The organism is Ornithinibacillus caprae (assembly GCF_009728145.1).
Classification (GTDB): Bacteria; Bacillota; Bacilli; order Bacillales; family Amphibacillaceae; genus Ornithinibacillus; species Ornithinibacillus caprae.
The window spans coordinates 173015-230685 of record NZ_WOCA01000004.1; the positions used below are offsets into that span (position 1 = coordinate 173015).

Below are 57671 nucleotides of genomic sequence, written 5' to 3' on the forward strand. Positions count from 1 at the left end.
GAGATAACAGAAAATAGGAAAAAGGCATTGGATTAATGATTCCAATGCCTTTTTTTGCCCCTTAAATCACCACGGTGAACCGTATCATAAGTAGATGAGGTTTTTTAAAACAGCATATTGAATTAGTCCTATTTTTATTGTTATAAAAATAGATTCTTCTTTTCTAATAATCGATTTTTGTTTCATTTATAAGCACTGTTTACCATATAACTGTCTCTTTCCATCTCCAAATACTAATTAAATAGGATACCAATGGAAGGTTTAACAACGTCATTTAAATTAATGGCATTATCTCATCATTTATTTTTTAAAATCTAGGTTAAACTCTAACTGGGTGATTATTAATTCCTCCTACTCTGTTATCCGTGGTTGAAAACATTGTATCACAAAGAATTAATATGGCCTTTCTCTATGTTCCTTTTTACACAATTATATAGCTTAATATGGAACTAGGGTCTCCTTGCCCCACAAGCAGTTCTATCTATATAATTAAATTATAGTAAATTTTTTAAAATTCTAAGCGCAATACACATTCTTTCTAAATAAAAAAAGAAAAATTGTACGGGACTAGGCCCCCTGAACTTCTCGTGGAGGTGATTTTTGGATTGGATTATTTGGATAAGGTTCAAGAATTCAGTGATTATGTAGAAGCGCATGTTGAGGATGAAATGAATTTCGATCACGTAATTAACCAACTGTATTTTTCAAAATATCACTTCTATCGTGTGTTTAAGGCAGTTGTTGGACTGCCAGTTCAAGAATATGTGAAGAGACGAAAATTAGCCAAGGCAGCGGAATGTCTCCTCCATTCAAAGGATAGTATTCTCACCATTGCCTTTCAGTTTGGTTTTCAATCCCAAGAAGTGTTCACCAGGAACTTCAAAAAAATCTATGGTATTCCTCCTGGGAAATATAGAAAAGCTCCGATTCCACTCAGAAGTATCGATCGAATAAACGTGGAATCTATTAGACTGAATATGAAGTTGGCTAAAGGCAAAGTGAAAGTAAATGAGAAACTTGAAATGATAAATCGATTAATGTTGGTTGGCGTTGTTAATCAAGTAAGCGATCCAGATCCATTTTCTATTATCGATAGAATGACAAATTTTTTCACCGAGGCGCATCTAGTTCCAAACAATCTAAATGAAAACGTCTATCGCGTCTGCTTTGATATCGACAACACAAAAGAAGTGGCGACATTCCAAGAACTCATTGCGATTGAAGTCAGTGACCTGAGTCAAATTCCTGATGGGATGGTGGGGAAGGTGATCGACAATGTCCATGTTGTTACTTATACACATCAGGGAAAATTGTTTAAAGATGAGGATGGTAAAATAATAGATACATATCATTTCATCTATCAATATCGAATTCCGCTACTGAAGGCAACATTAACGAGTGACTATATCATCGAAAAGTATGGGAAGGACTTTAAAGGACCGTATGAGGATGATGCTCATATGGACATATCCTTGTCGATTATTCCTGAAAGTAGCAACCAGAATCAATAAATTCTACGCCTTGCAAAGTATAGTTAATGGAGAAAGTAACGTTAGCTTAAAAAACATGGTGGAGGGATGCGGGAATGTGTACAACATTTACATTTCAGAAAGAGAAAGCATTTGTATTAGGACAGAATTATGATTTTTATTATGGTCACGGACTTATTGTTGTAAGTCCGAGGGGATTGAAGAAATATTCAATAACGAGAGGAGGTTCCCCAAGAATCACGTGGATCTCGAATTATGGTAGTGTGACATTCACTCAATTTGGCAGAGAGCTTCCGATGAGTGGCATGAATGAAAAAGGATTGACGATTGCCATGATGCATCAGGAAGATGGCAGGCTTCCTTCAGAGGATGACCGTCCTGGATTGAACGAACTACAGTGGATTCAATATCAGTTGGATCAATACCAGTCAGTTGAAGAAGTGGTGGAGCATTTGGAAGAGTTCAGGTTGGAAAAATCAGTATATGAGCTACATTACACGATAGCTGATGCAACAGGGAAAACGGTGCTAATCGACTTTATTGATGGTGCATGCCATGTGACAGGTGATGCTGAATACTATACGATGACCAATACTAGTTATGAAAAATCAGTTGCGTATGCGAACCAGTTTGAGGATTTTCCAATTGAGAATTTATCAAATAAAGCGACCTCTCTCGATCGTTTTACTTTAGTATATCGGTTAGTAAAAGATATTCATGCTCAATCTGCTATTGGTAGTCCGATTCAAAAAGCATTTGAACTACTAGATAAAGTAGCAGTGAAACCCACGGCGCAAACACAATGGGATTGGGTTGGAAACGGGGTTCCACCAACCTTTACGTACTGGAGTATCGTTTTCAATATCACTAATCAAACCATTTTCTATAGGGATTTGCAAAATCATGAAATTCGATCCATTCATCTCAAAGACTTTTCGTTTCATAGTAGTGGTGAAGTACTGGCATTGGCTTTAGATAATAAAGATTCTGGTAGGATTTCAAATCAGTTTCAACCATATCAGACAGAAGATAATGAGCGGATTATCTTAAAAAGCTATGAGCCAATTAGTGATCTTTTTCCTCCTAATGAACAGAGGGAGCTGATAACCTATCCCGATTCATTCAAGAGAGTTTTTGTTGAGGAAAATTAAATAGGTAGAAGGGGCAGTTCTTATGTTTTTTATCGACATAGAGGATGCCTCTTCTCTTTTTCGCTTAACAGGTAAAATGGGTGGTTGCGCTCAGATGCTGCGGCTTTGATCTGTATGTTCATTGACATAATAGAAAACCACAGATCACTAAACCATTTGCCCTGAATTCTGATCTGAGGTATAAGTTGATTATTCACGAATACACTAGACGGTTGAAGTTCCACTAAATGTTGATTTCAGCATATCATTTCCATTCCAAGATACCATTTAAATCCTGATAAATAGAACGTGGTTTCAGATTTAATTCCTCGATTGGTGAATTTTCCCGGTTTATCCAAGCTGTTTTAAATCCAAAACTTCTCGCACCTGAAATATCCCACCCATTTGATGACATGAATAGCACCTCTTCACGTTCTACACCTAGAACATTTAATGCATAGGTATAGGAGGCGGGTGTTGGTTTAAATTGTTTGATATCATCAACACTAATGATTTCATCAAAAAATGGTTCTAAGCCGGAATTTTGAATTAGGGGCTCTAACATATCTCGTGATCCGTTTGATATTACAGCGAGTTTTTTGTGTTTCATTTGCTTTAGAACAGATTTCACTTCTTGATAAGGAGATAGATTTTTATATGCTTCTAATAAAAGCTGGAGATTATCGTTATCATAATCATGATTAAGTTTTTTAAGAGTATATCTTAATGAGTCCAGTGTAATATTAATAAATGGTTCATATTGCCCCATCATCTGACGTAAAAAAGAATACTCAAGTTGTTTTTGATGCCACAGGATACTGATTTCCTTCCCTTTATCCTTAAAAAGTTCATTACACTTTTCCTCTACGGAATGAACATCAACTAAAGTTCCATAAACGTCAAATAGCAGTGCTTTAATTGTAGAATTCATATTTCCTATTCTCCTTCTCATTAAAGATCGATTAGTTATGAAGTATTTTTAATTCTCTGTCAACTATTATTCTATCTTATTATGATAATAATGCAATACTTGATTGGGATTTATATGTAAAAAAATATTTGTGTGCTGCTGATTCAAAAGCGTTTAAGGATAACATCGCATGAGCAGCCATCAAATCTATAGAGTTACTGTATAGGGTTGTTTCTTCACGCACGATGCTGTTAGCATTCACTAGATGTGACACAGCTATGGCGGGATAGTCGTATAAATCAAACGCAGCCAACCGGCTAATAATGAAAATTCAGGATGCAAAGGTTTGAAAAAAATGTAAAAGGCCTATGATACTAAAAGATCCTCGATCATAACAACTAGCCATCCTAGAATCTCTAGTTCAAACCAGGCGCCTGATTCTTGGATGTTTTTGAGTGTCTGCATTGCGTCTCCATTTACGAGTAATGTTCTGTGTGCATAACCATAAGTGAAGGCTGCTGCAATGGCCATGATGAACAAGTAAACTCCTGCTTTGTATCGTTTGAATCCAATGCCTTTACAGGAGATTGACAATTGGTTCGAGCCGTATAGACAATTTTGGTCGAATAAGCTGGATGATTTGGAGAGACATCCTGACCAAGAGGAGTAATGCCGAAAAGCACTATGAGGAGGAAAAGCATGTTAGCCGTTCTGCAACAAACCAAGGATGGATATGTGGCTCGTTTTGAGCGTCATCTAAAGCATTCAGTTGAGAAAGTGTGGTCATCACTTACAGAAAATGACAAGTTGAAGAAATGGTTTTCCGATTTGCAAGTAGATGACCTCCGCGAAGGCGGACTATTAAGTTTGACATGCAAAACGGTACATTCGAGGAACTGAAAATAATCGAACTCAAATTGTATTCGGTATTGGAATATACTTGGGGAGATGATCAAGTTCGATTTGAACTGTATCCTGAATCTGATGGGTGTCGATTGGTCCTGATTGTAAAGATCAACAAAATTACCAGTCACACACCAAAAGATCTTGCGGGCTGGCATGTATGTTTGAATTTAATCCAAGCGTTGTTAGATGAACAATCGTTTGGCTCACGTAAAAACGAATGGGAAAAATGGTACAAAGAGTACGCTCAAAGTATTGACAAATTGAATAAAAGTTAGATATTCACAAAACCCCGTTGCATCGCAGCGGGGTTGCTTGTTATAGTGGAGTATTAATTCTGCTGCTTTACCACTGAATTTCCCAGAGCCGTATCATAAATAGTGGTAATAGGATGAAGAATCATTCTATTACCTTTATGTCTATTATAATTATCTTCCTAACGTCTAGCCTCTCAAAAAATTAAATTGAGTTAATATTAAGACGTAAAATGGTATAGATTTTATTCTTTACAATAAAAAGGTAGATAACATCAATACACACGAAGTTGGGTTATCTGCCAAAACAATGGTAAAATGCAGATGTATTACTAAAGGAAATTTCTTGATATTTTGACTCTTAATTCTTACAACCGTTTTTGTCACAAGTTATTTTACTGCTAGTATTTACCCAATGACTAGAGTGTTCTGTGGTATTAAATCCGCAACCAGTTGTTCCACCTTTTGCGCCACTGTGTACAATTCCAGTTGGTAAATGTTTAACTGCCATTTTATCACCTCCAAAAATTTCCAATATTATATATACTATTATTCTACATAAATCGTCATATCCCTTCTTTTTTATTAAAACTCTTCCATTCACATTGGTAATATTTAATATACTAAAAGCATAGATGGTAGATGAATCTTTTTATAGTTATAGATTCTTCGCTCCTGGATAGTAAATTAATGCTTGGCTTCTGAAACCGAAATGAATGAAAAGGGCAACTATGATAATATATAAAGAAAAAATTAATTCATTCCTCAATATGTTATATACGGAATTATTATCAATAGGTGGGATCTAACCTTGAACATAGAAATGCATTTAATCCTAGTAAAAAACGAGGATAAAACAGAACAAATTGACTCCTATAAAATTAACAATGGTATATGGAAAATTAAGTACCATAATACAAACAAAGAATATCCATATAAAAAAGAAGACGTCCGATTTCTTAGTGAACCCAAATCTATTGACCCTAAAATAAATATAGTATATGCGAATGACCAACCAATTTCAGGCATTAATAAAATACTGGATTTTGGTTCACATATTAGAATTATATTTAACAGTGGATTTAAAAAGATATATAAAAGTTCGGAAATTGCTATAGAAAAAACCTCTTTAAGTAATGCAAGAGAAGGAAACACCTTTGAATATTTAAAAACACTAGCAAACGCTGTTAGCATAAAACTTGATGGAGATGTGTCCTTTTTAAGAAAACAGTATAATAACCTCACTCAGATCAGTCCACGAAGTGTTTTATCAGCCTATTTAGGAAAGAAAAATCTAATAACCCATACCAAACAGCAACAGATTATTTTTCCATTTGGATTTAATGCTAGTCAAAAGGCAGCTACCGAAAAGACGATGACAAGTCAACTTAGTATGATTGAAGGGCCACCAGGTACAGGTAAGACTCAAACCATTCTCAATATCATAGCAAATGCAGTAATCAATAATAAGACGGTTGCCATTGTATCCAATAACAACTCTGCAACAGAAAATGTAATGGAGAAACTACGTAAATATGGAATTGATTTTATTGCTGCTTATTTAGGGAATAAGGATAACCAGAAAAAGTTCTTCTCTGAACAGAATAGGACTTATCCTAATATGAGTGATTGGGTTATGGAGGAGGAAGAAATTCAATCCATTAAAACATATCTTCATGAAGAGCAGCTTAAGTTAAACGATGTGCTGGAGAGCCAAAATAGACGAGCCATTCTAAAAAGGAACTATCTGCGCTTCAAACCGAGTATAGTTACTTTGAAGATTACTATTCTGAATCAGGTTATCCGGAGTTTGATATAAAAACACTGTTTCCATTAAATGCAGATAAACTATTACAGATGATAGTAAAGTATAAACAACAAATTAAACTAGGGAAAATTAAATTTAGTAACAAATTACAGAATCTATTTGTTTATGGAATATATAATTTTAAAATCTATAATTCTTTACCCGAATTAGTCATTACACACTTACAAAAGAAGTATTATGACTTAAAGTCAAAAGAATTAAAGGACGAAATCGCTTTTTTAGATAACAAGCTAGAAAATTATAATTTTGAAAGTGCGATGAAGGAATATAGAGACCAATCTATGCGATTGTTTAAGGCAAGTTTGGGTAAGCGTTTTGGACGGGGTGGTTCTAGAACCACATTTAATACTAATTCACTTTGGAAGGATTTTGATCGTTTTATCAAAGAATATCCTGTTATCCTAAGTACAACGCATTCATTGCGTAATTGCGCTGCTAATAATTATTTATTTGATTATGTATTAGTTGATGAGGCCTCCCAGGTAGATATTGTAACGGGAGCTTTAGCTCTATCATGTGCAAAAAATGCAGTGATTGTTGGCGATGAAAAACAGCTTCCAAATGTAGTACCAGACGAAGTTAGGGGGAAAACTACAAAAGTTTTTAACGCGTTTCAACTTGATGAGGCATAAAATTATTCAAACCATAGTTTACTATCCTCAATTGAAACGTTATTTAGTGAGTTGCCTAAGACATTGTTAAAAGAGCATTATCGTTGTCACCCTAAGATTATAAACTATTGCAATCAAAAATTTTATAATAATGAGCTAGTCATTTTAACTGATGCTGAGGACCGTGAATACCCCTTAACTTTAATCAAAACAGTAAAGGGAAATCATGCAAGAGGTACCATGAACCAAAGGCAAATTGATGTAATTACGAAAGAAATAATCCCAGAGCTTGGTGAAAATGAATCCATTGGGATAATAGCGCCATTTCGGTTACAAGCGGATAAAATACAAAAGGTTACAAGTGATAGCAGTATTGAAGCGGATACCGTGCATAAGTTCCAAGGCAGGGAAAAAGATATTATCATTTTATCCACCGTTTCTAATCAAATAAACGCTAATGATTTTGCGGATAACTCAAATCTGATAAATGTAGCGGTTTCGCGAGCGGTCAAAAAATTAATTGTAGTAGTTGCTGAGGGTAGTGAAGAATGGCATGGAACTAATATTAGCGATTTAATAAGGTATATTAAATACAATAATTACGAGATAAAAGATAGCCAAATCCATTCCGTATTCGATCTTCTTTATAGTAGCTATTCAGATCAATTAATGAAGGTTATGAAAAATAGTAAAAAAGTTTCCGAGCATATATCGGAAGTATTAATAAATAATGTGATTGAAAAAGTATTGAGAGAAAAGCCGTTTCAGACACTTGACTATGTTCTACATCAACCGTTAAGAATGCTAGTGAAAAATACAGAAATACTGACGGAAGAGGAACGGAAATATGCTATGAATATCTTAACGCATACGGACTTTGTTATCTTTAATAAAATGAATAAGATGCCAGTATTAGTAGTTGAAGTAGATGGACATGCGTTCCATGCAAATAATCCAAAACAACTTAAGAGAGATGAGATGAAAGATAATATATTACGAAAGTATCATATTCCTATTGTGAGATTGAAGACGACTGGGAGTGGGGAAGAAGAGGTCATTCGTAATAAACTATTGGGCATTTTGAAATAAAATTAGAAAATAAGTTTATATATATATCGGACGAAATTTAAAAATCATTTTAATTTGTCGAATATTATGATATTATGTAGATGAAAAAATACAATAAATCATCTTTTTAGGGCATGACAACAAGGGTAAAACTTGTCATGCCTTTTTGTTATTTTGTTTATTATTAATATGTTTGGAGGAGTTTCGATGGGAAGACAAATGTATGAGATAGAGATCAGGCATGATGGGTTAAATAAATATAGGTTAATAAAAGGATCTGACCCTTATGTTGTAAGGCAAAAAGCAAGATACCAGGAATTGCAATGGGATGAAATGTGGAAGAAAAAACTAGAAACCCAATTAAAAAAAGAAGAAAGAGAGGCTACCACTAGAGAGAAGGAGGCTAAAAAGGCATTAGCATTACAGTTAACGAGTGAAGCGGAAGAGAAGATTGGAGAACTAGAAGGTATTTTAAGGCTTACCCTTGAAGTAGATGATGCAATAGACTGGGAGAATTTAAAGGATTATACGGAATTTGGTGAGCCTAAACCAATTGAAATAGAACTTATACCTCTACCAGATAAACCGGAAGAGGAGAGCGTAAAATATATCCCTAAATTAAATATTATAGATATTCTTTTTAAGGCTAGTAAAAATAAAAAAATATTAAATATGAAAAAGTTATATGAAGAGGACTTGAAAAAATGGGAAATTGAGGTTGAAGAGATTAACCGTGAAAACCAGGATATTACAGTTCAAAATGCAGCAAACTTAAAGGCTTGGTTAGAAAAAGAAGCAGAATTTAAAAGAGAACAAGAAGAGAAAAATAAGGCGATTGACAATCAGATACATAATTATGAAAAAGGTTTACCATCAGCAATTGTAGACTATTGTGATATGGTCTTATCTAATTCAAGATATCCAGATTATTTTCCTCAGGAATATGATGTTGATTATAATCCGAACAATAAAGTATTAATTGTTGATTATTCATTGCCTGCTCCGGATAATTTACCAACTGTAAAAGATGTAAAATATATTCAATCAAGGGATGAATTTAAAGAGTCATATTTATCAGCAGCTGCTATTAATAAGATATATGATCGTATGCTTTATCAAATAACACTACGTTCTATACACGAGTTGTTTGAAGCGGATGTGGCAAATTACATTAATTCAATTGTGTTTAATGGATGGGTTGAATCTATTGATAAGGCATTAGGTAATAAAGTGAACTCATGTATTTTATCTATACAAGTATCGAAAGAAGAGTTTATGAAAGTCAATTTATCACAGGTTGATCCTAAGCTTTGCTTTAAGAACTTTAAGGGAATTGGAAGCAGCAAATTGAATAGTCTTATGCCGATAGCGCCAATTATTACAATAAACCGTGATGATCCACGCTTTGTTTCATCGTATGATGTGACAGACTCATTAGATGAGACTAACAATATTGCAGCCATGGATTGGCAAGAATTTGAGCACTTAATAAGAGAAATCTTTGAAAAGGAGTTCAATCAATCTGGTGGTGAAGTAAAGATTACTAGAGCTAGTAGAGACGGAGGAGTAGATGCGGTTGCATTCGATCCTGATCCTATCAGAGGCGGGAAAATTGTGATTCAAGCAAAACGATATACTAACGTAGTGGGGGTTTCAGCTGTCAGAGACTTATATGGAACCGTAATGAATGAAGGTGCAACTAAGGGAATATTAGTTTCTACTGCAGATTATGGACCTGATGCATACAGTTTTGCTAAAGATAAGCCACTTACTTTGATTAATGGTAATAATTTATTGCACCTATTACAGAAGCATGGTCATAGGGCGAAGATAGATTTGAAGGAAGCGAAGAAAGTAATTAAAGAAAGAGAAAATAACATTGGGTAATAAATGAAAAGGGGGATTCTATGTGTTGCAAAATAGAATCGATGAATTAGATAGTGCGATTTTAGATATAAAGGGAGAATTAGTATTTGTGACAGGATTCATGCGTGAGGAAATGGTGGAATTACATCTTATTAAAGGGAAAGATTGTTGGAGTTCAAAAGGCTTATATGACTATCAAGAGTTGGAATATCATAATATAAAAAATAATGCACTAATAATAGTAAGAGAAAATGGAAAAGAGATTAATAGATATCAGTATAAACCGGTCTATAAAGATACCATTCAATATAAAAATAAAAATGGTAAAAATCTTTCTATCACTTTTACGATAAGAAAAAGTTCATTTAGTGAACATTACCATCTTCTATCTGATAGAACTTCAATAATTTTTGATAGAAAAGATGAACTGGATAACTACCTATTAGATGAATATGGGATTCGCTGTACTTATAATTAGGAGTTAAGGATTAAGAGGGGGGAAATGATTGATAATGGATAATATGATTTTATTGGACATTGAGACTGGTGATTTTGATGTGGACTCCGGAATATATGAATTAGCAGTATTGGTAATTAAGGATGGTAGAATAATTCAAAGTGAACATATTGCGGAAGTATATGATGAAAGGATTCGTCATCTAGGAATGGGGGAAGGGTACAAGAATATATCTGAAAACCAAGTAATGCAGGAGCGTTTCCAACATATAATCAATACATATCAATTCCCCATAGTAGCTCATAATGTTTCTTTTGATAGAAAATTTCTCGTTCATTATGGTTGGTTGGAAGAGAATTACGAATGTTACGATTCCGTGCGAGCTATCAAGTATGCTAATCCTAATTTGTTTTCTTATTCATTAGAATATCTACTAAATTATTATGATATTGATCTTCCTTTAACTCATATTGCAATAGATGATGTTTACGCGCTTTTTGAGGTGATTAAAAAGGTTGATCCTAAAAAGTGGATACCTTTATACAAAGTTCCTCCCAAAAAATTTAATAAATTTGTTGAAGCCACCGCTAATGTAGAAGGAGAAAGTTTAGTTTTTCAAGGAAGAAGATTAGTGTTTACGGGTGCAAGTCCCTTTCCTAGAATCCTAATGAAAGAAATAGCAGCAAAGTGTGGTGCAATCGTAACGGGAAACGTATCGTCTAAAACAGATTTATTGATTTGTGGAGAAAAGCCAGGTAGTAAGTTAGAAAAAGCTAGGGAGTTAGATATTGAAATACAGACAGATGAATGGTTTATAGATGCTGTATCAAAGGATTTAAATTTAGAGACGGCTACTTTAACTCGGCAAAGTGTTGCTGCAACCAAGGAAACTAGATATGAAAAAATAACTTATACTAAGATTCCTGAATTAAGAGGGAAATTTGTTAATATAGCATTGCTACCATTTAGGATACAAAAGAAAGTGGAAGATATTCTTATTAATCATATGGAGGTAGCTGGTATAAATAGAGGAACTAATGGTTATAAGGTGGATTTTATTATTCATTCAGACGATAGAGAGTATGTTCTTTTAGGAAAGGCTAAGGAAATGCAAATAATTGCTATTCCATTGTCCAAGTTTAATAGAATGATTTTGAGTTAGTAATGAATGAGGAAGTTACTTTTCCATTATGTCATCGAAACGATGGAACAATTTAACATTAGGAGTTATACTAATTGTCGAAGATCAAGACATTTGCATGGGGGAAAATAGGTGCTCGTATTGTATCTCTATCTCAGGTACCATTAATTCACCGATGGGAAGACAAGAAGCTTCTCAGCAAAATACCAAGAGTCAGACCCTTGGCAATAAGATTCTTTTCTATAAGAACAGAAAGTTAAACTTACTAGTTCTTGGGAGTAATACAGAAATAAGTGATAATGACAATTTTTCTAGTGTTTATAAGTTCAAAAATAATGATCTTTCAGTAATTAATAATAAAGGCATTGGTCACAGTTAACCAATGTCTCATTTTTTGCCTCTTAAATAACCACGATGAACCGCATCACAACTAGATACGTTTTTTATAAATTCACCAAGCAAATCAAGTTAACGAATGTAAGAAAAAATTCTATTAACAAGAATATAACTTTAAATTGGCTATCCTACTACAACCTTCACCACCTACCACTCCAGTACTAGCCCTTCATGTTTCATTAAACCCCATAATAATATGTTATAATCCACCTATAATATGGAGGGTAAGTTTGTTTTTTTTGAATGATTTTAAATAAAAAGGTGAGTATGATGAGTACAAATATTTTAGTGGTAGACGATGAAAAGGAAATTGCAGACTTAGTGAAATTATATCTTACTAATGAAGGATACACTGTTACGGTACTGCATTCAGGAAAAGAAGCACTTGAAAATATAACGGTTAAGCAATATGATCTCGCTATACTGGATATAATGCTTCCAGATGTTAGTGGATTTACGATATGCCAAAAAATCCGCGAGACGCATCATTATCCAGTTATCATGCTAACCGCTAAGGTGGAGGACATGGACAAGATTAATGGTCTTACACTTGGTGCTGACGATTATATTACGAAGCCATTTAATCCACTAGAAATGGTGGCACGGACGAAAGCTCAGTTAAGGCGTTATAAACGGTACAATGTGAATGGTTCCACGGAGGAAGAAGATTCAGGTCGTGTTAAAGAATATGATTTCGCTGGACTTACTATCAATAAAGATACTCGCAAATGTACCCTGAATGGAAAACAGTTAACATTGACTCCTATCGAGTTTTCAATTTTATGGTATTTGTGTGAGAACAGAGGAAAGGTAGTATCGTCGGAAGCTCTATTTGAAGCAGTGTGGGGAGAAAAATATATAGATAACAATAATACAGTAATGGCTCATATTGGAAGACTTCGAGAAAAAATGAACGAACCATCGAGAAAGCCGAGATATATTAAAACTGTGTGGGGGGTTGGCTACACGATTGAGTAAGGAAAAGAATAGTCTCTCAGGACAAGCACTAACAAAAACAATTTTTACTCGCTTGTTTATCACAGTAGTCTTGTTTACGGTAGTGTTAGGTATTGTTGTTTTAATATCTAGTTATATCATAACTAGATTTACCTGGTATGAAGGTGATTTTTTATATGAATTCCTTCTTCAAATTTACAACATTAGATTCCCCATTCTAATAATATGTTGGCTAATTGGGTTTATTATTATCATCCTTATCAATTGGAAAAAGACCCTTCGCTATATTGATACCATTGTTGATGCGAGTAATGAGCTAGTGGAACCGGATGATAACCTAATACATCTACCAGTAGAATTAAAACAGGTAGAAAATCAAATGAATCAAGTAAAACAAGAAGCTATTCGAAACGCCCGATTAGCAAAAGAAGCGGAGCAACGAAAAAATGATTTAATTGTTTATCTTGCCCACGATCTGAAGACGCCACTTACTTCTGTCATTGGTTACTTAACCTTGTTAAGGGATGAGAAGGAAATATCCGACAAGCTTCGTGAGAAATATTTGGCTATTTCTTTTGAAAAAGCGGAGCGTTTAGAGGATCTAATTAATGAGTTTTTTGAGATTACACGCTTTAACCTGAGTCAATTATCACTTGATAAATCCAGAGTCAATCTAACGAGAATGTTAGAACAAATCACATATGAATTTAAACCATTGCTTGATAGCAAAAATCTTCAACTTTTCTTGCAAATGGAAACAGATATTGAATTTACTTGTGATGTTAATAAAATGGAGCGGGTCTTCGATAATTTAATTCGCAATGCGATTAATTACAGCTTTGAAAATTGTTCCATTAAAATTGGTGCGGTTAAAAAGGATGACGGTGTCGAGGTTTATTTTGAAAATCAGGGAAACACTATTTCAAAAGAAAAACAAAGTCGCATATTTGAACAGTTCTACCGACTTGATGTCTCTCGTGGTACAAAAACTGGTGGAGCAGGGTTGGGTCTTGCCATTGCCAAAGAAATCGTCGAACAGCATCAAGGCTCTATTACGGTGTTTAGTGAAAATGAAATCATCAGGTTTACGGTTTTTTTACCGGAAGTGTCGTAAGAATTTTGTAGGAATTTTTATAGAAAAAGAGAGGAATTTATTTAAAATAAACGAAAGAACTACACTTACTGAATTGGTACTATTTAACTACCGATTCAGTAAGTGTTTTTTGTTTATTAAAAGCTATGAAACAAAACCTGAATCTATTAAAAAAGAGAGAAGGTTGAAAGATGCAAAATAAATTATATAAAGTTGCAGTAATTTTTCTTATCATGCTGATATGTTCAGCTTGTAATAGCGCGGAAAATGATAATACGAATAATAATGTCCCCGAGGACGACAGCAGTTTAGTAGATTCAACCTATAAAGTTGTGTTAGACCCAGGGCATGGAGGCAAAGACGTTGGAGCGACAGGTGTAAGTGGTCAATATGAAAAAAGCTTTACATTAAGCTTATCTATGAAGGTAAAGGAACTATTGGAACAAGAAACAGATATTGAAGTTTATATGACAAGATCAGATGATAGTTATATATCTCAAGAAAGTCGGTATAGGCCAACGTTTGCAAATGATTTAAATGCAGATGTATTTATATCTATTCATGGGAACACGTTTACGGATAGTAATGTTTCTGGTACAGAGACATTTTATTATCACAAGAGCTCCCTTTCATTTGCTAAGATCGTGCATGAGCATGTGGCTGAAGCTACTGGTTTTAAAGATCGAGGGGTTAAAAGGGAAGCGTATTTTGTTGTTAAAGATACAGAGATGCCAGCTGTTCTGTTAGAGATAGGATATTTAACTAATCCAATAGATGAGCAAGAAATGTTGACGGAATCATTTCAAAATCGCGTTGCTGCTGCAATAGTAGAAGGAATTATAAAATATAAATTGGAATCTTAGCATTTTGTTAATTTTAGCTATTTTAATAGCTTCTTTTATTGCTTAAAAAACCGTTAGCATAATTGTTATGGAAAACCATACCATAAATAAGGTAAAACAGAAGGTAAGACTGATAATAGACAGAGAATGGTTAAATATGTAATAGAAAATAAGAAGTAATTGTAGAGGAGCTCTATATTAAGAGAGCCCCTTTCCCTTCTGAATTTGACATTAAAAAGTAAAAATTCCTCTATAACAGCGATATTATAGTATATTGAGGTTTTCTTAAAATTTTTGTTCGCATATATTCCCTCTCTTGTCTCTTTGACCGTATGCTGGGATATCTTCTAGTCCCATAGCCTTGAGAATACTTAAAAGGCATCCTCCGATTTGTTTTTAATATAGATTTCTCCCTTCCATGTTAATCTGCTTGATGGTTGCGCTTCGAATAGCTCCTGTATTTTCTCTGTAGATAATCCCAACCCTTTTTCGTTTCTGCTTTCATCTGCAAACAGATTCAACCAATCGTTTTGATTTAGCACAATTTTTTCCCGATCTGTTCGATCTTTGTGTTGTCATTTATCAACACCAGAATTTATGACTTGCTAACGCCGTTTTTATTTGCTATGGAAAGACGGTTCCAGCTATTGATTATAATAATAAGCATCACTAAATCAATCGTTTCTTTTTCATCAAAGTATTTTCTAACTTCCTGATAGAGTTCATCTGTCACACCATTTTCTGAAATATGGGTGACTGCCTCTGTTAAAGCCAGTACTGCTCTTTCTTGGTTGGTATATAATGCTGTCTCCTCCCATGCATCAAGACAGAAAATCCTCTGTTCCGTTTCACCTGCTTGAATTGCTTCTTTTGTGTGCATATTGATACAAAAGGCGCATCTATTTAATTGTGAAGCACGGATTTTTATTAAATGGATTAACTTTTCATCAAACCTTGTCTCCTTTTTATATGCATCTAGCTGTATTAGTAATTTCAATGCATCTGGCGCTACTCTCCCATAATTGATTCTTGTCACCAAAATCTCCTCCTTTAATTTGTCCTTTCACTAAACAAGACAAATTAAAGTAATAATTTGTGACCTATTTTTGATAATTTTTTTGGATTCATTACAAAATAAATGTTCGTGATACCTTCTTTTTGGATATCAAACATAATTGCTTTGTTTGGTATACCATTTATTTCTTGCAAGACACCTATGCCACCATTCACACTGATCATGCGCAATACACCTTGGAAACTTCCTCTTTTATATATACCTTGTAAAAATGCGATGACATTCTTCTTACTATGAATAGGTTTTATTGCTGCCAACACTTTACCCCCGCCATCCGTAATAAGCACGACATTCTCTGATAATTCTTTAATAAAGGGATCGAAATCACCACTTTCAGCACCTTCTATAAATAGAGAAGATAATTTTGTATCTTGTGATTTATTTTCTATGTTCTTGTCCGCGGATTCTATCTTTTGATTTGCCCTACTATAAACCTTTCTTAAACTTTGCTCCGTACGGTTTAAAATGGAGGAGATTGTCGCGTAATCGAAGGTAAGTGATTTTTTCAAAATGTATACACATCGTTCTAATTCAGTAAGGTTATGCAAAAGGACAGTAAATGCATAGGAAATGGACTCTTCTTTCAACAGGCGATTTAAAAGCTCATTCGTATGTATATCAATTAAAGGTTCAGGCAGCCATGGTCCAGTATATACTTTTCTCTTGTGTCTAGTAGATTGAAGATAATTCAAACATTTATTCACCACCATTTTCATTAAATATGCTTTCGGTTCAACCAAAGAGGATAAATCTACCCTATTTAACTGAACATATACTTCTTGAACAATATCTTCAGCATCATGAATAGACCCTATCATTTGATAAGCAACAGAAAATGCTAAGGATCTATAATTGTTATACAGCTGTTCATATTTCACTAGTAATCCTCTCCCGTTTACTAAGGTGGATGACAAGTATTATTTCTTAATATTATGATATTTGTTGCTGTGATAATCAACTAACAAATCTACTCTATCCTTATCCTGGAATCTAATTTACCATTTTCCATTAGAAGACTCCTACTTCAATGTATGTAAAGGTATAGCCCAATGAGTAAGCGGGAGATGATTGTCGGTTGGGTTTTTGTCAAAAAAATAACAGCACCCACTAATTTGCTGAAGAGGTGCTGTTTGGTAGGACATTTTCATCCCACCTTTTATCTCTTATTTCCGAACAACAGGAATCCACATTTCACCAAATACTAAGCCGTTTCGCTGCCCCATCTCAACGGTTGCATTTGGTCCACCAACATAGGCGAAACTCTTTGCTTCTGGCAAGATCTGACCAAAGGCAATACCGGTAAGCTCATTACTCAATTCATCAGCCGTTTTTCCTTCCCCTTTAACAACTAGGTATTCCCCCTTAGGAAATTGGATAACTCTAGACTCTTCTTGTACGGTTTCCTCTGTCATAACGCCAGCATAATGCATCATCTTGTTATTCACCGCTTCATTCACTGCAAAAATGTAGTTATTTTTGGCAATGGATTTTAAAGTGTCAAGCCTTCCATCTTGTTTGACAGCCCGCCAAAAGTCTGACTTTTCCTTGTTAATACCAGCAAAGTCTGTGTAATCGCTCTTAAGTTCAGTTCCGATACCTAAAACGGTAAAGCTGTCTTTTTCTTCTAGGGTATAATCTGCCATATTCAAAACCTACCTTTTTTTAAATTTATCAAATGACTTGTATTTTCACTTGATGGGTTTATAATAGCTTTAAATCATGTCAAAAAATGATACTGTTTAGGAGGTCCCAATGAAAAAAGTTGAACGGATCAATATCATCATGCGGTATATCAACAACCGTGCCCACTTTACAATATCTGAAATTATGCGTGAATTTAACATCTCTCGTTCGACTGCTATTAGAGATATCAGAGAAATTGAAGCCATGGGGATGCCACTAGTCGCAGAAGTTGGAAGGGATGGAGGTTATTTTGTCATGAACAACTCTGTCCTGCCTAATATTCACTTTACCGATAATGAGATCAAAGCTCTTTTTATTGCCTTCATGGCCACCAGAAATCAACAACTCCCCTATCTAAAGAGTCGTCAGTCTTTGGCTGAAAAATTACTAGGTCTCATTTCAGAAAACCAACAAGATGACCTTGTTCTTTTAAACCAAATCTTGCTTTTTGAAGGGACGAATCCACATAATCCCGACCTACTTGATCTGTCAGACCTCCCGCATCCCATGTTAGAAAAACTCATTCAAATCATTCTTTTGGATAGCTATTTATTAATTATGATCAAAGAAGAGGAGGTAATAAAGTCTCATCCAATTTATCTCTTACACCTTTATCAAGAAAAAAGTCTTTGGTTAATTGAAGGCTTTGACCTAAAAGAAGAAAGGAAGCAAATTTTTACTGTCGACAACCTCATCAATGTCAAACCCTATCCAACGAAAAAAAGACTAAGTAAAAAACAGATACTAGAAAAATTAAGTAAGCAGGAAGAAGTTGTCAACCTGATCATTGAACTTGGTCCAAAGGCGATTACCCAGTTCAAAAAATACCATCCTTTTAAAGTTTCAATTACCTATACGAATCCTTACCAAACCACAGCTATTTTAAAGACTTTTATCAATGTTAATAATCACGAAGAATTGACCGAAATAACAAACTGGATACTTTTCCTAGGTGAGGATATCAAGATTAGGGAAGTGCCAAAAGAAGTCTTACAGGGTTTACAAAAGAGAGTATGTCTATACACTCATAAGTAGTTCCAGTTAAACCACAAATAATTTTAAGTTTGGCAAGTGCCAGTTATCCACTTTTTACGCATGCTCAGAAAAGTTAAGACTTTTGAAAGTAGAACATATTTTAAAATTGGTAATAGAACTTGTATAAGTAAACTCAGAACGTGGAAGACCTCAACTTCAGTATCTGCTTATCTGAAAGTTGAGGTCATCTAAAAAACTATTATTTTCCCAATGCTTACATTTTAATCGTAACGTTTTTAGTTAAGGAACGGATAGTCCAAAGCACAAGGAGAACGATCAATACTATAACGGGAACCGCAATAGTTACTGGTAAATCAATGAATGAAAAGTTATCATGTATAGGCAAATTCAGTGTGTTTCTTATTAGCACGTTTTCAAGTGTTAAGATAGTTACTGAAATGAGAATAAACCCTAATCCAATGACAGTATGAAACCGATAAAATGCTACACCAATCAACCAACCAGCTAGGTAATACATTAATATGTTTAAACTAAATATGCCAAGGGCTAACATTAAATTACTTTCAGGATTAACGTAAGGAGTTAAAATTAGAAACTGAATAATATCTCCAATTAAATTGCTATCGCTTGAAAATGCGTCAAAATTTGGTTCTTTAAAGGTTACACTTGCTACCTGCTTTAAAATAAATTGTGTTAATACAGAAATAACCAAGGCTATTATTGGAAGAATCACAGCTAAACCAATGGAAGCCAAAGTCGCTCCTCTAAAGTAATCCTTCCTTGTTACACCATTTCCGACAAAGTACGGGAGAAAGGAAGCGGAAATTATTCCAATAATGAATGTGAAAAAGTTCGCCACTACAAAAAATGTACTATAGAAATTATCCGGGGCGTTTCCTTGATTAATGCCGAGTATTAGCTTACCAATCTGTATGATTAGCATGACACCCATAACACCAAATGCCCAGAATAATTGAACCCAAAACATATCGTTCGTAACTTTAAGATAGATTGCTTTATTCTTCATTCGTTTTCCTCCTCAGTTAAATGGACAAATAAATCATGAAGGGAGATGGGTGCTACTTCAAGACCCTTATCCACTGCGGCTTGTTTCTTATCGTCATGAAGTTCTCCGTATATCGTTACCGATTTCGTACTGCCCAACTGTTTTTCGTTAATCTGGTTCATGGATCGCACAAAATCATCTACGGTTTCTGCACTTCCAGTAATAGCTGCCCCTTTTGACATAAGGGAATGGAATTCCTCTTGAAGGAGAATCCTGCCTTTGTTTAATAAAATAACCTCATCAAATAAATAGTCCATTTCAGATACGAGGTGAGTCGAGAGGATTATAATTCTTGGATGATCCTGTTGATCTTTTAATAATTCTTTATAAAATATATCTCTAGACGGAGCATCCATACCTAGGTATACCTCATCAAATATCGTGACGGGAGTTCTGCTCGCTAACCCGATGATGACATTAAGAGCGGATTGCATCCCTTTTGAAAAATGTTTGATCGGTTTCTTTTTTTCGAGTCTAAATTTCCCTACGAGATATTCAGCATAGTTCATATCAAAATTGGGACGATATCTCTGGATGTCTTTGAGATAATTTATAATATGACTCGTCTCGTCTTTATAGCTTTTGTCATATAAAAAGGCGACTTGCTGCATGATGCTTGCATTCTCAAATGGGTCTTCTCCAACGATAGTGACCGAACCCTTAGAGGGTTGATTAAATGAGGCAAGAATGGATAAAAGGGTTGTTTTTCCAGCACCATTTCTACCAAGTAGTCCATATATTTTCTTTTCGTTTAACTCAAATGTTACATCTTCTAGAGCAGTATGGTTGCCATAGCTTAAACCTATGTTTTCAACTTTAATGTTCATTGGTATCACCACTTTTTACTTTTTTTATTAAACGAATAATATCATTTTCCCCAATTTCCAGTTTGTCAGCTTCCTGAACCAATTTGACAATATAATCCTCCATAAAGGATGCCTTTCTTTTTTCAAGCAATTTTTCTCTTGCCCCAACAGCAACAAACATTCCAATCCCCCTCTTCTTGTATAGAATACCTTCATCCACTAATGGGTTAATTCCTTTTGATACAGTGGCATGGTTAATTTTATAAAACTCAACCAACTGATTAGTGGATGGCACCTGTTCCTCTTCTTTTAGTTGATGATTGATAATTTGATCCTCTATGATTTCGCGGATCTGGACATATATAGGCTTATCTTGAACAAATGGACCTCTCATTTTTATCTCCCACTATCTTTTTTTGTTATACACTCATACGGTTATATACTTATGTGTATAACCATAACAGTATATTTTTATTCAGTCAATATGGAAATGGTGAAAAAATAAAATTTACGTTATGAATTCATTTATGGAAACAAGATTGTTATAAAAAAATAATTATGATATATTTTCACCATAACTTATTAAAGATATTTAATAAGTGTTTTAGGTGGTGAACGTAGTGGATGATAAATTAGCTAATCCAAAATCTATGAAAAAGATGATCCTTCGTGATATTCGTACAACTCTTTTAGAAATTGGAAGTACAACAAAAGTAGAATTAAGTAATAAATTGAAAATTAGTTTTCCAACCATAAGTAAGTTCCTAGCTCAAATGGAGAAAGAAGGAGAAGTTATTTCAGTTGGTTTGGATGAATCTAGTGGTGGCAGAAGAGCAAAGAGATATAGGTACAATCCCGAGTATATGCTAGGTCTTTCGATTTTCTTAGAGAGGTCAGAGACAAATTATACGATCTTTAATTGTTTGGGAGAAATAAAGGATCAAGGAAAATTTTCAGGTGTATTAATAGACGATGGGTTACATGTATTAACGAACTATATTGATAAAATAATAACTGCAAATCCCAAAATAAGCTCTATGGCAATAGGTGTTCCTGGTGCAGTTGATGGTGGGCGAATTTTTCATATACCAGGATACGAGCAGTTTCAAAATATAGATTTAAAAGGATACTTCGAGGAACATTTTTCTATACCTGTCGCAGTGGAAAACGACATGAATGCAGCTGTGTTCGGCTATTATACTAATAGGAAAATGAAGGTGCAATCGCTTGTTTACTTATATTCTGGTCAAAATGGGCCAGGTGCAGGAATTATGTTAAACGGTGATGTCGTTCGTGGAAGCACGTTTTTCTCGGGAGAGGTTCAGTTTATCCCCCAATATAATAATCGAAATTTTCAACAAGCACTAAATAAAGAAAATGGATCGAAAAAAAAGATGATAAGTAAGGAGTATGAGATTGATGCCATTAGTAGGTTAATAGCCTCGTTTGTTGCTATTATTAATCCTCATGTATTCATTTTCTGTGAGGACGAAGTGGATGAAACAATAATAGATAAAATTCAGGCTGTAAGCTCTAAATATATTCCATCAGAACATCTTCCTGAGTTTGAAATGAGTGATTGGAAACAAGACTATTTATTTGGATTACAAACGCTTTGCCTCGATGTAATGATCGAAGAAATAAGTAATATCTCATAAACCTTTTTTGTAGGCATTCATCTATATAAGTATGAATGCTAAAATTTTTAACACTTATTAAATGTGTTTAATAAGTTCTTTTAAAAATCCATGAGAGAGCGTTTTTGATTTTCGAATAAAAAAGTACAACAAAAATTTATAGTCAGGAGAAGAGGAGCAAATATGACACTATTACTCTTAGTTATTATTTATTTGGCTTTTATAAGCTTAGGATTACCTGATTCGTTATTGGGAGCTGCGTGGCCTGTGATGCAACAGGACTTTGCCGCTCCGCTTGAGACAGCTGGTTTACTTTTTATGACCATAGCAGGGGGCACGATTGTTTCTAGTTTAGTTAGTGGGAAAGTAATTAAACGGTTTGGTACCGGAAGGGTCTCATTTATAAGTGGATTAATGACGGCTAGTGCTTTACTTGGTTTTTATTTTGCTCCTTCCATCATTTGGTTAGTTGTATGTGCTATACCTCTTGGATTAGGTGCAGGAGCTGTAGATGCAGCATTAAACAATTATGTTGCTTTAAATTATAAGGCACACCATATGAGCTGGTTACATAGTTTTTGGGGTGTAGGAGCTACCCTTGGGCCAATCATAATGGCTCAGTTTATAGCTGGACAACATGCTTGGAGAAGTGGGTATCTTACAATAGCAGGAATTCAGTTCGGATTAGCAGCTATCCTACTATTCTCTTTACCATTGTGGAATAGAGTATCGAAAAATAGTAATAAAGCATTACATGAGAATTCAGAAGACATCCATAACAATTCTGATCATGAGGATACGAAATATGTAAAGCCGTTGCAAATTAAAGGAGTAAAACTCGCCTTGTTGTCCTTCTTGTTTTATTGTGGGGTTGAAGCGACAGTAGGACTTTGGGGAAGTAGCTTTCTCGTAAATGTAAAGGAGCTGCCAGCATCGGTTGCTGCACAATGGGTTTCATTTTACTGGGGTGGATTAACAATTGGTAGATTTATAACAGGGTTTGTTACGTTTAAAATGAGTAACCGTATGCTTATTCGAACGGGACAAATTATAGCATTAGTTGGTGCCGTTCTTCTATTATTGCCATTACCTTCTATTTTATCACTTGTCGGTTTTATTATGGTTGGGTTGGGGTTAGCACCGATATTTCCATGTATGTTACATGAAACACCAATACGTTTTGGTAAGACGCATTCCCAGACAATTATGGGTTATCAAATGGCAGTAGCTTATACAGGTAGTACCTTTATGCCGCCACTTCTCGGTTTCATTGCTTCCTATACAACAATAGGAATTTTACCGATTTTTATAGCAATTTATATTGCAGTGATGCTTCTAAGCTCAGAACGGTTAAATACCTTACTAAGAAAAAGGGTGCACATTTCAAATTAAACCAAGTATATATACTTGGTTAGAAGTAAAAAGGGAGGAGAATTTATTTGATTAAGTTAGTGTTAACTGATATGGATGGGACCTTCTTAAATAATAATGGTGATTTTAACAGGGAACTTAGGACTGGAGATTATTCGTTTACTTGAAGAAATTAGTTTAGAACATACCATCATCGCATGTACACGAAGCGGTGCGGTAATTAAAGAAAACACACCTCAAGAAGAAGCGGCTATTGTTAGAAGGTCGTATACACAAGTAAGGCAAGTTTCGGTTAAGCCCATATGACTGTTACGCTTTAAAGTCCGGAGTCTGTTCACTCTATTTAACAGATGAGGAAGCTAAAAAGATAAGTGAAAAGGACAATAGTAGAGGAGAAAATCATGTAATGTCCTGTAGAAATCTATATAAATCACTATCTGAAGACGATTACTATAATAATCCTGCTTTTCAAGAAGATCCTTATTCTATAAGAATGACACGAGATGATTGTGGACACTATACATTTATAGATGACCAACATAGAAGTTGTATCGCAAAGCATTTGGGTATTACTTCCATGTATGTAGAAATGCAAGTCGATGAAGATAGAGATTATGTATCAACATGTGGAGCTTGTCTAGAAAAATTAGAGCAAAAGAAAACGTTAGGTCTAAAGGATTTTCTATTTAATTTAACTAATAGAAAAAAAGAAGAAAAACTCCCCCATGAGTTCATTGATGAGGAACAAAACCTTCACAAGTAACTGATAATAAAAAAGGCTATTTCGATAGCCCAATGTAACGATAACTGGTCTATTACACTAGCACCTTTATTACGATTCACATGCCTGTAGGTTTGATTCTGTTTTGATTTCTTAAAATCTCTTTAATAAATCCGCATTCGTTTCTTCAACCTAGATAGCAGCAATGAAGCGCACATAAAAAAGAGAACAAAGACTTTTCTTTGTCCTCTTTTTGTACAAATTCATATAAACTTTCAACTAAAATCTAGTCACTCTTCATTACTTCTACATGATAAGCAGAAATTTGACCTGGATTAGATTCCTTTAAGTGGTCACCATAAACCAATACCTTTTGGTTGATTTTTAGACCCCTGAATAATTCACTATTATCAACATCTTTATGCCTTGATACTATTGTAACCTCAGAACCATAGTTCGAAGTAAAAAATCCTATTATTCTTTCTCCAATACTTTTGGGTTCAGCTGCTATCCATATTGTGTTAATTCTCTTAGAGACAACATAACCCTCTATAGTAATATAATCTATAGGAAGGTTGTTTTTTAAATCTCCAGATGCTTCCTTTTCGAGTAATATTTCTTTAAAAATGAAAGAAAACAATAAAGTTAGTAAACAAGCTACTAGTAACCTGTTATATGGTGGGGTCTTATCCAACTTAAACACCTACCAACCATTTAGTTTATTACTATATTAATAGAAAAAACTCACTGGATTACAATAGAATTAAATAAATTTGTGAAATGTCTCCTAATCTTTGGACCACCATTTAATTGATCTCCATTGGTAAATGTGTATCCAGCATTATGAACACCAATCATTTGATTTGATGAATTAAGTACCGGGGCACCTGATTGCCCATTAGATGTATCCATATCATAAAATAACAGTGAAGGATCACTCAATCTAGAACGGCCTTCCATTCCCCATAATGAAATTTGATTAGTTTCATCCATTTTATCCCCAGGATATCCATAAGTCTTTAAGAGCGTATTATCCTCTATTGTACCAGCTTCCTTCCAGGATAATACACCTGCTCTATCTCCTATCAAGTTTCCATTTTCATCAGGTGCCACTCTTAAAATTGCATAATCATATTCACTGGCATTAGTTTCAGAATACTCTTCAGGGACAATTATATGTGTAACATTATAAGCCCCATATGCAAATTGAGTATTATTCATACCAGGTATAACAGTTCCTCTTAATATAGAGTTACTAATACAATGGGCATTTGTGACTACTAGTTCATCTGCTATTACTCCACCCGAACAGATCGAAGATGAAAATAAAGAATCAAATTGAATATAAGTTAAAGCACGATATGGCATTATTGAGGTATTTTGCACCTGATATCTACCGTCATCTCCAATTATAGAAAAAGGAGTCACTCTTTTATCTATTTCCTCTCCAGTCAACGGATCAATGATAGGTTTACTTTTATCAATTATGTCATCAAGATTTATTTTCTCCATCTCTCCATTTCCCTGTTTACCTTGGTATTCAAATGGTTTATTGCCTAGATTAGTAGTATCTTCAACCCTAATTATTGACTTTTCTTGTTTTTCTAAATCATACTCAATATAATTAATTTCTTTAGTAGTATCTGGGGTGTTTAGTGTATCATCGTGTTCTTCCGCAAAGATGCTGATACTTGGAGAGAATAAAACAAAAAACAAAAGAGAAAATACAAATACCAATCTCTTCATTATCAATCCCACCCTTTTAATATTTTACAAGATTATAATAACATATTTTGAATTTTTAATAATATTTATAATTATTTTTTAAGAAAAATAAGTCTTTTTACTCATCATGTGGAATTTTACTAGAGAAAAACAAAAACCGTATTTTGATTCCGTTTATATTGTTGCGTCAGAAGCTGCGTGGACCGATATAGCTAATGCCAATGTTCATAAGGGCACAACCGTTGAACATTTACAGCGATTATTGAATGTAACTCCCAAAGAAACGATGGCATTTGGAGATGGTTACAATGATATAGAACTCATGACTCGCTCTACTTATAGCTTTGCTGTCCGAAATGCAGTTAAAGAAGTTAAAGATGCTGCCAATATTATTACCCGTTCAAATGAAGAAGAAGCTGTCATGAAAACTATTATTCAAATATAATCTTTATAATAAAAAAGGGTTAGGTGAAGTCCGCTGATCCTATCAAATAACTCCGCTAAAGATGTTTAAAGAGGGCTTGTTTTTGATTGAGAAAAAGAATACAGTTAAAAGAACTAGTCATAAATGAAATGATTCAATTAGGCTTAAATGATGAAGTAGTAAGATTAAGGAATATAGATTAGATTATCCTATTAAAATTAGGATCCGATAGAGGTTTACTATGAAGAGGAGATGTAGAATCATGAAAGCGGTAACCTTAGTTGAAGAAACAAGAGCAGGTCTTGTTGAAAATGTCCATACTGGAATGATTTGTGGAGTAAATGAAAACTTAGAAACGATCTACCATGCCGGAGATTCTTCGCATTATACGTATTACCGTTCTGCAGCTAAGCCAATTCAAGCGCTACCTGTATTTCTATCAAATTGTATAAAGAAATATGGACTGACGAGTGAAGAAGCTGCTTTATTCACTGCTTCTCATCGAGGGGAGTCTTACCATATAGATGCTCTTGAATCGATGTTAAATAAATTACCTGTTCATGAAAATGAATTATATTGTCCTTATTCCTATCCATTAAATGCCAAGCCAAAGAAAGAGATGCTTCGAAAAAATAAGGAGAAGAGAAGACTGTATCATAATTGTTCAGGAAAACATATGGGATTTATCACCGTTTGCCGTGAATATGGCTATCCAGTCGAAGGATATTGGGAAGTAGATCACCCCCTTCAACAACATATACTGAAATTGCTTTCGGAGCTCTCGGAAGTACCCCTAGCTAAGATTCATAGTGGTTTAGATGGATGTGGGGTCCCCGTTTTTGCAATTCCTCTTCAGAACATGGCACTAACATACTTAAAATTAGCTTGTTCAGAGTTAATTGGTGATTTGCAAGTACAAAAAGCTGTAAAGCAAATGACTAGTGTGATGAATAAACATCCGCGAATCGTTGCTTCCGAGAACTTTATTTGTTCCGAGCTGCTTCAGGATCAAAATATTGTAGCAAAAGGTGGAGCGCAAGGGGTATATTGTTTTGGTTTGAAAAAGGAAAGAATGGGCTTTGCATTAAAAGTATTAAATGGATCAGAGGATGTCTGGCCAGTAATTGTAGCTAGTATTCTTGAACAAATTGGCTATAAAAACAAAGAAACAATTGCTAGATTACGAGCTTTAAAACCATCAATTATTACAAATGATGCAGGAGTTGAAGTAGGGAAGGTGCACGAGAAGTTTTCATTAACCAACATGTAAGAAAGACGACGGAAGAATAGTAGATTCTAAATTAAAGGTGGATGCATATGCTGAAAGAAGTCTGTGTCGAGAACTTTAAGAAGGTCCCAGAGTTAATTGCCAAAGGGGCTGATCGTATTGAACTTTGTGACAACCTTGCTGTAGGTGGTACTACAGTAAGTCATGGTGTAGCTGCAGAAACGATTAGCTATTGTCACGGTAAAAATATTAAGGTAATGTCCATGATTCGGCCAAGATGTGGAAATTTTATTTATAGTAAGGAAGAAATTGAAATTATGAAGCAGGATCTTGTCCATCTAAAGCAATTAGGTACAGATGGAGTGGTATTAGGTTGCTTAGATAACAAGAACTGGATTGATGAGGAGGCTATGATCACCTTATTAGAGCAGGCAGAAGGGCTAGAGGTCACCTTTCACATGGCGTTCGATCAGATAAATCCTGATAACCAGTTAAAAGCTATTGACTGGCTGGTGAAACACGGTGTAGATCGAATCTTAACCCATGGTGGCCAATTAGATTCCAAGATTGAGGATAACCTAGTAAGATTGAAGGAATATGTAGATCATGCAGCAGGCAGAATTATTATCCTACCAGGTGGAGGAATTACGGGTAAGAATCTTGATTTCATCACAACAGAGCTAAGCGTTAGCGAGGTTCATGGGACGAGGGTAGTTGATTGATAATAGGTCGAGGCTTCTTTTTTCGGTATGAGGTAAATTCTGTTGTCTCTCTCAACTTAAGAAATTGGTAGACCAGATATATGTATGATGAAATAGCTAGAGAGTAGATCATTTAATCTGCTCTCTTTTTAGAATAAACTAGATCCATTAATATTCCTCATTATGTATAATTCGATAGGCTTTCACAAGATTATCGTCAATGGAGATAAAGTGATTGGTTTCGCTTGGATCTAATCCTCTTGCAGTACCATTAAAATGACCGACAAGTTGTGGACGTTTACTGCCAAATTCCCAACAATAGACTTCTCCATTGGAATTATACCTATCATAAAAGTATGCGAATCTTCCTCTTACACAGATGCCATTCGAGCCATGTAAGACTTTAGGAACCTTATAAGTTTCAACCGTTTTTTTAGTTGGATTGACGTTAAGTAAAGGAAATTCAATATACGGAAATAACCAAAGTGAAGGAGATGTTCCTTTGCAAATAGCATAACAATCAACAATGGATGGTCGATCTAATAAATCACTATGGTATCGAAACAAAGACTCACCTTGAATTGAGAAAAGGACAAGACCTTCTGTTGAAATACCATGTCCAAATACCCCTTCATCAAAATAACTAATCCAAATTCCATCATTACTAACTACTATATCTTCAATACCGTCTCCACAATGAAAGGAGTTGAGTACCGTTCCATCAAGATTGATTATGTATAGATTTTCTGTATTATCTTCATTTCGAGCATCAGCAATTAAGAAACAATTATTGTCAATCCATCTAACTAAAGGATACGTACAAGATATAGTAAAATTAGGAAGCATCAATTTACTGTCCCCGATTTGCACGACGAACTTTCCATTCTCCTTTAATACTAATATCAATCCATAGTTGTCTGTCCAATCACCATCAATTAATTCTACATTGTCAGCATCAGGTTTTGAATATAAAACGGTCTCAATAATGTCCATTAAATCATCTCCAAATAATCGTATGTACATATTTTACACCAGGTTAAGGAACAAAACATATATACACCAGAGTATAAGCGCTTCTACAGCAATGTTTTTTCTACAGGCAACATTTAGCAAATTACAGCAAGATTTGGAAAGTCTGACTAAAGCCCGTTGTGTTACTTTTTAATCATAAATACAAGTTACATGGAAAGGAGCAGAAACAAAATTATGATAATAGAAAGTTAGATTTCCGAATCAATGGGTAGTTTTTTAATAGGTGTATAAATGTGATAGGTAGATTCAAGGTTGTGAATGTCATCGAACGATTGAATAAGCTCAATATCTGAAACCTCAGTTTCCTGTTTAGTGATTTTTAAAAACCTTGCATAGTCCGTTATGAACACGTCTCCTATGTCAAGAATATCACCAGAATAGTTGAATTTGGCACAAAAGAATTGCGGTATATCAACGGTGAAATAATAAGGTTTATTTATTTGAGTATCCTGGGGAATCCCAAACAAAACCTTAAAATGGGTTGAGTTTGGTTGGCAGTTTGAATAGACGACATAACATGGACTATGTATTGTTTCATCAATATTTTCTAGCAGCATTTTTGAGTGAGAGCGAATCTTTGTCTTGTAGTCATCTAATGCTAAATCAACTTCAAATGCGATTCCACTTAATCTAATTGTTTCAAATTCAGTAAGGGTGAAATTAGTGACAACATCACCATTAATGTTTTTAATCGGTCTTTTAACAACTGAAGGTATGGGAACTTGAGGTATGGCAATATCATTAATTCTTAGAGTACTTGGAGCAATATCGTATTGACGTTTGAAAGCACGAGTAAACGATGACTGAGTCCCAAAGTTTAACAGATAGGCAATATCTGTTAGAGATATGTCTGTATTTTGGATGAGAGGAAGAGAGGCATTCAATCTTCTAGAAAGTATGTAATTATTTAATGAATCACCCATCATTGCGGAAAAAAGTCTATGAAAATAGTATTTGGACATGTTGAAGTGATTAGAAACAGATTCTAATGTTAATGACTGGTGTATATTTTCTTCAATATACATTAAAGCATCCTCGATTACTTCATTATGCTCCATATGAAAACTCCTTAACTTGAGTATTTTAAGATTATTTTATCATACGAATTTATTCGTGGGAGGTAAAAATAATGACAAATGACAGAGTGAATGGAATCTTAATCGGTATTTTTTATATCGCAGCAGCAGTTACTTCCATCATAGCTGTTGTTCTTTATGAGCCAGTATTGTCAGAACAGTGGTATATGACAGTGGAAAATGGCATGGAAATGAAGGTATTAATTGGTGTATTTAATGATATATTGCTCGTAGTATCAGCGGTTGGAACAGCTGTAATGTTATTTCCATATATTCGTCTTTGGAATGAACATCTTGCATTAGGATATCTTTGTTTTCGATTTATGGAAGCGGTATTTATTGCGATCGGTTTAGTCAGTATATTAGGTCTTTTACAACTCAGTGGATATTCTGAAGGAAGTGGAGAAAATCTTTTAGCGGTTGGATCTACGTTACAAGCTTTTCATGGATGGACATTTATGTTAGGTCCGAATTTGATGCTAGGTTTAAATACATTCTTGTATAGTTATTTGCTTTTTCAGACGAGATTAGTTCCAAAGAGCTTAGCACTTTTTGGTATGGTTACAGCCGTTATGGTATTCATAGCTGGTGTGCTTGAAATGTTTGGTATAGTTGAACCACTATCTACTACAAAGGGATTAATTGCATTACCAGTAGGTGTATATGAGATGAGCTTGGCAGTCTGGTTAATCGTAAAGGGATTTAATAAACAAAAGCTTGAAGAATTAAGAAGGGGTAAATAAAACTTAGCGCAGAATATACAAGGTTGGACTAAAATATTTAAGGCCGACTCGTGCGATTTAACTTTCTAAAAATATACATTGCATGCCCTATAAATAGAATTGGTACCACTAGCGGAGGCAGAATACGTAGACTCTTGCTGCAAAGTAGACACTGTGAAAGTGACTGCAAGAACAGATGTCGCCCTTGTGCTGGAAGTGAAAGCGAAGTATTCTGCCGTAGTGGTGTTAAAATACTCGTTTTGAAGGAGTGGATCTATGCTGAAATTTACGACAAAGTTTATATTTTTTTAGCCTAAATCGTTCGTTTTTAGAGTTATACGTATTAGTTATGTCTCCCCCCTATTAATGGTCATATTATTAACTATTCCTTTCCCTACGTAAAAGATATAAAAAGTACGGAGCACCGATTACCGCAATTACAATTCCAACTGGAATCTCTTTTGGGGGGATTAACCCTCTGCCAATAGAGTCTGCCACTACTACTAACAATGAACCAATTAGTGCAGAAACTGGTAGTAAATATTTATGCTTTATTCCAACTAATCTTCTTGCCATATGTGGGGCTATCAAACCTACAAAGCCAATCGATCCAACTGCTGCGACACATGCGGCAGCTAAAGCAACTGCGATGGTCAGCATGAGTAGTCTGACACGTGTTACATTTTCACCCAAACCTTGTGCTACATCATCTCCAAGATTTAAAATATCTAGTTTAATAGCCAAGAAAATCGTTAACGGTAGTAAAACAATGATCCACGGAAGTGTTCCGATAATGTGCTCCCAGCTACTGGACCATAAGCTTCCAGTTAGCCAAATTAATGCTGCATTAATTTCAAGGGGATACTTAATCATGAAATATTGTATACCAGCATGACATAAAGCACCTAATGCAACCCCGCCTAAAGCTAGTGTTGTTGGTTGTACCCCTTGTTTATATACGAGAACAAAAAGAATGAAAGCAACTACCATTGCTCCAGCAAAAGCCGCGACCGGAAGAACGATACTAGGTGCTTTTGGAAATAAGATGATAACAATGATAGCGGCTAATCCAGCCCCCTTCGTAATTCCAATCACATCTGGAGATGCTAACGGATTTCGAACAAGTCCTTGTAAGATCGTGCCAGATACAGCTAACCCAGATCCAATTAGTAACGCTAATATAATTCGTGGAACTCGAAAGTTTTCGATAATAAATGTATCCATTTCAGCACCTGTTCCTATCAGAACGGCAAATACATCCCACGGTTTTATATATACTGCTCCAATCCCTGTACTTATAATAGATAATAGAATAATAACGATAGGTAAAATAACTAAAAGTTTCTTAGGAGTTAGTATGTTCCTTCTTGAGCTTTTCTTGGTTTGTGTCATGATAGTTTCTTCCTCCTTTTTATGAGATAGAAGAAGAAGGGAGCACCTAATATCGCTGTTACAATTCCAACTGGAGACTCATAAGGAAATGCAATAAATCGAGCTATGATATCCGCATAAACAAGCAAAATGGCTCCAAACAAAGCGGAGAACGGTAACACCAAACGATAATCGACGCCTACTATATATCTAGTGATATGGGGAACGATTAGTCCTACAAAGCCAATTGGTCCAGCGATTGAAACAGAGGCACCAGCTAAGATAACAACTAAAATTCCAGAAAATAGACGAATCAGTCCTATATTCTGGCCTAACCCACGGGCAACATTCTCTCCCAGACTAAGTACACTAATCGATTTTGCAAGGATCAATGATCCAAGTAATCCTAAAAGGCTCCATGGCAGGATAATTTTAACGTCTTGCCAGCTTTTGCTATCAACGGCTCCAGCCAACCAAAATAGAACACCTTCTGTTGTATGTTCATTAAATATAATAAGTCCTTCTGTTAAAGCGGATAAAAAGAAGTGAATCGTAATTCCGGCTAATGCTAATTTTACAGGGGTCATGCCGCCAGATGAGCCTAAATAATAAACTAACACCCCCCCAATTGTCGCTCCGAGAAATGCAAAGTACACAACGGAGCTTGGAGATGCTGCGGTAAAGAATACAGCAGAGAGAACGACAAAAAAGGAAGCGCCAGCGTTAATCCCAAATATTTGAGGTGAAGCAAGGGGATTTCTAGTAATTGCTTGCATAATTGCTCCTGCAACTGCTAGATTTCCTCCAATTAAACATGCGATGATTGCCCTTGGTAAGCGAATGGTTTGAACAAATAAGTGCTCTTTTGATAAGTCATTAATAAAAAAGGACTCCACGATATGGGAAAAATGTACGTCAGCAATTCCAATTGACATACTAAGCATAATTCCTACTGTAAGAATACTTATACCAATGATAAAAAGAAGTCCCAAAAAGATAGGGCGTTTTTTCGTATTATTTTTCTTTAACAATACATTCATAACTAGGATCACTTCCTTGATTACCTATAAAAAATATCAATTTTAAGCTGATAATGAAAAAAGCAGCAAAGTATTACTTACTGCTTTTTCATTTTATCGTACTTGGGCGACAAGGCTCCTTCCTCAAAACGAGACAACGTTTAGGAGGGAGATGAATCGACTGTTTTTTTAAAAGCTATTAATCATATATTACTTATATAAATGGTTGATCGTTTGCTCTACGATCAGTTCAGCAGCAATCAATCCACGGAAACGTGACCACTCATTTTGATCTACTTCATAAACATGACCATTTTGAACGGCGCTAATTTCTTCCCATAAAGGATTCTGTTGCCACTCACTAACAATTGTTTCTCCTCCAGATGTCATAAAGAACATGATATCTGGATTAGATTCTACAAGCGTTTCTAGATCAATTTTATTGGTAGCATCCTCAATTCCTGTGCCTTGGATCGCATTTTCAAATCCCAATGATTCTAATAATGAACCCGTGTAAGACGTAGAAGAGTGAGCATGGAAACCGGTGTCTGTTACTACTGCAGGTAATATGGTACGGCTTTCATTTTCTGGTACATTAGACTTTAGCTCACTCATTGTATCTTCGTGTTGAGCTAATCGTTGCTCAGCCTTCTCTGTTTCACCTAGTGCTTCTGCAATAACGGAGAACGAATCTACATTTTCTTCGTAATTTGAACTTAGACTAGATAATACAATGGTTGGTGCAATTTCACTTAGTTTTTCGTAGACATCTTTATGTCTATTTATATCAGCAATAATTAAATCTGGCTGTAAACTACTAATAATTTCTACACTTGGTTCTTTTCTGGTTCCTACTGAAGTATATTCTCCGATCTGTTCAGCAATTGGACCGATAATACGCTCTGAATCGTCATCATCAGCAATACCAACAGGTGTAATTCCAAGAGAAGCTAACGCATCAACGAATGAGAATTCTAACACAACGATACGTTCTGGGCTCCCACTAATTGGGGTTTCTCCCATCTCATGGGAGATGATTCTTTCATCACCAGATTCTTCAGATGACTCATCGCTGTTATTGTCAGTTGAACCACAAGCAGACAGGATCAAAGCTAATATTGCTATTACTACAAACCAAAGAGAAGATTTTCTATTCATGGACCATTCCTCTTTCCTTATGTATTTTGAAATTGATATTCATTCTCAATTACGAGTCGTATTTATTTTACTTGGATCATAATGTACTGTCAATGTATTTTTTGACAGTATAGGATAGTATAAACTGTCTTATCCTGCGTAACTGCACCTAAGGCTTTTGGAATAAAGGTTTAGAGGTCGCCGAGTTTTCTGAATTGTTATTTATTGGCATTTTAAAACTACTCTAGCTTGTTTGATCTCTAATATTGAACTTTAGAGAGGATTACACAGTTCAGGAAACCGATTTCTTTATTTTTAGATCATTTTCCAAATTTTTGTTGATTTTTATTACGACAGGCAATATAATAAGAAAAAGAAAGCGGTTTCTTAAGTAGTGGAAACCTTTTTATTTTCCTAGTTACGAAACCGCTTTCCTAAATCTATCAATAAGAAACAGTATTATCGCCAAAAAGGAGGTGAACAAAACCTATTTATGGCATTCCGGTATTTTTATAGTCACCTATTTTAAAATTTATAACCTATAAGGGGGTAATTGGTAATGAAGAAAAGTAAATTAGTATTAATGATTAGTATTTTGTCTGTAATGATACTTTCGCTTGTGGCTTGTGGTGGAGATAAAGAGTCAAGTGGAGGTAAAGATGGGGAAGTTACGTTGAATTTTTGGGTGTTTGGAGCTACAAATTACGAGGAATTAGCTAAGGAATATGAAAAAGAAAATCCTGGTGTAAAAATTAAAGTGAAAACATCCGAAACAGATGATCACCACAATAGCTTATTTACATCATTATCCGCTGGAAGTGGAGCGCCTGATATTGCCATGTTAGAGATTGATCAGTTAGATAGATTTAAAGAGGCACAAGATAGATTCGTAAACTTATATGATGTGGGTGCAAAAGAAGTTCAAGATCAATATTTAGATTGGAAATGGCAAATAGGAGAAAACAGTGATGGTGACTTCTTATTTGGATTACCAACAGACATTGGACCAAAAGCAATGTTTTATCGTACAGATTTATTTGAAGAAGCTGGGTTACCAACAGAACCAGATGAAGTTGAAGCTTTAATTCAATCCAAAGAGGACTTCATCAAAGCTGGTCAGCAAATAAAAGAAAAAACCGGTAAGCCTTTATTAGATAGTATGGAAATGGCATACCGTGCAATTATCGATGGAGCAGAGGAAAGTTTCTTTGATGAAGAGGGTAACTTGTTGATTGAAAACGAAGGAAATGCAGTTAGACAGGCATACGATTTAGCAATTGAGTTAAATGAGCTTGGTCTTGTTGGGGAATATGAAATGTGGACTCCAGAGTGGGGAAATGCTGTAAACAACGGTGATTTTGCAATTGAGTTAGGTGCTGCATGGTTGAAAGGCTGGATGTTAGATAATGCTCCTGATGCATCAGGTAAGTTCCGAATTGCAACATTACCAACAGAGTTTGCTGGTAACTGGGGTGGCTCATACATAGCTGTTCCAGCAGAAACAGAGCATGAGGAGGAAGCGTATGAATTTGTGAAATGGTTAGTATCTCCTGATAATCAATTAGCTTCATTCAAGAGTGATGCAGGGCTTTTCCCATCATCACCAGATGTATATGAAATGGATGAATTCAAGAATACAGAAGATGAATTCTTCGGTGGCCAAAGTACTGCACAGTATTTTGCGAATGCAGCACAAGACATAAGCTTTATTTACAAAGGTACGAAATACAAACCTGCTCATGACGAAATTTTAAATGCAATGAATAATGTACAACAACAAGGTGGGGACCCTGAAGAAGAATGGGCTGCTGCAGTTGAACGTATAAAAGATCTCGTTAGCAGATAATTTGTTTTATGTTTTTGATGCATTGATGTGGTGGTCTCTCCTGCCACATCAATGTCTTTTATCCCGCATGTAACGGATAATTCCCCACTAATAAAAGGTTCATTTTATAGAAAGGAAGGGGAGACAATGGCCTTTACCCGCAAATATCGTTCAGAGGAAACGAAAGATAAAATAAGTGCGTATTTATATATTTCGCCTTTCTTTATTATTTTTGCCATTATTGGACTTTACCCAGCTATATTTAGTTTGTTTCTCGCATTTCAAAAATGGAATGGTTTAGGAGAAATGTCTTTTGTTGGACTTAATAACTTTAAAGTTGTATTACAGGATCCAATATTCTGGAAGGCTCTTTACAATACAATTGTAATGGGAATTATGGGAACGGCACCTCAGATTATTGTTGGTATTATTTTGGCGTTTATTTTAAACCAAGCCTATCTAAAATTTAAAAATACATTTCGAGCAATGGTATTTTTACCATATATCACCTCCATGGTAGCTGTTGCACTAGTGTTTGGTGTGTTTTTTAGTAACAATGATACAGCTTTAGCCAATTACATATTAAATATATTTGGTATGGATACGGTGGCGTGGAAAACAAGTGAATGGGGTGCGAAAATAGCAATCTCCATTATGGTATTTTGGCGCTGGATTGGATACAATACCATCATTTATTTAGCAGGGTTACAAAGTATTCCGAAAGACTTATATGAAGCAGCACGAATTGATGGTGCAAATACATTTCAACAATTACGTTATATAACCATCCCACTATTGAAACCATTCATTGTGTTAACTGTGTTCTTTTCTACAGTTGGAGCGCTGCAGTTGTTTACAGAGCCAACCGTGTTTTTAGGTACGCAGGCATTTAGTAGAACAGAAGCAATGACGGTTGTTATGTATTTATATCGTGATGCATTTAGCTTGCAATCCTTTGGAACTGGTTCAGCTACAGCAGTCATTTTACTATTCATTATTGTTGTTGCCTCTGCCATCAACACGTATTTAACATCAGGCATTCGCAAAAAAGGAAAGGGGATTAAATCATGAAAAAGAAATTTAAGATAAGTCGATTTTTCGTGTATCTGTTTTTAATTGTTGCAGGTTTCTTTTCCGTATTCCCTTTTTATTGGATGTTTGTGATGGCAACAAGACCAAGTGCGGCATATAACTCGATTCCACCAACTTTAACTCCTGGTGAACAATTAGTAGAAAACTTTCAGAAAGTATTGGAAAAAACCCCGTTCTTTGGAGCGATGTTTAATACATTAATTGTTTGTTTAGTCGTTACACTCGTTGTCTTATTGATTAGTTCATTAGCTGGATTTGCGTTTGCAAAATTTAAATTCCCTGGGAAGAATATATTTTTTGTTTCAATTTTATTAACGATGATCATTCCGCCACAGCTTGGGTTGATCCCACAATATTATTTAGTAGCAAAATTTGGTTTATTAGATACTTTGTTTGGTGCTATGATTATCTTTTTCCTAAACCCTTTAGGAATTTTCTTGATGAGACAGTATATTTCACAGTCAGTCCCGGATGAATTAGTTGAAGCAGCCAAGTTGGATGGTTGTTCTAATTTCCGTATTTTTCGCAGTGTTGTTCTCCCAATTATATTGCCGGCATTTGCAACATTGGGGATTATTGTATTTACGGCCACTTGGGGAGAATTTTTATGGCAATTTACTGTTCTTAGAGACCCAGATATGTATACAATACAGGTAGCCCTTTCTTCCATGAACACTACAAGTAATGTTGACTTTGGGATGATTCTATCTGGTGTATTTTGGGCGACGATTCCTTTAGTCATAGTGTTCTTGATGTTCAATAAATTATTTATCTCTAGTATTACAGAGGGCTCAATTAAATAGATCACTAAGACATGAGGGAATGTTATGAAACTTACCATTAAAGATATTGCAAAACTCGCGAATGTTTCTCCAGGGACCGTTTCGAAAGTAATTAACAAAACGGGAAACATCAGCCAACAGACAATAGAAAAAGTAAACGCAATTATTGAAGAAACGGGTTATCAACCTACTTTTTCTGCCAAATCGCTAGCAACAAAAAAATCTAATTTAATCGGTTTAATCTACGCCGGAAATATTAATGCAGAAATGAACCACCCGTTTTTCAATGATGTTGTCAATTCATTTAAAAATGCGGTTGGAAATCTTGGTTATGACATCCTTGTTTTTTCTAATAACAAATTTAGTAGGGATAAGCAGGATTATTTAGCTCGGTGTGTTCATTTTCAACTAGATGGTTGTTTAATTATAGCTGGGGATCGCATTGAAGAAGCTACACATGCACTGGACCAAAGCCATATTCCATGTGTTGGGGTTGATATTGCACTAAATGGTCCGAAATCAAGTTATGTGACGACCGATAATCATAAGGTCGCAGAACAAGTTGTGACCCATCTTTATTTGAACTCCATAAAGGAAGTTGCTTTTATTGGGGGGCCGGAATACTCTGTTGTATCTAATATTCGTAAAGAGAGCTTTATTCGCCATATGAATCTTTTTGGCATGAACACAAAGGATGAGTGGGTCCAACACGGTGATTACTTTGAAGAAAGTGGATATCAGGCAATGAATAGAATATTGGAGCACTCATCCATTCCACAGGCAGTGTTTGCAGTCTCGGATATGATGGCATTAGGGGCATTGAGAGCACTTAAGGAAAAAGGTGTCCGGGTCCCAGAGGATATCAAGGTTATTGGCTGTGATGATATTGAAGCGTGTCGCTATAGTGATCCATCACTTGCAACAGTTAAGCAAGATAAGGATAAAATGGGTAAATTAGCAGCATATATGCTTCATGATTTAATTAACGGAGCAGCAGATCCTAATTCAGTTATGGTCGACCCTGAATTAGTCCTTCGAGATTCATGTTTAATCGATACCACTGAGCAATAAATGGTTGTTAGCTGAAGGTTATATAAAGCCTGATTTTACCGGCATTCTTGTAGATTTATTTATGATAGAAAGTATTACGACAAAAACATTGATTAGCATAAAGAGTAAGAGGTGGAGACATGAAACGATATTTGGCTGTTGATATAGGCGGGACATTTATCAAATATGGAATTGTCGATGAACAGGCGTCTATTTTAGAAATGGATAAGACAAAAACACCAAAAACCTTGGATGGATTACTAGAATTATTGGAAGACCTTTATCAAAAACACCCTGATGTAACAGGTGTAGCCATCAGTTGTCCTGGAGCTGTTGCTGAATCGGGAGTCATTTATGGCTATAGTGCGCTTCCGTATCTTCATGGACCAAATATAAAACAATTGATAACGGATCGATTGGGAGCACAAATATATATGGAAAATGACGCCAATTGTGCAGGCTATGCTGAGGTATGGAAGGGGAAGGCACAAGGGAAACAGGACGTTCTCGTAATGGTTATTGGTACAGGTATCGGTGGTGCCGTCATCAAGGATGGTATGGTACATAAAGGTGCCAATCTTCATGGTGGCGAGTTCGGGTACATGGTGGTTCCTAGCGATTCAGGAACAGGATACGATACATGGAGTGCTACTGCTGCCACTGGTGCATTAATTTCAAAGGTAGCTCGTTTGAAAAATATAGGGGAAGATGAATTAACAGGCGAAGCTATATTCGATATGGCTAATGCTGGAGATGTAGTTTGTAGCGAGGCTATTGATCAATTTTATCAGTTATTAGCTTTAGGTATTTATAATTTACAATATATCTATGATCCAGAAGTCATTTTAATAGGTGGCGGCATTAGTGTAAGGGAAGATCTGATTAATCATATAAATCAAAAACTAGATAGTATACTCAAGCATTTAGAAGCATCAAAGATTAAACCGAAGATCGACACATGTGAGTTCCGTCAGCACTCCAATTTACTAGGTGCTGTATATGGATTCATCCGTGAAAGGGAAGAGGACTAATTTTAATCCCAGTTCATTTGGGCAGTAGATCGTTTCCTCTCTCCCGCTATAATTAATTACTTTTAAAATGGAGTTGAGACCATGTATCATGCAAAATTAGATCGTTTTCCGAAGGATTTTCTATGGGGCTCTGCTTCTGCCGCCTATCAGGTGGAGGGGGCATGGGATGAAGATGGAAAGGGTCCTTCCGTATGGGATAATTTCGTAAAGATTCCTGGAAAAACATTTAAAGGTACAAATGGTAATGTGGCAGTTGATCATTATCATCGATATAAAGAAGATGTCGCGTTAATGGCGGAAATGGGGCTAAAGGCATACCGTTTTTCCGTATCATGGAGTCGTATATTTCCAAAAGGTAAAGGCGAAATAAATGAGACAGGAATACAATTCTATGAAAATTTAATTGATGAACTTCTTCATCATGGAATCGAGCCGATTGTTACCTTGTACCATTGGGATCTTCCGCAAGCCTTACAAGATGAGTATGGTGGTTGGGAATCTCGAGAAATCATTCAGGATTTTAATGATTATTGTGTTGCGTTATTTAAACGATTTAAGAATAAAGTAACCTATTGGGTAACATTAAATGAACAAAATATATTTATTAGTCATGGGTATGAACAAGCCTCACATCCTCCGGGTGTCCGTGATCGAAAGCGGATGTATGAAGCAAATCATATAGCCAATTTGGCTAATGCAAAGGCAATTCAATCGTTTAGACAAATCATCCCGAATGGAAAGATTGGACCTAGCTTTGCTTATGGACCTGCATATTCATACTCTAGTCATCCAGAAGATGTTTTAGCAGCAGAAAATGCAGAGGAATTTCATAATCATTGGTGGATGGATGTGTATAGCTGGGGAGAGTATCCTAAAACAGCCTGGAAGTATCTTGAAAAAAACGGACTAGCACCAACGCTAGAAGCCGGGGATGAAGAGCTATTAAAAGCAGGAAAACCTGATTTCATGGGGGTAAATTATTACCAATCCGCATCATTTACTGCAAGTCCACTGGATGAGGAATTCGGTAAGGTTAAGGAAAACCATGACGGGAAAAAAGGAAATTTTGTTGAAAGTGGTAATGCAGGTTTATTCAAACGGAAACGTAATGAAACATTGGAAACAACTAACTGGGATTGGGAAATAGATCCTACTGGATTACGGATAGGTCTTCGCCGAATCACAAGCCGTTATGGACTTCCGGTCTTGGTGACGGAGAATGGGTTAGGGGAATTTGATAAACTCGAGGAAAATGATGTTGTCAATGACGATTACCGGATTGATTTTATTCGCAAGCATATCGAGCAATTGCAAGCTGCTATTACAGATGGTGTGGATTTAATCGGGTATTGTACATGGTCGTTTACGGATCTATTGAGCTGGCTAAATGGCTATCAAAAGCGGTATGGATTTGTTTACGTGAACCGGGATGAATTAGATGAAAAAGATATGAGAAGGATTAGAAAGAAAAGCTTTTATTGGTATAAAGAAGTAATTGCTTCAAATGGAGATAGATTGTAATCATAGAGTTTAAATGGAAAAAGTTTTATCGATGGGACTTTCTATTAATTGAATTATAACCAATTCACATAGAGAAAATTATCCATAATAGAATATCATGTAACAAAACTTAGCACCTTCAACCCACCTTTGGATTGAAGGTGCTTTTTTATTTTAAAAATGTGCTCTATTCGTCGACTATTGTCTCAATCAAATAAAAATAGTCATTCATAGTCTATCAGTAAGAGGCATCTAATGTCTTAATTTTTTAATAGAAAGGAGAATGAAAATGTCCTATGAATACGGTGGAGGTAGTTATGGAAGAGGAGACAGTAATTTTGCATTAATTGTTGTATTGTTTATCCTGTTAATCATTGTTGGATCAGCATTCGTTAGATAGAAGGTTGCTAGAAAGAAATTGATAAAGGAGGAGGAATGATGTCATCTAGACACTTATATCATAAAGCCTGTGAATATTATGGGAAACGCGTTGAAGTTGTAGACCACCGTGGCAATCGTTTCCGAGGTGTAATAAAGGACGTTACACCGAGAGGAGTTTATCTTGCTACAGGTGGATCGGGGTTCTTTATTCCTTTCTTTGCTATCTTATCATTAGTGTTATTAACATCTCTATTCTTTTTCTAATAGGTAGAAGGACACCAATAATTGCACGGATTATTAATGGAAGTCTATTAAATGTGGTTTTAAAGAGTAGCTATTATCAATTTCCGATACGAGTTACTCTTTTTTGTTTGCATAAAAATATTTTTAAAAATTTAATCTTTTTTTATTTAACTATTGAATCACACGTAACGTGTTGTTTTATACTTAAGAAAATAAATAAGGGGTGAAGAAATGTACACGATTGGGAAATTGTCAAAGAACACGGGAGTAACCGTTAGGACGTTAGATTATTATGATGAAATTGGTTTGATCAACCCGTCATCAAAAACAGATGGGGGTCATCGTTTATATAATGAGGACGATGTAATGCGGTTAGAACGTGTTTTAGCCTTAAAATACATGGGATTCTCACTAGAACAAATAAAAGATATAGTAAACAGCTCAACCTCAACTTGGCAGCAGTCGATTCAACAGCAGTTAGAGATGATCAGGCGGGAACAGGAACGTTTAAAGATGTTAGAACAAGCGCTTACGGGTGTATCATTTTCCATTGAATTTGAGGGAGAAATTAATTGGTCGATAATTTTCAATATTATTCAACTGTATCAACAGGATGTGGAGGATATCTTTCAGCAATATAAAGATTACCTTAATAACGATGAGATGAGAAAAATTATTGAAATGGATGCACAAATGAGTAAAGAAGATATGAAGGAATGGATGGAGGCTATAAGTGATATCAAAAATAACCTTGAGATTGATCCAGGTTCGGAAAAGGCACAACATCTTGTTAAGAGATGGTTAAACCAAGTAGAAAAAATGTTTGGAAATGATGAAGAACTACTTGGCGATATGTGGAATGCTCTACAAAATTTAAAGGAAGGCATTGTCTTTTATCCTATGGATAAGGATGTCATCCATTTTATAGAACGTGTCTTTCTAACAAAGGAGGAATTAAAATAATGATTCTCGATGTGCAAGGTGTTACAAAAGTTTTCCCTGGTCCAGGTAAGTCAAAGAAAATAGCTAATGATAACATTACATTCACGATTAATGAAGGAGAAATATTTGGGCTTCTCGGACAAAATGGTGCTGGAAAAACAACGTTGGTCAATCAAATTTTAGGACTATTAACGCCTGATCGTGGTGACATTCAATTGCTAGGAAAATCGGTACTGCAATCACCTACACTTGCTCGATCCATTTGTTCTGTACAGCCACAGTCCCAGGTTCCACTAGGTTTTCTAACACCAAAACAAGCTGTTTCACTCATTGGGAAGATGCGTGCAGGAAAGAAATATGACCCAAAGCGATTGGATATGCTTTTTGAGGCTTTGGATATGGGGGAATGGGAAAATAAAGAAGGACAAAAGCTTTCAGGAGGAGCACGACGATTGGCAGCATTTTGTATGGCGGTGATCGTTCCTGGTAAATTAGTAATCCTTGATGAACCAACAAACGACGTTGATCCAGTTCGAAGACGTTATCTATGGCAAGTGATACGTGATTTAACAAATGATGGTACTTCTGTTATTTTAGTAACCCATAATGTAGTGGAAGCGGAAAGGGCGGTAGATCGTGTGGCAATAATAAATGAGGGGAAAATTCTAACACAAGGGACCCCAACGGAAGTAAAAGGTTCTGTTAGTAATCAAATGCGATTAGAACTGAGCTTAGCAAAGGAGCTAAAGGAAATCGACATACCAAATTGGGCACTTTCCACTCATCAGAATGGATCTCGATTATTTATCTCGATGGATCCATCAGAAGTACCAGCTGCGATTGAATGGGCAAAGGTTCAAGTGGATAAAGGACAATGTATAGATTATTCCTTGTCACCATCGACAATTGAGGATGCTTATATTGAATTAACCTCTAAAAAGGAGGTTGTATCATCATGAACATATTAAGCCATTACAAGTATGTTTTTCAAATGCAGTTTTTTAGAAACTCAGGGTTCTTAGTATTTATGGCTCTCATTCAAATATTGATTTCAATAGGAATCGTTATAGGATTTACGTATCTAATCCCAAATCCGGATACGAAGACAATTCTTTTTTTAGCAACAGGTGCCCCTACAATCATCTTGATTATGACAGGATTAGTTATTCTACCTCAACAGGTTGGTACATCTAAATCAGATGGATACATGGAATTTATGCGTACATGGCCGGTTAAACGCTCTGTTATTCTAGGAGCTGATACTATCCTATGGTTATTCATTACTGTTCCTAGTATCGTCGTCTCCGCCATTGTCGCACATCTTATGTTTAGCCCAGGATATGATATCTCTTGGACAGTAGTTCCAGCTTTGCTGATGATTGCCTTAACATCGATTGGAGTTGGATATGGATTTTCCTATCTGTTGTCACCAACAACATCACTAAGTATTTCACAAATAGTTGTTTTTGGGGCGCTTATGTTTTCACCAGTCAATTTCCCCATGGACCGGCTACCAGAATGGCTTCAAACACTTCATGAAATACTACCAATCTACTCGATGGCAGAAGTCATGCGAGCTTCTCTAGCAGCCTCTACGTTTGATGCAAGTATAGGGAATTATATCAATCTGTTTATATGGTGTGTATTGGGGTATGGTGGAGCTGTCTTTATCTTAAATAAGAATTGACAAATTATAACATGTTCCTTGACAAGCAGATTAACAATTCATTCATCAGGTAAAATTCTATGCGTTCATCATAGTGGCTGAGCCACACAGTAATCGAATTACCGTTAATACGGAACAATAAACTACGACTAAACAATCGTTGCAGGAAACCTAATGTTTTCTGAAAGGCGCTTGACTGCGCTGTATACCTAGCTGTTGACGCTCTATATAGCAGATGGAACGTTCGTTTACATTGAGTTTTGATTTAGTATTTACAAAAAACTGGCGATTCATCTCCCACCTAAACGTTGTCTCGTATTGAGGAAGGAGTCTTATCGCCCAAGTATGATAAAAGTGTCACTGAATAGTGAAAAAGGGATATTGTTTAATTTACGGTATCCCTTTTTTAATTTAATCATGCTAAGTGAAATACAAAATAAATTTAGAACAATAATAATTACTATAACTTTTAGTTACTCATTGACCTCCAAAATGAAGATATACAAGGCCTTATAGCAATGGAAACCTTAGGTTGCATCGTATTGCAACTAGGGTTATCTTTACTTTTGGTAAAAGTTATAACCATAATGGATTATAAACTTAAGAAAGGTGATCGCGAAGTGAGTTTTGCAGATAAGTTAAAAAAAGAGAGAAAGAATAAAGGCTGGTCTCAAGAAGAATTAGCAGAAAAGCTTTTTGTTAGCAGACAATCAGTTTCTAAGTGGGAGAATGGTCAAAATTATCCTAGCATTGAAATCATCATTAAATTAAGTGATTTTTTTGGTGTAACCATTGATGAATTATTGAGGAGTGATGATGAGTTGAAGGAGAAAGTAATTAATGATAGTAAACAATTGAAGTATCCGAAATTAAAAGCGTTATTTGATATAGTATTTTTACTTGGTATTGCACTTATGATCATAAAAATTGGAGCTATTTTGTTAAATAAGTTTACTGCATTAGATATTACCCTTTATGGTGGATCGTTTTTCTGGAATTTTGGTTCATTAATTTTAATTATTGGTGCTGGTATTGGTTCTAGTGCTGTTAAAGAGAAGTATAAAGAGGAATAGATAGTTATCACTAGGGTGATAGAACCTCTTTTATCTTTACTAATTCACATATAAGGGACTAATACCAATAAGGATTAGCCCCTTATATTTATTATTCCGTTGTTTCTGTTCTTCTTCTAATATCCAATCCAATAACTTAAAAAAACAGCCATTTTTTCAATACTTACATCCATGGGAAATGCTACTTTTTTAATCCTATCCACAAAAATTATCTGAATGCTCGTAATAATAAAAGCCGAAAAAATAAGAAAAATAGTAGTTTTTAGTGATTGACTAGTTTACCAAAAATGGTATATCTTGTTAAAAGACATTCAAACAAAGGAGATAGAGAAAAATGGCAAAAGAAGGTTCTTACGATATTAAAGTAAATTCAGTAGCAAAATCAATCGATATGGTGATTAAAGGAACATTTACACCAGAACAAGTAGAAGCTTTTGTAAAAGATTACACAAGTAAGGTGCAAAGTGTTCAGGCAGCGGATTATACCCTAAACGTAGATTCCACGGATATGGATGTGCTTACCCAAGAGATGGTTCCTAGCATGGAAAATTCTATTAAAATGTATCAACAATCAGGTTTCGATAAGATGGTTATAAAAATTAAAGAGAATGCCATTCTTAAAATGCAATTAAATAGAATATTACGTAATGCAAACTTTGCAAATGCAGAAATAAAGGAAGTTTAATATAACGATGGACAAGTCCTAATCAAATGACTTGTCTATTTTTCTATAGACGATGTAATTAGATAAAAAAATCATCTAGATAAGGAGTAGCACCAACAATGACACATATTAAACTAAAAGAAATATCAATCTATCACCCGGAAACGGTAGTCAACAATTCCTTCTACATGAAACATTATCAGGAGAAGGGTAGAGATGCTACTAAATTTCTTACAGATGTATTAGGAAGAGAAAATAGATACATTATTGATCAAAAAGATGAAAATGCGTTAACAATGGCGATTGAAGCATCAAAGCGTGTACTAGAGCAAGCTAATATGACTGGCAAGGACCTAGACATGATCGTATTTTCTTCCCAAACACCAGAATATACAGCGCCATCAAATGCTATTCAATTACACCATGCGTTAGAGGCAGGAAATCAAACCATGACCATGGATTCTAATGCAAATTGTGCAGGTATGACAGTCGCAGTGGATCAAGCGGCGCGAAACATGCTAACAAATCCATATGTAAATACTATATTAGTGGTTGGTTCCGATTACAACTCACTAATGAGTAACCATGACCAAGAAATCACTTACGGAAATTTTGGTGATGCAGCTTGTGCGGTTATTTTAGAAAAGACGGAGGAAGATACAGGATTCATAGATTCGCATTACTATGTAGATTCGATTACATATGATAAGACGTATTTTCCTCGTCACGGATTAAAAAATGCTATTTTGGAAGGTGGCAAAGAGCAAAGTATTGATTGGCTTCCTTTTGATGGGGATATCGCTTTAGAGCCAACCTATAGCATGATTGAATCAGTATTATCACGTAATGACATGACTATTGATGATATCGATGCATTTTGCTTATCTCAATTTTCCATAGGAAATATTAATCGAATTCAAGAGCATTTTCATATTGAAGAAGAAAAGATAATGTTTGTAGGAGATCGTTTTGGTTATACAGGGACGAGCAGTCCATTTATAGCTCTTCACGAAGGAATTAAGTCGAGTCGAATCAAACGTGGTGATAATATCTTGTTTTGGACCATTGGTGGTGGATTTCAATTAGCAACCATGTTATTTAAATATTAGGATGAAAAAAGCAAGAGATACTTTAGCCTCTTGCTTTTCCTTTTTCAATGTAATTTACAATTTGTTCGCATATTTCATGGGTCATCAGTGAATCTTCTATTGAAGGAGTTGGTACTTTGTTATACTGAACAGATTCGATGAAATGATCTACAATTTGATAGAAGCCCCGTTTATACAAGGTCGGAACCCAATCACCAAAGGATGAAATGCTTTTTTCTTGATTATGATAATGAGTGGTTTCTACAAGGCTGTTGACCACATATTTATCAGTTCCGGTATTATATTCGATGATTTCTTCGGTAACACCATTATTTCTGTTCATGATTCCAATAGCAATACATCCATCTCCGATAAGCTGTATAACAATCGTTTCGAGCATGGTATCCTTTTTAAGATGTTCTACTTTAACATCCTTAACTTCTGTATCCATCAAAAATCGAAGCGTGTCGACCACATGGATAAAATCCTCTACCACAAATCTTCTTGTATATTCGAAAGCGGAAAACCTATTTTTTTGCATGAGGATGAGATTAGCTTTTCCATGCTCCTTTAGTTCTTTAACTGTTGGAATGAATCTTCTGTTGAAACCAACCATTGCTATTTTTCCAGCTTCCTTAGAGAGATTAACAATACGTGTGGTTTCATCGAAATTCAGGGAGATAGGTTTATCGATGTAGGTGTGTATACCACTTTTAAGTAATTTTTCAGCTATTTCGACATGTGCTTCTGTTGCAGTACTTACGAATGCTGCATCAATCCGCTTTTTGATTAGTTCATTTACAGACTGGGCAGTTTCTAGAATTCTATATTTTTTGGATAAACGATGTAGCTCGTCTAAATTTCTCGTACAAAGCACTAATTCTATTCCTTCTTTTTCAGATAGAACGGGTAAGTAAGCTTTTTGCGCAATATCACCTAATCCGATAATTCCAATTTTCATAAAGACACCTCATCAGGGTTTTTAGTTATATCTAAATTATACTATGTATCAAAATAGCTAACAAAGGTAGTACTCTAGAACGAGCATGTAAATTATTATCGTAATATCCGAGAAAGTATAACTAACTGAAATGCTAGGTATCTTGCCTAACTTCTTTATTTTCCCTTTAAAAAATTGGAATGTATATAACTTGTCCATCATAAGCTTAACTGTTAGTGAATATATGCAAGCCAGAAGCTTGCTATGGATCAAGTTATTTCAATCTAAGGGAAGGAAAGGAGCTAGGGTCATTGGAGTTTATTGAGCCACTGTTAAAAATACTACTAATTAACTTAGTTTTAAGTGGAGATAATGCGGTTGTGATTGCAATGGCAAGCCGAAACCTTCCGGATAGATTAAAAAAGAAAGCCATTGTATGGGGAACCTTAGGGGCGGTTGCATTTAGAATTATATTTACGGTATTGGTGATCTATCTCTTAAAATTACCGTTTATTCATTTAATTGGTGGGCTACTTCTTTTAATCGTTGCGTATAAGTTGTTAGTTGATAATGAAGAGGAAGCGAACATTAAAGTTGGAAATACCCTTCAGGATGCAGTGATCATCATCATATTTGCTGATGTCCTTATGAGTTTAGATAATGTCCTTGCTATTGTTGCTGTATCTAGTAATAATTTTCTTCTGATCTTAATTGTTGGTATTGTACTGACAATCCCAATTATCCTCTTTGCAAGCCAGCTTATTATAAAAATAATGGACAAGTATTCCTTCATTGTCTATTTAGGGGCAGGTCTGCTTACATGGACAGCAGGTGAAATGATTCTAAAGGAGCAATTCGTTCAACAATATATCTCTTCCGTTCCGTTTTTAGAATCTTTGTTTTTAATTGGGATGGTCATATTCATTATGATAATGGGTGGCTATAATCGAGCACGTAATTAATGTCTAATGCTAGGAATATCATATGTTTTTTCATTTTTTAAGGAAACATGTAAGTCCTGGTTTCGGGTAATGGTTGCAAAGAACACATCATCTTTATTGTGTATACCTAATGTCGAAAGCTGTTGCTCTAACCATTTTTCATTTAAATTAAATTTTTCTAAGATCGTTTGGTAAACCGTTCCCTCGACAATGATAGGAAATGTAAGGCTGGACGGTTTATTTGGTATATTCATATCTTCAATTGTAACAGGATTCTTTCGTGGTTTTTTCAAGACACTTAAGGATCCATTTGATTCTATGATAGCTATTTCTACTTCATCCATATCAAAGACACTTTTTTCACGTAGCATCTGAAGAATATTATCAATGGAGTACCGGATATTCTTAATGTTTTTGTCTAGTAATTTTCCGTTATGTATAACCACAGTTGGTTCAAAGGTAACCAATTTGCCTACTTTGCGATTAAATATCTTCCATTTGCTAACTACTCTCTGAAAAACTCCTAATGAAATGATGGCTACAGCCGTTGGTAAATGCTGTATGTTGGGATCTGCTATGTCTGCTCCAACTACTGCACCAAGCGTGAGAATGATTAAAAAGTCAAAAATAGGTAATTCCCCGATTGCACGTTTTCCCATAAATAATGTAACAAATAATAAAAGCGGTATAATAGTAGCTATTCTTCCGATAGTAGTACCTATTTCTTTAAGTATTTCCATTATACTAGTCCCTACTTCCAAAATATTAATTATCTTGTTTTTATATTTATTATCTTAAAGAGAAGTAGAACTATACATATTATTCAAGTCGATACAGCAAAAAAAAATGCTGCCGATCGTCTTGCGATGGGCTAGCTTTTTAATAGTTTATATTTTTCCTTCCGTTTTCTGTGAATAGCTGCCATTTCTTAAATAATTCCTTATACTTTGGGACTTTTATATTGTCACCTTGGGTATTCTCTATCGGATCTTCAATTCCATTTACAAGTAATGTAATGGTAAATCGTTGTCCAGGCTTATCAATAAAGTAGGATCCAACTTTAAATAGGTCTGCTTTAGAAAATAAGTCGTTTAGACGTAAATTGATTTGTCGAAAAGCCTCCATATCGACATCTCTGGTATACCCTATATCAATGATTAGTTGTTCTCCATCTGTAAAATCCTCCGGTAGATACGGAGTAGAAATTAAATACTTTAATGGTTCATCGAAGGACTTGCCTTCTACGGTATGTAGAAATAAAGGTCCTTTTTTTCGTTTAATAAACGTTTCAATATCTCGGTAATCGATATTTATTTCACCAGTTTTCTCCACCATGTCTCGAAGTGTATGAATGGTACGCTCTTCTATCGCATTAAAGGTAAGGTTAGCCTCTCGAATACTTGTTTTTGAATCAATTGTTTCCATTAGACCATCACTATCAAAGAAAATAATAGCATCACAAATATCCTTCATAATAAAGTATTGTTTTGTTGCTGTTTGAAATCTTTTCTTTCCTTCAAATCGAAATGGAAAGCGGAAGATGCCAATTAATAGTGACTTTTTTTCTCGCAATGCTTTTAGCTTACGAGTAAGTTCTTCTGTTTCACTAGTATTTCCGCCAATGAAACGATAAAAGCATAGATCCTCTCTCTCAAGCTCTGCAATAATAGATTGTTTCTTGTCCGAGAAGTCTGAATCAATTTTAAAAAGACCAAAAGTTCTATTCATAGTGCCTCTCCCAACTCTGCTTTTTCATCATTATATCTAATAAATCGTATAAAACTTGTCAGTTTATGTTGAGAAAATCAACTAGTTTTGTTGAAGAAAGGAAAATAGCCTACTTGATGTCATTTATACTATTTTTATATATTCATGGACAAACACCGCCCCTCTTCAACTTCTTTTTCATAGATTAGCATTATCTAGTAGAAAGGAGGAGAAGAGATGTTTGGATTTTCAATGGTACAGATGGTTAGAAACAATGCAGATCGCTTAGATCGATATTTAAGAGAAGAGTGTCTTCATCTGTATCGACCTTTCAAAAGAACCCCTTGTTTTTTACACCGACCATTTGAAAATTGGTTGAAAAATACGAAAAAAATTCCTGTAATCATACAATTTCAAAATAACAATGATCATATAATAGAAGAGGATTTTGAACAGGTTAAAGATATTGTTGGAAATCACTTCAGGTGTAAACAAGGTAAGGAATTTAAATGTATAGGGTCCTGTAGTGCAACCGTTACTCCTAAGGCATTGGAAGAATTACTTTCCACGTGTAATCATATTCAAAAAGTCTATTATAATCGAGAGGTTAAAGCATTATTAGATGTTGCAACACCCTCCGTTCATGCGCAAAATGTCGTGAGGGATAATACGGAACTGACTGGTGAGGATGTAACTATTGCAGTTATTGATACGGGTATCCATCCCCATGAAGATTTAGAAGGAAGAATAAAAGGATTTAGAGATTTTGTCAATAACCGTACAGAACCTTACGATGACAATGGTCATGGCACACACTGTGCTGGTGATGCTGCAGGAGATGGTAGTATGTCAGATGGAAGATATGCTGGCCCAGCTCCCAAAGCTGATGTTGTTGGAATAAAGGTTCTGGACCGGATGGGATCTGGTTCTCTAGATACAGTAATGGAGGGTGTTCAATGGGCTATTGATAATAAAGATACGTTGGGAATTAATGTTTTATCTATGTCACTTGGTAGTCCTGCAAATCCAGCTTATCCTGATGAAGATGATGACCCAATGGTGCAAATAGTAGAAGCGGCATGGGAAGAAGGAATAGTAGTTTGTGTAGCTGCTGGAAATGAGGGGCCAAATAGAAGCACAATAGCCAGCCCAGGAATTAGTGATAAAGTCATTACGGTTGGTGCAATGGATGATCAGGATACCGTTAATCGTGAGGATGATGAGATTGCTAGTTTTTCTAGTCGAGGACCAACCATTCATGGTGAAACGAAGCCTGATGTAGTTGCCCCGGGTGTAAATATTATCTCCTTACGTGCACCAGGATCTTATCTAGATAAAGTACAAAAAAGTGCAAGAGTAGAAGGAAACTATATGGTCTTATCTGGAACATCGATGGCCACTCCAATTTGTGCAGGTGTAGTAGCTTTGATATTAGAGAATAACCGTGATTTAACACCTGAGCAAGTGAAATCAATGTTGATGGAGCGTGCAGATAACTGGGGAAATGGTGACCCTAATGTATATGGTGCAGGATATATTCATGCAGAAAATACAATCCCTTCCTAAATAAATAAGGTAGCTCCAACCCATAGAGGCTGGAGCTACTATTAAAGTGCTTCTTTGATTACTCTCTTATAATAGAGTACGGATAGAATAGCAAAAATGGAATAAAGTACTGCGTAAAGTAGCATTACAATTATCATTGGTGCCCAAAGCTCCGTACCGAAGAAAAACCATCCAGATTTAACAGCAAAATAACTATGGCTTAGCCCTACTAGTAAAGGGATTCCAAAATTGATCAATTGTTTTGCACGTATCCCTCTTAATAAGTCCCTTTGTGTAAATCCAAGTTTTCGTAAAATGGTATAACTTGATTTTTCTTCTTCACTTTCATCCATCTGTTTAAAGTAAAGGATGCACCCGGAAGTTACTAAAAAGCTTAGTCCTAAAAAGCCTACAATAAACATGATGAGTCCCATGTTTTGTTTTTGAGCTGTACTGACTTCTAGTCTAGATTCATGCCCTGCCCATTTACCAATGGTTTCTTGAAAAATCTCATCTGCATGGTCTAATTGATTTCTTTGAGTAATATCGACCCCAACATACTCTGTGAATTCACCTTGGATAGAAGGATCGATGTCTTCTAATAACTGAAGAAAAACCTGATGATCCACAACAGCTACTGGAAATCCTCCACCTGTTATACGTGTTGGAAGGATGCTTTTATCTTCAATTCTTAAGTAATCCAGTTCGATTGACTGATTCTTCCCAGATAGTTTAATATCCCCCGAATCCTTAAAGGACATAAATTGCAGAAGAGCATCATTAGAGTTAATAAAAATAGTTTCATTTTCTTGAATATCTAAGTCATCAATCTCATATTCACTTATAACTGTCATGGTAGTATTGCCAGTGTCATAATTCATATTTGTCTCGTCATATCCTTCAATAATATTACTTATATCAGCATGAGACAATATAAATTGAACCTGGGTCGACGAATAATCAATTTGATTCCTTTCAAGCTTATTCGTAAATTTCTTTGCATTTCCAACGTCAGGAATTGAAAAGTGGTTTGGTACCGATTGTTCAGCGGTTTTTTCTGCTGAATAATAAGAGATATAGCTTAATGATAATAAGCCGATTGCTAAGGCAGATACGGTTGTAATAATCGTTAATAATAATGAATTAGATTTCATTCGAAACATAATAGAAGAAAGAGATAATACATCATTTATATTGACGTAACCATCTTTCTTTTTTCTAATCAGATTAAAAATAAAGCTTACAGACCCCTTATAAAATAGGTAGGTTCCCAGGATGACAGATCCTAATATCGTTGCCATGGCAATAAACAATTCGTTCATTCCTACAAAATCTCCGCTAAATAATCTGGATGACAGGTAATAGCCAAACGAGATGAATCCAATTCCAAGAATACCTATGATTATTTGGAGGATCGACATTTTTGTAATCCTTTGTTCCGTACTAGATATGATTTGAAATAATGACAGGATACTCTGTCTTTTGATAAAGATAAAATTCATTAACATGATTAGAAGATAGATACACAGAAATACGATAATTGTTTGTATGAAAGCATTGGTTGAAAATGATAACGTAGCTTCTGCTTCTATTCCAGTGATTTTAATTAAAATCATCATAATCAAGCGTGATACAGAAAATCCAAGTAATATTCCAATGAACATCGAGCCAAAATAAAGGAGAACATTTTCTATGCTTAAAATTTGAAAAATCTTTCCTTTTGTCATCCCGATTAATTGAAATAAACCAATCTCTTTGCTTCGACGCTTAATAAACATGGTATTCGCATATAATAAAAATGTCGAAACGATAATAATTAGAAAAACAGAGGCTGTTTTAATCGCCGCAGCGCCTTTAATAGAGTCCTTTGTTTCATCCATGGCTGGGTCATATTGCAGGGTAACAAACGCAAAATATAGTGCAACACTAAATATTAACGCAAATACATATAAGTAGTAGTTTTTAATGTTCTTTTTCAAATTCCGATAGATGAGCTGATTAATGTTCATGCTGAACCCCACCTAATACACCTTGTGTTTTGATGATGTCCTGGAAAAATGCTTGTCTTGGTTGATCACCCTTATTTAACTGGGTGTAGATTTGGCCATCCTTTATAAAAACAACTCTATTGCTGTAGCTTGCTGCAAGTGGATCATGCGTAACCATAACGATGGAGGCTTCTCTTTTTTGATTCAAGTCGCTTAATTTATTTAATAAATCAGATGCTGATTTGGAATCAAGTGCTCCAGTTGGCTCATCGGCAAAAATAATACTTGGATCATGGATGAAAGCTCTTGCAGCAGAGGTGCGTTGCTTTTGTCCACCAGATATCTCATTAGGATATTTATTTTTTATATCCAATATACCAAGCTCTGTGGCAACTGTATTGAACCTTTGGTCTGCTTCTTTCTTAGAAATCTTCTTAATGGATAAAGGTAATAGAATATTTTCCTTTACGGTTAAGGTATCCAATAAATTATACTCTTGGAAGATAAATCCTAAATGATGCTTTCTAAATTCTGCTAGCTGTTTTTCTCGCATTCTTGTAAACACTTGGCCATCAATTGTAATCGTTCCTTTTGTTGGAGAGTCAATGGAAGAAAGAACATTTAATAAAGTTGTTTTTCCTGAACCGGATGCTCCCATGATACTAAGAAATTCGCCCTTTTCTACATGAATGTCTATTCCTTTTAGTACTTCTTGTTTATTAAATTTGTTTCCATAATGTTTATCAATTTTAGTTGCTTCTAATATATTCAAATGATATTCATCCTTTCTTGATTCATCTATCTAATCATTATCTTAACCAACATTGGCGACAATTTCCTTTTATTAACCTAACAAGTAAAGCAGGCATGTGACAATATCGTCACATGCCTGTTATTTGAACAAACTCATTTTTCTTCGGAAAGGATAACGTAAAAACAGAACCCTCTCCAACGGTTGATTGAACCGTGATTTTTATTTTTAAAGAAGCTGAAACTTTCTGTGCCAGATATAGGCCCATACCAGTAGAAGCATTATCTTTATGGTTCGCTGTTGATGTGAACCCTTTATCAAATATGCGCGTCATATCCTTAGGTTCAATACCACGTCCGTAATCTCGAATTTCTAAATAAGTCTGGTCATTCTTTTGATAACTTTTAATGATAATGTCACTTGATTCACTGTATTTTACGGCATTTGTTAATAGCTGACGAATTAAAAATGCTAACCATTTTGCATCTGTTAATACTTCAGATACTTCTAGAGATACATCAAACCCAATGCCTTTTTGAAAGCACCAAGACTTAAGAGCTTTAATTTCTTGGTTGATGAGAGGATCCATGATCGTTTTTTCTATGTATATATCATTATGGATAAATGGCATCCGCTTTTGATGCAGCTGTCGGTCTACTAATAAATGGATTCGTAGCCACTCATATTGTAACTGGGATCTTAAGGTTTCTTGCTCTACCCGATCAATCATTAACTGCATGGTAGTGAGCGGTGTTTTTACTTCATGAATCCATGATAGGAGTTCATCCTTTTCTTGTTCTAGGTTAGTTAGTTGTTGATCTAATTCATCTTTGTAATGTTCCGTTTGTTGGTTAATTCTTTTCTCAGTAAGTTTTTCAAACGGACTTTCAGCAGAGGAAATATTGTTTAATTCATGTGTACTATCCCACTCGTTTAAACTTCGATAAAATTTCGTTTCTTTGTTATATCGAATAACTAAAAAGATAATAAATCCTAGCATCGATAAAAAGACAATATACAATAGAGACGAGATAGGTATAGAAGCGTCAATAACCCCCATAAATATAATGAATAACTGTAGGATCATAAAGAAAATGATCCAACTTAGCCGTTCTATTAAATATTGTTTGATCATACAGTTTTCTCTTCCTTAGCCATGTACCCCTGGCCAACCTTAGTCTCTATATAGTTACCTAATCCAAGTTCTTCAAGCTTTTTTCGTAATCGATTGACATTGACAGTTAACGTATTATCACTAACAAAACGTTCGTCCTCCCATAGACTTTTAATTAATTCCTCTCGACTTACGATCGTATTCTTTCTTTCGATAAGAAACTTTAAAATATACATTTCATTTTTAGTAAGTTCTATATCTCCATTATTATTTGTGACCGTGTTCTTTAAAAAGTCAACTGTTGCACCGCACCAGGTTTTAAACGCCATTTGCTGCTCTGTATTATAGTTGTATACACGGCGAAGCACAGCTTGAATTTTTGCAATTAAGACATCGAAGTGAAATGGTTTCTGGATAAAGTCATCTGCTCCAAGCTGCATAGACATGACCATATCTGTAGGGTGGTCACGTGATGATAAAAAAATTATTGGTACATTTGAATGAGATCGAATCATCCTACACCAATGAAACCCATCGAATTTAGGAAGTTGAATATCGATAATGACTAAATCAGGTTTAAGGCTGGAAAATTCTTGGATCACTTGATCGAAA

The 57671-nt window shown here is 35.2% G+C and carries 60 protein-coding genes and 2 pseudogenes (2 of these 62 running past the window's edge); 38 read left to right on the forward strand and 24 right to left on the reverse strand.

Translation table 11 applies throughout. The features are described from left to right. From GMD78_RS07405 to GMD78_RS07415, 3 genes are all read left to right on the forward strand, one after another. Positions 1-36: the 3' end of a hypothetical protein gene (locus GMD78_RS07405; RefSeq protein ID WP_155668189.1), read on the forward strand. The gene continues 1920 nt to the left of window position 1, outside the view; the window shows 36 of its 1956 coding nt (coding positions 1921-1956); its start codon lies off the left edge, out of view; its stop codon occupies positions 34-36. Between the two features lie 569 nt (positions 37-605). Continuing rightward, on the forward strand, positions 606-1511 hold the full coding sequence (locus GMD78_RS07410) for an AraC family transcriptional regulator (protein WP_155668190.1): 906 nt from the start codon (positions 606-608) through the stop codon (positions 1509-1511). Positions 1512-1585: 74 nt separating this feature from the next. Further along, positions 1586-2641 carry a linear amide C-N hydrolase gene (locus GMD78_RS07415; RefSeq protein ID WP_155668191.1) on the forward strand — a complete coding sequence of 352 codons (1056 nt, stop codon included), beginning with the start codon at positions 1586-1588 and terminating at the stop codon, positions 2639-2641. Positions 2642-2885: 244 nt separating this feature from the next. Here the strand turns inward: GMD78_RS07415 and GMD78_RS07420 are convergent, their stop codons facing one another. Both GMD78_RS07420 and GMD78_RS07425 read right to left on the reverse strand, forming a co-directional pair. After that, positions 2886-3551 carry a haloacid dehalogenase type II gene (locus GMD78_RS07420; protein ID WP_155668192.1) on the reverse strand — a complete coding sequence of 222 codons (666 nt, stop codon included), beginning with the start codon at positions 3549-3551 and terminating at the stop codon, positions 2886-2888. 345 nt (positions 3552-3896) lie between these two features. Then, complete coding sequence (locus GMD78_RS07425; RefSeq protein ID WP_343042181.1) at positions 3897-4124, reverse strand: DUF4386 family protein; 228 nt, start codon at positions 4122-4124, stop codon at positions 3897-3899. A gap of 105 nt (positions 4125-4229) precedes the next feature. Between GMD78_RS07425 and GMD78_RS07430 the strand changes: the two are divergent. Continuing rightward, positions 4230-4711, forward strand: a pseudogene (locus GMD78_RS07430) (SRPBCC family protein). A 337-nt stretch (positions 4712-5048) separates the two neighbouring features. Here the strand turns inward: GMD78_RS07430 and GMD78_RS21315 are convergent. Continuing rightward, a complete protein-coding gene (locus tag GMD78_RS21315) occupies positions 5049-5198 on the reverse strand; it encodes a hypothetical protein (RefSeq protein WP_196493748.1) in 150 nt (49 codons plus the stop codon). Positions 5199-5498: 300 nt separating this feature from the next. Here GMD78_RS21315 and GMD78_RS21320 point away from each other — a divergent pair, with 300 nt between their 5' ends. The 9 genes from GMD78_RS21320 (at position 5499) to GMD78_RS07470 (ending at position 14967) form a co-directional block, all read left to right on the forward strand. After that, positions 5499-6506, forward strand: coding sequence for an AAA domain-containing protein (locus tag GMD78_RS21320; RefSeq protein ID WP_196493749.1), 1008 nt, complete (start codon positions 5499-5501; stop codon positions 6504-6506). 38 nt (positions 6507-6544) lie between these two features. Then, on the forward strand, positions 6545-7147 hold the full coding sequence (locus GMD78_RS21325; protein ID WP_196493750.1) for an AAA domain-containing protein: 603 nt from the start codon (positions 6545-6547) through the stop codon (positions 7145-7147). A gap of 63 nt (positions 7148-7210) precedes the next feature. Further along, positions 7211-8215, forward strand: a complete 1005-nt coding sequence (locus tag GMD78_RS21330) for an AAA domain-containing protein (RefSeq protein WP_246187595.1) — start codon at positions 7211-7213, stop codon at positions 8213-8215. A gap of 186 nt (positions 8216-8401) precedes the next feature. Next, positions 8402-10081, forward strand: coding sequence for a restriction endonuclease (locus tag GMD78_RS07440; RefSeq protein WP_196493752.1), 1680 nt, complete (start codon positions 8402-8404; stop codon positions 10079-10081). A 22-nt stretch (positions 10082-10103) separates the two neighbouring features. Then, positions 10104-10538 (forward strand): hypothetical protein, encoded by a 435-nt coding sequence (locus GMD78_RS07445; protein WP_155668194.1) that lies wholly within the window; start codon positions 10104-10106, stop codon positions 10536-10538. Between the two features lie 34 nt (positions 10539-10572). After that, positions 10573-11679, forward strand: coding sequence for a BRCT domain-containing protein (locus GMD78_RS07450; RefSeq protein WP_155668195.1), 1107 nt, complete (start codon positions 10573-10575; stop codon positions 11677-11679). Between the two features lie 645 nt (positions 11680-12324). Next, the gene (vanR, locus tag GMD78_RS07460; protein ID WP_155668197.1) at positions 12325-13032 is read left to right on the forward strand and encodes a VanR-ABDEGLN family response regulator transcription factor; all 708 of its coding nucleotides are present in this window, start codon (positions 12325-12327) and stop codon (positions 13030-13032) included. Next, positions 13013-14125, forward strand: coding sequence for a sensor histidine kinase (locus tag GMD78_RS21945; RefSeq protein ID WP_425495049.1), 1113 nt, complete (start codon positions 13013-13015; stop codon positions 14123-14125). Before vanR ends, GMD78_RS21945 begins: the two co-directional genes overlap by 20 nt. A gap of 170 nt (positions 14126-14295) precedes the next feature. Continuing rightward, on the forward strand, positions 14296-14967 hold the full coding sequence (locus GMD78_RS07470) for an N-acetylmuramoyl-L-alanine amidase family protein (protein WP_155668198.1): 672 nt from the start codon (positions 14296-14298) through the stop codon (positions 14965-14967). Positions 14968-15231: 264 nt separating this feature from the next. Here the strand turns inward: GMD78_RS07470 and GMD78_RS21950 are convergent. The 4 genes and pseudogenes from GMD78_RS21950 to GMD78_RS07490 form a co-directional block, all read right to left on the reverse strand. After that, positions 15232-15437: pseudogene (locus tag GMD78_RS21950) on the reverse strand (IS1634 family transposase); the annotation flags it as partial. Between the two features lie 104 nt (positions 15438-15541). After that, positions 15542-15985 (reverse strand): carboxymuconolactone decarboxylase family protein, encoded by a 444-nt coding sequence (locus GMD78_RS07480; RefSeq protein ID WP_155668200.1) that lies wholly within the window; start codon positions 15983-15985, stop codon positions 15542-15544. Positions 15986-16026: 41 nt separating this feature from the next. Continuing rightward, a complete protein-coding gene (locus GMD78_RS07485) occupies positions 16027-16899 on the reverse strand; it encodes a sigma-70 family RNA polymerase sigma factor (protein ID WP_196493754.1) in 873 nt (290 codons plus the stop codon). Between the two features lie 285 nt (positions 16900-17184). After that, positions 17185-17664, reverse strand: coding sequence for a GyrI-like domain-containing protein (locus GMD78_RS07490; protein ID WP_155668202.1), 480 nt, complete (start codon positions 17662-17664; stop codon positions 17185-17187). A gap of 109 nt (positions 17665-17773) precedes the next feature. Between GMD78_RS07490 and GMD78_RS07495 the strand changes: the two genes are divergently transcribed. Continuing rightward, a complete protein-coding gene (locus GMD78_RS07495) occupies positions 17774-18739 on the forward strand; it encodes a helix-turn-helix transcriptional regulator (RefSeq protein ID WP_155668203.1) in 966 nt (321 codons plus the stop codon). A 214-nt stretch (positions 18740-18953) separates the two neighbouring features. Here GMD78_RS07495 and GMD78_RS07500 read toward each other — a convergent pair whose 3' ends face one another. From GMD78_RS07500 to GMD78_RS07510, 3 genes are read right to left on the reverse strand one after another with little or no spacing between them, the layout of a single operon-like run. Continuing rightward, a complete protein-coding gene (locus GMD78_RS07500; protein WP_155668204.1) occupies positions 18954-19727 on the reverse strand; it encodes a hypothetical protein in 774 nt (257 codons plus the stop codon). Continuing rightward, positions 19724-20593 carry an ATP-binding cassette domain-containing protein gene (locus GMD78_RS07505; protein ID WP_155668205.1) on the reverse strand — a complete coding sequence of 290 codons (870 nt, stop codon included), beginning with the start codon at positions 20591-20593 and terminating at the stop codon, positions 19724-19726. Before GMD78_RS07505 ends, GMD78_RS07500 begins: the two co-directional genes overlap by 4 nt. Further along, positions 20583-20966, reverse strand: coding sequence for a GntR family transcriptional regulator (locus tag GMD78_RS07510; RefSeq protein WP_155668206.1), 384 nt, complete (start codon positions 20964-20966; stop codon positions 20583-20585). Before GMD78_RS07510 ends, GMD78_RS07505 begins: the two co-directional genes overlap by 11 nt. Positions 20967-21222: 256 nt before the next feature. On the opposite strand from GMD78_RS07510, the gene GMD78_RS07515 reads away from it, so the two are divergent. The 4 genes from GMD78_RS07515 to GMD78_RS07530 all read left to right on the forward strand — a co-directional run bounded on the left by GMD78_RS07515 (position 21223) and on the right by GMD78_RS07530 (position 24343). Then, a complete protein-coding gene (locus GMD78_RS07515) occupies positions 21223-22230 on the forward strand; it encodes an ROK family transcriptional regulator (RefSeq protein ID WP_155668296.1) in 1008 nt (335 codons plus the stop codon). Between the two features lie 162 nt (positions 22231-22392). Continuing rightward, positions 22393-23601: an MFS transporter gene (locus GMD78_RS07520; protein ID WP_155668207.1), complete on the forward strand. Its 1209-nt coding sequence runs from the start codon at positions 22393-22395 to the stop codon at positions 23599-23601. A gap of 96 nt (positions 23602-23697) precedes the next feature. Then, positions 23698-23886: a hypothetical protein gene (locus GMD78_RS07525; protein WP_246187596.1), complete on the forward strand. Its 189-nt coding sequence runs from the start codon at positions 23698-23700 to the stop codon at positions 23884-23886. Between the two features lie 100 nt (positions 23887-23986). Beyond that, a complete protein-coding gene (locus GMD78_RS07530) occupies positions 23987-24343 on the forward strand; it encodes a ParB N-terminal domain-containing protein (RefSeq protein ID WP_155668208.1) in 357 nt (118 codons plus the stop codon). A 244-nt stretch (positions 24344-24587) separates the two neighbouring features. Here GMD78_RS07530 and GMD78_RS07535 read toward each other — a convergent pair whose 3' ends face one another. Continuing rightward, positions 24588-24995, reverse strand: a complete 408-nt coding sequence (locus GMD78_RS07535; RefSeq protein WP_155668209.1) for a DUF3221 domain-containing protein — start codon at positions 24993-24995, stop codon at positions 24588-24590. A gap of 50 nt (positions 24996-25045) precedes the next feature. After that, entirely contained in the window at positions 25046-26047 is a 1002-nt protein-coding gene (locus tag GMD78_RS07540) for a trypsin-like serine peptidase (protein WP_155668210.1), read from the reverse strand. Positions 26048-26153: 106 nt separating this feature from the next. Between GMD78_RS07540 and GMD78_RS07545 the strand changes: the two genes are divergently transcribed. The 3 genes from GMD78_RS07545 to GMD78_RS07555 all read left to right on the forward strand — a co-directional run bounded on the left by GMD78_RS07545 (position 26154) and on the right by GMD78_RS07555 (position 28400). Continuing rightward, positions 26154-26471: an HAD family hydrolase gene (locus GMD78_RS07545; protein ID WP_246187597.1), complete on the forward strand. Its 318-nt coding sequence runs from the start codon at positions 26154-26156 to the stop codon at positions 26469-26471. 241 nt (positions 26472-26712) lie between these two features. After that, positions 26713-27720: an asparaginase gene (locus GMD78_RS07550; protein WP_155668211.1), complete on the forward strand. Its 1008-nt coding sequence runs from the start codon at positions 26713-26715 to the stop codon at positions 27718-27720. A 47-nt stretch (positions 27721-27767) separates the two neighbouring features. Then, positions 27768-28400 (forward strand): copper homeostasis protein CutC, encoded by a 633-nt coding sequence (locus tag GMD78_RS07555; protein ID WP_196493755.1) that lies wholly within the window; start codon positions 27768-27770, stop codon positions 28398-28400. Between the two features lie 147 nt (positions 28401-28547). Here the strand turns inward: GMD78_RS07555 and GMD78_RS07560 are convergent, their stop codons facing one another. Both GMD78_RS07560 and GMD78_RS07565 read right to left on the reverse strand, forming a co-directional pair. Next, positions 28548-29402 (reverse strand): TetR family transcriptional regulator, encoded by an 855-nt coding sequence (locus tag GMD78_RS07560; RefSeq protein ID WP_246187598.1) that lies wholly within the window; start codon positions 29400-29402, stop codon positions 28548-28550. Positions 29403-29599: 197 nt separating this feature from the next. Continuing rightward, on the reverse strand, positions 29600-30469 hold the full coding sequence (locus GMD78_RS07565) for a helix-turn-helix transcriptional regulator (protein ID WP_155668213.1): 870 nt from the start codon (positions 30467-30469) through the stop codon (positions 29600-29602). Between the two features lie 71 nt (positions 30470-30540). Here GMD78_RS07565 and GMD78_RS07570 point away from each other — a divergent pair, with 71 nt between their 5' ends. After that, entirely contained in the window at positions 30541-31230 is a 690-nt protein-coding gene (locus GMD78_RS07570) for a DUF4386 domain-containing protein (RefSeq protein ID WP_155668214.1), read from the forward strand. A gap of 357 nt (positions 31231-31587) precedes the next feature. On the opposite strand, the gene GMD78_RS07575 is transcribed toward GMD78_RS07570, so the two are convergent. From GMD78_RS07575 to GMD78_RS07585, 3 genes are all read right to left on the reverse strand, one after another. Next, positions 31588-32601 carry a FecCD family ABC transporter permease gene (locus GMD78_RS07575; RefSeq protein ID WP_155668215.1) on the reverse strand — a complete coding sequence of 338 codons (1014 nt, stop codon included), beginning with the start codon at positions 32599-32601 and terminating at the stop codon, positions 31588-31590. Further along, positions 32598-33620 (reverse strand): FecCD family ABC transporter permease, encoded by a 1023-nt coding sequence (locus tag GMD78_RS07580; protein WP_155668216.1) that lies wholly within the window; start codon positions 33618-33620, stop codon positions 32598-32600. Before GMD78_RS07580 ends, GMD78_RS07575 begins: the two co-directional genes overlap by 4 nt. 189 nt (positions 33621-33809) lie before the next feature. After that, entirely contained in the window at positions 33810-34757 is a 948-nt protein-coding gene (locus GMD78_RS07585; RefSeq protein WP_155668217.1) for an ABC transporter substrate-binding protein, read from the reverse strand. A gap of 538 nt (positions 34758-35295) precedes the next feature. Here GMD78_RS07585 and GMD78_RS07590 point away from each other — a divergent pair. From GMD78_RS07590 to GMD78_RS07655, 14 genes are all read left to right on the forward strand, one after another. Beyond that, positions 35296-36582, forward strand: coding sequence for an ABC transporter substrate-binding protein (locus GMD78_RS07590; RefSeq protein WP_155668218.1), 1287 nt, complete (start codon positions 35296-35298; stop codon positions 36580-36582). Between the two features lie 126 nt (positions 36583-36708). Beyond that, the gene (locus tag GMD78_RS07595) at positions 36709-37632 is read left to right on the forward strand and encodes a carbohydrate ABC transporter permease (protein ID WP_155668219.1); all 924 of its coding nucleotides are present in this window, start codon (positions 36709-36711) and stop codon (positions 37630-37632) included. Beyond that, complete coding sequence (locus GMD78_RS07600; protein ID WP_155668220.1) at positions 37629-38456, forward strand: carbohydrate ABC transporter permease; 828 nt, start codon at positions 37629-37631, stop codon at positions 38454-38456. The genes GMD78_RS07595 and GMD78_RS07600 overlap by 4 nt, the downstream gene beginning before the upstream one ends. Positions 38457-38480: 24 nt before the next feature. Continuing rightward, on the forward strand, positions 38481-39506 hold the full coding sequence (locus GMD78_RS07605) for a LacI family DNA-binding transcriptional regulator (RefSeq protein WP_155668221.1): 1026 nt from the start codon (positions 38481-38483) through the stop codon (positions 39504-39506). A gap of 119 nt (positions 39507-39625) precedes the next feature. Continuing rightward, a complete protein-coding gene (locus GMD78_RS07610) occupies positions 39626-40516 on the forward strand; it encodes an ROK family protein (protein ID WP_155668222.1) in 891 nt (296 codons plus the stop codon). An 81-nt stretch (positions 40517-40597) separates the two neighbouring features. After that, positions 40598-42037, forward strand: coding sequence for a glycoside hydrolase family 1 protein (locus GMD78_RS07615; RefSeq protein ID WP_155668223.1), 1440 nt, complete (start codon positions 40598-40600; stop codon positions 42035-42037). Between the two features lie 268 nt (positions 42038-42305). Beyond that, positions 42306-42416, forward strand: a complete 111-nt coding sequence (locus tag GMD78_RS07620) for a YjcZ family sporulation protein (RefSeq protein WP_155668224.1) — start codon at positions 42306-42308, stop codon at positions 42414-42416. 38 nt (positions 42417-42454) lie between these two features. Next, positions 42455-42661, forward strand: a complete 207-nt coding sequence (locus tag GMD78_RS07625) for a hypothetical protein (protein ID WP_155668225.1) — start codon at positions 42455-42457, stop codon at positions 42659-42661. Positions 42662-42871: 210 nt separating this feature from the next. After that, on the forward strand, positions 42872-43603 hold the full coding sequence (locus GMD78_RS07630) for a MerR family transcriptional regulator (protein ID WP_155668226.1): 732 nt from the start codon (positions 42872-42874) through the stop codon (positions 43601-43603). Further along, on the forward strand, positions 43603-44541 hold the full coding sequence (locus GMD78_RS07635; RefSeq protein ID WP_155668227.1) for an ABC transporter ATP-binding protein: 939 nt from the start codon (positions 43603-43605) through the stop codon (positions 44539-44541). Before GMD78_RS07630 ends, GMD78_RS07635 begins: the two co-directional genes overlap by 1 nt. Next, positions 44538-45269, forward strand: coding sequence for an ABC transporter permease (locus GMD78_RS07640; protein ID WP_155668228.1), 732 nt, complete (start codon positions 44538-44540; stop codon positions 45267-45269). Before GMD78_RS07635 ends, GMD78_RS07640 begins: the two co-directional genes overlap by 4 nt. A 599-nt stretch (positions 45270-45868) precedes the next feature. Next, positions 45869-46321 (forward strand): helix-turn-helix domain-containing protein, encoded by a 453-nt coding sequence (locus GMD78_RS07645; RefSeq protein WP_343042183.1) that lies wholly within the window; start codon positions 45869-45871, stop codon positions 46319-46321. 334 nt (positions 46322-46655) lie between these two features. Further along, a complete protein-coding gene (locus tag GMD78_RS07650) occupies positions 46656-47006 on the forward strand; it encodes a hypothetical protein (protein ID WP_155668230.1) in 351 nt (116 codons plus the stop codon). Between the two features lie 98 nt (positions 47007-47104). Continuing rightward, a complete protein-coding gene (locus GMD78_RS07655) occupies positions 47105-48094 on the forward strand; it encodes a ketoacyl-ACP synthase III (RefSeq protein WP_155668231.1) in 990 nt (329 codons plus the stop codon). 22 nt (positions 48095-48116) lie between these two features. Here the strand turns inward: GMD78_RS07655 and GMD78_RS07660 are convergent, their stop codons facing one another. Further along, complete coding sequence (locus GMD78_RS07660) at positions 48117-49034, reverse strand: Gfo/Idh/MocA family protein (protein WP_155668232.1); 918 nt, start codon at positions 49032-49034, stop codon at positions 48117-48119. 290 nt (positions 49035-49324) lie between these two features. On the opposite strand from GMD78_RS07660, the gene GMD78_RS07665 reads away from it, so the two are divergent. Then, on the forward strand, positions 49325-49975 hold the full coding sequence (locus GMD78_RS07665; protein WP_155668233.1) for a TerC family protein: 651 nt from the start codon (positions 49325-49327) through the stop codon (positions 49973-49975). On the opposite strand, the gene GMD78_RS07670 is transcribed toward GMD78_RS07665, so the two are convergent. Then, positions 49972-50694 carry a DUF421 domain-containing protein gene (locus GMD78_RS07670; RefSeq protein ID WP_155668234.1) on the reverse strand — a complete coding sequence of 241 codons (723 nt, stop codon included), beginning with the start codon at positions 50692-50694 and terminating at the stop codon, positions 49972-49974. The two genes, GMD78_RS07665 and GMD78_RS07670, sit on opposite strands and share 4 nt — an antisense overlap. A gap of 139 nt (positions 50695-50833) precedes the next feature. Beyond that, a complete protein-coding gene (locus tag GMD78_RS07675; protein ID WP_196493756.1) occupies positions 50834-51682 on the reverse strand; it encodes an FtsZ/tubulin family protein in 849 nt (282 codons plus the stop codon). Positions 51683-51898: 216 nt separating this feature from the next. Here GMD78_RS07675 and GMD78_RS07680 point away from each other — a divergent pair, with 216 nt between their 5' ends. Then, on the forward strand, positions 51899-53227 hold the full coding sequence (locus GMD78_RS07680; RefSeq protein WP_155668235.1) for a S8 family peptidase: 1329 nt from the start codon (positions 51899-51901) through the stop codon (positions 53225-53227). Positions 53228-53268: 41 nt separating this feature from the next. Here GMD78_RS07680 and GMD78_RS07685 read toward each other — a convergent pair whose 3' ends face one another. The 4 genes from GMD78_RS07685 to GMD78_RS07700 all read right to left on the reverse strand — a co-directional run. Beyond that, on the reverse strand, positions 53269-55215 hold the full coding sequence (locus tag GMD78_RS07685) for an FtsX-like permease family protein (protein WP_155668236.1): 1947 nt from the start codon (positions 55213-55215) through the stop codon (positions 53269-53271). Next, on the reverse strand, positions 55205-55966 hold the full coding sequence (locus GMD78_RS07690) for an ABC transporter ATP-binding protein (protein WP_155668237.1): 762 nt from the start codon (positions 55964-55966) through the stop codon (positions 55205-55207). Before GMD78_RS07690 ends, GMD78_RS07685 begins: the two co-directional genes overlap by 11 nt. Positions 55967-56075: 109 nt before the next feature. After that, positions 56076-57080 (reverse strand): sensor histidine kinase, encoded by a 1005-nt coding sequence (locus GMD78_RS07695; protein WP_155668238.1) that lies wholly within the window; start codon positions 57078-57080, stop codon positions 56076-56078. Continuing rightward, positions 57077-57671, reverse strand: partial view of a response regulator transcription factor gene (locus GMD78_RS07700; RefSeq protein ID WP_155668298.1) — the 3' portion only. 98 nt of this gene lie beyond the right edge of the window; the window shows 595 of its 693 coding nt (coding positions 99-693); the start codon falls outside the window, past its right edge — the gene reads right to left on this strand; the stop codon is at positions 57077-57079. The genes GMD78_RS07695 and GMD78_RS07700 overlap by 4 nt, the downstream gene beginning before the upstream one ends.

Coding starts and splice junctions, on each gene's coding strand:
- GMD78_RS07415 (WP_155668191.1), top strand. CDS start 1,586: ATGTGTACAACATTTACATTTCAGAAAGAGAAAGCATTTGTATTAGGA.
- GMD78_RS07420 (WP_155668192.1), bottom strand. CDS start 3,551: ATGAATTCTACAATTAAAGCACTGCTATTTGACGTTTATGGAACTTTA.
- GMD78_RS21315 (WP_196493748.1), bottom strand. CDS start 5,198: ATGGCAGTTAAACATTTACCAACTGGAATTGTACACAGTGGCGCAAAA.
- GMD78_RS21325 (WP_196493750.1), top strand. CDS start 6,545: ATGATAGTAAAGTATAAACAACAAATTAAACTAGGGAAAATTAAATTT.
- GMD78_RS07440 (WP_196493752.1), top strand. CDS start 8,402: ATGGGAAGACAAATGTATGAGATAGAGATCAGGCATGATGGGTTAAAT.
- GMD78_RS07450 (WP_155668195.1), top strand. CDS start 10,573: ATGGATAATATGATTTTATTGGACATTGAGACTGGTGATTTTGATGTG.
- vanR (WP_155668197.1), top strand. CDS start 12,325: ATGAGTACAAATATTTTAGTGGTAGACGATGAAAAGGAAATTGCAGAC.
- GMD78_RS07470 (WP_155668198.1), top strand. CDS start 14,296: ATGCAAAATAAATTATATAAAGTTGCAGTAATTTTTCTTATCATGCTG.
- GMD78_RS07490 (WP_155668202.1), bottom strand. CDS start 17,664: ATGGCAGATTATACCCTAGAAGAAAAAGACAGCTTTACCGTTTTAGGT.
- GMD78_RS07495 (WP_155668203.1), top strand. CDS start 17,774: ATGAAAAAAGTTGAACGGATCAATATCATCATGCGGTATATCAACAAC.
- GMD78_RS07500 (WP_155668204.1), bottom strand. CDS start 19,727: ATGAAGAATAAAGCAATCTATCTTAAAGTTACGAACGATATGTTTTGG.
- GMD78_RS07505 (WP_155668205.1), bottom strand. CDS start 20,593: ATGAACATTAAAGTTGAAAACATAGGTTTAAGCTATGGCAACCATACT.
- GMD78_RS07510 (WP_155668206.1), bottom strand. CDS start 20,966: ATGAGAGGTCCATTTGTTCAAGATAAGCCTATATATGTCCAGATCCGC.
- GMD78_RS07515 (WP_155668296.1), top strand. CDS start 21,223: ATGAAAAAGATGATCCTTCGTGATATTCGTACAACTCTTTTAGAAATT.
- GMD78_RS07520 (WP_155668207.1), top strand. CDS start 22,393: ATGACACTATTACTCTTAGTTATTATTTATTTGGCTTTTATAAGCTTA.
- GMD78_RS07525 (WP_246187596.1), top strand. CDS start 23,698: ATGGTGATTTTAACAGGGAACTTAGGACTGGAGATTATTCGTTTACTT.
- GMD78_RS07530 (WP_155668208.1), top strand. CDS start 23,987: ATGTCCTGTAGAAATCTATATAAATCACTATCTGAAGACGATTACTAT.
- GMD78_RS07540 (WP_155668210.1), bottom strand. CDS start 26,047: ATGAAGAGATTGGTATTTGTATTTTCTCTTTTGTTTTTTGTTTTATTC.
- GMD78_RS07545 (WP_246187597.1), top strand. CDS start 26,154: ATGTGGAATTTTACTAGAGAAAAACAAAAACCGTATTTTGATTCCGTT.
- GMD78_RS07550 (WP_155668211.1), top strand. CDS start 26,713: ATGAAAGCGGTAACCTTAGTTGAAGAAACAAGAGCAGGTCTTGTTGAA.
- GMD78_RS07555 (WP_196493755.1), top strand. CDS start 27,768: ATGCTGAAAGAAGTCTGTGTCGAGAACTTTAAGAAGGTCCCAGAGTTA.
- GMD78_RS07560 (WP_246187598.1), bottom strand. CDS start 29,402: ATGTACATACGATTATTTGGAGATGATTTAATGGACATTATTGAGACC.
- GMD78_RS07565 (WP_155668213.1), bottom strand. CDS start 30,469: ATGGAGCATAATGAAGTAATCGAGGATGCTTTAATGTATATTGAAGAA.
- GMD78_RS07570 (WP_155668214.1), top strand. CDS start 30,541: ATGACAAATGACAGAGTGAATGGAATCTTAATCGGTATTTTTTATATC.
- GMD78_RS07575 (WP_155668215.1), bottom strand. CDS start 32,601: ATGACACAAACCAAGAAAAGCTCAAGAAGGAACATACTAACTCCTAAG.
- GMD78_RS07580 (WP_155668216.1), bottom strand. CDS start 33,620: ATGAATGTATTGTTAAAGAAAAATAATACGAAAAAACGCCCTATCTTT.
- GMD78_RS07585 (WP_155668217.1), bottom strand. CDS start 34,757: ATGAATAGAAAATCTTCTCTTTGGTTTGTAGTAATAGCAATATTAGCT.
- GMD78_RS07590 (WP_155668218.1), top strand. CDS start 35,296: ATGAAGAAAAGTAAATTAGTATTAATGATTAGTATTTTGTCTGTAATG.
- GMD78_RS07595 (WP_155668219.1), top strand. CDS start 36,709: ATGGCCTTTACCCGCAAATATCGTTCAGAGGAAACGAAAGATAAAATA.
- GMD78_RS07600 (WP_155668220.1), top strand. CDS start 37,629: ATGAAAAAGAAATTTAAGATAAGTCGATTTTTCGTGTATCTGTTTTTA.
- GMD78_RS07605 (WP_155668221.1), top strand. CDS start 38,481: ATGAAACTTACCATTAAAGATATTGCAAAACTCGCGAATGTTTCTCCA.
- GMD78_RS07610 (WP_155668222.1), top strand. CDS start 39,626: ATGAAACGATATTTGGCTGTTGATATAGGCGGGACATTTATCAAATAT.
- GMD78_RS07615 (WP_155668223.1), top strand. CDS start 40,598: ATGTATCATGCAAAATTAGATCGTTTTCCGAAGGATTTTCTATGGGGC.
- GMD78_RS07620 (WP_155668224.1), top strand. CDS start 42,306: ATGTCCTATGAATACGGTGGAGGTAGTTATGGAAGAGGAGACAGTAAT.
- GMD78_RS07625 (WP_155668225.1), top strand. CDS start 42,455: ATGTCATCTAGACACTTATATCATAAAGCCTGTGAATATTATGGGAAA.
- GMD78_RS07630 (WP_155668226.1), top strand. CDS start 42,872: ATGTACACGATTGGGAAATTGTCAAAGAACACGGGAGTAACCGTTAGG.
- GMD78_RS07635 (WP_155668227.1), top strand. CDS start 43,603: ATGATTCTCGATGTGCAAGGTGTTACAAAAGTTTTCCCTGGTCCAGGT.
- GMD78_RS07640 (WP_155668228.1), top strand. CDS start 44,538: ATGAACATATTAAGCCATTACAAGTATGTTTTTCAAATGCAGTTTTTT.
- GMD78_RS07650 (WP_155668230.1), top strand. CDS start 46,656: ATGGCAAAAGAAGGTTCTTACGATATTAAAGTAAATTCAGTAGCAAAA.
- GMD78_RS07655 (WP_155668231.1), top strand. CDS start 47,105: ATGACACATATTAAACTAAAAGAAATATCAATCTATCACCCGGAAACG.
- GMD78_RS07660 (WP_155668232.1), bottom strand. CDS start 49,034: ATGAAAATTGGAATTATCGGATTAGGTGATATTGCGCAAAAAGCTTAC.
- GMD78_RS07670 (WP_155668234.1), bottom strand. CDS start 50,694: ATGGAAATACTTAAAGAAATAGGTACTACTATCGGAAGAATAGCTACT.
- GMD78_RS07675 (WP_196493756.1), bottom strand. CDS start 51,682: ATGAATAGAACTTTTGGTCTTTTTAAAATTGATTCAGACTTCTCGGAC.
- GMD78_RS07680 (WP_155668235.1), top strand. CDS start 51,899: ATGTTTGGATTTTCAATGGTACAGATGGTTAGAAACAATGCAGATCGC.
- GMD78_RS07685 (WP_155668236.1), bottom strand. CDS start 55,215: ATGAACATTAATCAGCTCATCTATCGGAATTTGAAAAAGAACATTAAA.
- GMD78_RS07695 (WP_155668238.1), bottom strand. CDS start 57,080: ATGATCAAACAATATTTAATAGAACGGCTAAGTTGGATCATTTTCTTT.